This is a genomic window from Paracoccus broussonetiae, assembly GCF_031854425.1.
In the GTDB taxonomy this organism is placed as follows: Bacteria; Pseudomonadota; Alphaproteobacteria; order Rhodobacterales; family Rhodobacteraceae; genus Paracoccus; species Paracoccus broussonetiae.
The window spans coordinates 1-56453 of record NZ_JAVRQI010000019.1 but is presented as its reverse complement, the minus strand read 5'-3'; the positions used below and the strand labels follow the sequence as shown (position 1 = coordinate 56453).

Sequence of the window (56453 nt, the reverse complement as noted above, 5' to 3'; positions counted from 1 at the left end):
CGGCACAAAGTAATACTGGTCGTAGATCCGCTGGTAGACCTGCCCGAGCAATTCGTTGATCCGGTCCTGATCGAGGCTCACCGATGCCTCGTCCAGCATTGCGTCAAGCCCGGCGTCCCGGATGATGGTCCTGCCGGACGAGGAATGCAGGTAAAGCTTCATCGCGTCGAGAATGTCGTAGGCGCTGGGATCGGTGACACCGTCGGTCCCCATCACGTTCCCCTCGACCTTGCCGGCCCGCCAATCCGCCTGGAACGAGGTGAAGTCGGTATTGTAGATGACCGGGCTGAGACCGACCGCCTGCCAATAGCCGACGACCGCCTCGACCAGCACCGGGAACTCGGGCGCCAGCGTGCGCTGATAGCTCGGGACGCGGAACTCGTAGCCCTCGAAACCCGCCTCGCGGATCAGCCGTTGCGCCTCGGCCGGGTCGTAGCCGTATGGGGCAAGCTCGGGGATGGTTCCCGCGACCCTGATGACGCTGCCCGGCCAGGTCGTCGTGGGCGTCGCCTGACCGTCGAACACGGTCGCCATGATCGCCGCCTTGTCGATCGCGAGGTTCAGCGCCTTTCGAAAGCGGATGTCGGAGAATGCCGGCGAGGTCCATTGCATGTTCGGCCGGAAATTCATGATCGCGGCATTGGTCTTGCGGATCGTCTTCAGCCCCGCCCCCTCGATCTGGGCGACCTTGTCGCGCCCGACAGTGGTGATATCGGCCGCCCCGGTCGTCAGCATCGCGATCGAGGTCGCCTCCTCCGGGATCATCAGCAGCTTCAGCGACCCGAAGCGCGGCTTGCCGTCACGCCAATGATGGTCGATCGCTTCCAACCGGATTTCCGATCCGACCACGACGGATGAAAAGCGATAGGGACCGCTGCCGATCGGACGGTCGGTGAAGGCATCGTCGCCGACCGTCTCGTAATAGGCCTTCGGCAGGATGATGCCCGACCGGTTGGAACAAAACGCGGCCAGATCGAGGAAAGGCCGGTTGCAGCGCACGACCAGCGTATAAGGATCGACGACGTCGATCCCGGCCAGCAATTCCCGCATCTCGGCCGCCCGGGACGAGCGGGAGTTGGGCCCGATCGCCGCCTCCATGCTGAATTTCGCATCCTCGGCGGTAACGTCGCTGCCATCGTGGAACGTGACGCCGCGCCTGATGTGGAAGGTCCAGGTCTTGCCGTCGGGCGACATGTCCCAATCCTCGGCGATCCCCCTCTCCTTCGACAGGTTGCCGTCGGGATCGGGTGCGACCAGCCGGTCATAGATCAGCGGAAGATATTCCATCGAGCCGCCGCTTTCCCGCAGCGGATTGGGAACCAGAAAGCCAAGCCGCCTGAGCGCGATGACGAGGCCCTCCCCCTCCGGCTCGGCCGCCATCAGCGCGCCGCCGGTGATATCCGCCGCGGCGGCAAGGCCCAGACTTGCGGCGGAAAGCCTGAGGAATGTCCGTTTCCCCATGCCGCCGCCCTGCCCGTTCGTCTTCTGCAAGATCCTTTCCATATGCGCGCTCCTCCCAGCAATGCATATCGGGACGGCTCCGGTCAGACCGGCGCCCAAGGTCGTCTCGGCAGGGCACGCGACGGGCATGGCCGCCGCATGCCGCCGACCGTTCTAGCTGATCGGGTCGGGGATCACCGGCAGCAGCAGATGCGAGGGATAGGTCTGCCCGCGATAGACCTTGTGAACGGTCGTCTTGCTGGAGCAGACATGGTAGGGCTGGCTCTGGTTGGCGCTGATGCCGTTCCCGCCCGAAGGGACGTCCATGGACGAGATCTCGACCACGATCCGGTGATCCTTCCGGAACAGGGTCGAGGTCGGCATGATCTCGACATCATATTTCAGCACCTCGCCGGGCGTCACCTTCTGGTGCTTGCTGCGGGTCAGCGGATGGAAGGGCTGGCCGGTGCGGGACCGCTCCTGATCGACATGGCGATGCGACGCCTTGAGCCAGCCGCGGGTGATCTCCTGCTCGAACAGGTTCGGCCAGTCGGGATGGGTCTTCTTGGTGCGCTCGACCGCGATGTCGGGACCCAGATCCTTGATCGAGATGATCCAGTTCGCGTCATCCTGATCGATCTCGGCCCAGAAATGGAACGAGATCGGACCCGTGACCTCCATGTCCTCGGGCAGCGGATCGCTGACATAGCGCAGTTTCTGCACCTTGCTTGTCAGGTTCAGCGGCATCTGCAGGAAGGCGTCGGGCTGCTCGATCCCGTCATTGCTGCCGGGGATGAACTCGTTCCAGCGCAGCTTTTCCCAGCTGTCCAGATAGAGCTTCGTCCACTTCGTCTCCTTCAGGGGCCATTGGTCGGCATAGCGATACTTGTTCGCGCCATTGACGAAAAGCTTGATCGGCGGCTCGTCCATGATCCCGGTATCGATGCCCTTCAGCCAGTAATCGAACCAGCGCAGCAGCTCCTCGTTCATGCCGATCCACGGGCGCCGGTCGCGGGCCAGCGGGGTCATCACCATCTTCATGTTCGGGTTGTCGGTGATATAGCGCCAATAGTTGAACATGCCCTGAAGGTGGGTCTTGTAGGTGTAGCCATACCAGCCGGTGCCGGTATACATCGGCACCTTGATATCCTTCAGCTCGTCCAGCTTCTTGGCGTAATCCTCGGATTCGTAACGATTCACCATCGCGCTATAGAAGCGCTTGTTGTGCTGACCCTTGCGCTCGATGATGTTGTAGATATGGGCATACATCTGGAAATCCGGATCGGCCATCGCCTCTTCCCAGAGTTCCTCTTCCTCCGCGGTCAGCTCGGTCTCCTTATAGGCCTTGCCGGTGACATGGGACACGATCGACTGGTAATGCTCGCAATGCAGGACCCCGCCCGGATAGACTTGGTTCTTGAGCATATGGCCGGGGCTGTAGGGAAAGATCGCCTTCAGATGCGGAGACGGGTTCTTCGCGGCCAGCATCTGCTGGCGGCCATAGGACGACATGCCGGTCATGCCGACATTGCCGTCGCACCAGGGCTGGGCAGCCATCCATTCGACAAGATCATACGCATCCATCTTGCCGTCGCGCGCCGGGTCGCCATCGTCGGAATTGCCGACGCCGCGGATATTGCCGATGACATGGACATATCCCCGGCTGGCCCAGAAGCGTGAGTCGCCCGCCCGGGCGCCGGGCGGGGCAATCGCGGAATCGCCGGGCTGGTTGCGGCAGGATTCCCAGATCCGCGGGCTTTGCATGGCCTTGTTATGCGTGCCGAGGCTGAGAAGCGCCGGGAATTTCCCGTCCGCATCGGGCCGGTAGATGTCGATGGCGAGACGGGTGCCGTCGCGCATCGGAACCATCACGTCGATGCCGCCCGTGACCATGGAATATTGCGGTTGCAAACGCTCTTGAATCGTCAATTCGTGACCTCCTGATTGTGGTGACGCCGGAAGCGGATATCCGAGGGCGCATGCGGCCGTGCGATTACGGCGGCATGGAGGCGCGGCGGGTGATCCAGAATGAATAGGCGCCCCTCCACGACTCCGGTCGGGAAAGGCATGGGACGCAGGCCGACATCCAGACCTGCATCAGGTATCTCGCGGAAACGGTGCCGTCCCTCTTCCGGCGCGTGGCGCGGGGACAGCGTTCTCTCTCCTCCTCCAGCGCAGATTATCAAAGGAATCCCAGCAATTAAGGAGGGAATAGGGCATTACATTTATGAAAAATATTCCGAAATTAACGCAAAAATGCGGAAACTGACGCGCGCAAAAATCCGGGCCTCGCCCTTCGGCGGACCCGGATCGGAAGCATGACGGTGGCGGTCAGAGGCGGAGGTTATTCCCCGATCGCCTCGCGGATCCTCGGATCGATCAGGTCGTCGGGCGTCATCCTGACGCGCAGCATGTCCAGCTCGTTCATGTAGCGGATCAGTAGTTCCAGCGAGGCGCGGTTGGCCTCGAACCCCATCGGGCGCGGGTCGTCGGCCAAAGGCTCCGGCTCCGCAAGGCTCTTGTTTGCCCTCAGCAGCGCATAGAACTCGGCAATCGCGTCCAGATGGTCGCGGACCATCGTTTCGGGGACGGCGATCACATGGTTGATGGCAAAGCAGCCGTGCCGCTTGTGCCATGCCTGCCCCTCCGGATCGTCGGAGAACAGGGGCACGGTGCCGTCGCCATCGGCCTTCAGGCCAAGCGCCACGTCGATGTCGCCGGCCTTCAGCATCTCGGCCATCTTCCGCCCCTCGGGCGCCTGCGTCCCGGGGTCGGGCGCTTCGGGGACATGGCCATCCTCGAACTTGATCCATTCGACGCCGTCGAAATCCGCATCATAGTCGCATTTCAGGATTCCGCGCTGCCAGGTCACCGTGGTCTGGGCAAAGGACCGCACGCCGATCCGCTTGCCGCGCAGATCGCCCGGACCCGCCATTTTCGACCGGGCATTGACCGATGCCACGGGCTGCTGCAATCGCCCGATCATCACCGCAGGCAGCAGATGCAGCGGGCGGCCATAGGACTTGGCGAGAATAAGCGTGGTGATCGCCATTTCGCAGATGTCGAAGGCCTGACGATCGACCATCCGCTTGAAGGCGTGATGCGTCTGCTTGAAATCGGTGAATTCCAACTCGTCGGATTTCAGCCGCAATTCGCCCGACTTGATCGCGGCGACGGCCGCATGGGGGCCAAGAACCGTCTTGAAGGTTGCCATGTTCCGCTCTCCCTTCAGATTGCTAGGTTGGGATAGATGCGCAGGGCGTTTCCGCCCATGATCCGGCTGACGTCGCGGGACGGCAGGAACGCGAAGGCCGCCTCGCATTCGTCGGCGATCTCGGCCAGCGTCCCGTGCGAGGCGGGAAAATTCGACCCCCAGACGATGCGGTCGGTGCCGAAAGCCTCGACCATGCGCGGCACGAAGGTTTCGGGCGTGGACTTGCCCTTGCGAGCGCGCTCCAGAACGGCGGGGCTGAATTTTGCGATCAGGTTCGGGTATTTCCCGGCCATGTCGAAGATCGGCGTGGCCTCGGCAAAGGGCGGACCGTCCGAGACATCCGCCCGCCCGACATGGTCCAGCACGATGGTAACGCCGGGGAAGCGGTCCATCATCTCGCCCAGCATCGCCATCCCGGCGGGATTGGCCTGAACGCAGATCGGCAGGCCAATTGCCTGCGCGTGTTCCCAGACCGGATAGGTCCGCGGGTCATTAAGCCAGCTTGCCTGACCGGGCATCGTCGTGCCGGTGGTGAAAAGCCGGATGCCCGAACAGCCGCGATTGAGGATGTCCTTCAGCACGTCAAGCGCGTGGGGCGCAAGCAGGTCGATCGAGCAGACCGCCGTCAGCCGGTCGGGCCAGGCGGCCACGGAATCCAGCACCAGACTGTTGTCGTGCCCATAGGTGGTCGAGGAATGGACCACCGCGGCTTTCGCGACGCCGGCGGCGTCCATGGCGGTGATCAACTCCTCGACCGTGTTGGAATGCGCATCAGCCGACCATTCCGACCGCTTTCCGCCAAGCGGCGCGGGCGGATAGCGCCGGATGTCGGGCGAGATCAGATGGGGGTGGGTATCGACCCGAAGCGTGGACATGGTTTCTCCTCCTCGATGCGCGGTGTCAGGCTTCCGGGTCGGCGAAAAGCTCCGCCACCGTCATGCGGCGCGGCGAGAGCTTCTGATCATGGGCCGCCCTTTCGAGGGCCTCGATGCTGCGGATGTTGGCGGCGATGCCATAGGGCAGCGGATCATCCCCGACGATACGGGACAGCTTGCGGTATTTCTGTTCGAAAGCGGTGTCGGCGGCGCCGGAGCGATAGTCCTGCAACCACTCGGCCTTGGAGCGGGTGAACGCGTCGTTCAGCGATTGCGCGATCCAGGGATGGCGCGCCAGCACCTCATCCTTGACGACGATCATGCCATGCATCGGATAGATGCCGGTGCGGCGGAAATAGTCCGCCTCGACCGCCTGCGTATCGGGAAAGAGCGTCGGGTAATCGGTCGCGACCTCCTGCCAGCCGCCGGTCGGCGACCCGACGCGCCCGACGCCGGCATTTCCGGCAAATCCCGCTACCAACTCACCCGAGGCCATCATCCCGTTCAGCGTCTTGCCCTCGGGGGTATGGATGACATTCGCGGGCAGCTTCAGTTCTGTCACATGCTCCTCGTCATCGACGACCCATGTGACCTTGTTGCTGTCCAGCCCATAGTCCTCCACCAGCACCGAACGCAGCCAGACCCCGGTGGTGACGGAATAGGCCCGCACGCCGACCTTGTGCCCCTCCAGATCCTTCGGGCCGGCGATCCCGGCATCGTGCCGAACCAGCAGCGTGCCGTGGTTGAACTGCCGCATCAGGAAGATCGGCAAGCCCACGAAGGGCGCGCCATAGCCCCGCGCGACGATATAGGTCGTGGGCGCGATCTCGCAGACGTCGAACTCGACCTCGCGCACCATGCGCCGATAGGCCCCGATCTGGGGCTTCACGGTGATGAAATTCGGCTCGACCCCCTTGATGACGATCTCGCCACTCAGAATTTTCCGTGTGTGGGGATAGTCTCCGATACAGATGTCCAGCCTGACATTCTCCGCCATCGGATGTCCTCCATAGTTTGTGAAACGCCCTCGTTGCTTCACAAATACGACGAACCGAGCCGATTATTTCGGAATATTCGTCACATATCTCATGCTGAATTGCCGGCTTAATCCGCGCGCGACCTTCCCCTAGCGTCGATGCCGGATCAGTCCGCCGGCGGCCTCGGCCGACGGCATGAGGCCGCGCCTGCGGCCAGCGAGAAAGGGAGACGAATGGACGATATCAGCAGTGGTCACGGCGCCGTTGGCGAAAGGGTCAGAGGCGTGAACATCTTCGGAACCAGTTTCGACTACGCGAAGCGGCTCGAGAAGCTGCGCAAGGTGATGGAGGAGAAGCAGCTTGACGCCTTCATCGTCCACAACTGGACGAACCAGTATTATTACGGCGGCCATTATCAGCACATGCCCTGGTATCCGCTGTCCCACACCCATATCACCGAGGCGCCGCTTCTGCTGTTCAAGGACAGCGACCCGGTCTTCATGGCCGCCTTCATCACCATGAACGCGATCCGCGAGGGGTCGTGGATCAAGGACGTGCGGGTCAACGATACCGGCTATGCTTCCAGCCCCGCCGACGGCGTCGCCAAGGTGCTGGCCGAGCGCGGGCTTTCCTCGGGCCGCATCGGCTATGAGGAGACGACCTGCACCTCGAAAACCTTCAAGAGCCTGTCGGCCGCCCTGCCCGATGCGACGCTGGTGCCGGCGGGCGACCTGCTTTTCATCGCGCGTTCGGTCAAGGAACCGGCCGAGATCGAGTTGATCCGCAAGGCGGTGACGATCGGCGAATCCGCGATCCAGGTCGCGATCGAGACCGCCCGGCCCGGCGTGTCCGAGATGGACGTGCAATTCGCCATGGAAATCGAGATGAAGCGCCTCGGCGCCATCCGCGAGGTCGAGACGATGTGCCAGGCGGGCATCAGGACCGCGAATTACCGCGCCTTCGCCTCGGAATGGAAAAAGATCGAAGATGGCGAGCTTGTGACCATCGACCTCGGCGCGCTCTATCTCGGATACGGCTTCGACATTGCCCGCACCTGGTGCGTCGGCACGCCCGCCGAGGAATATGTGAATGTGGCGCAGGACTGCTACCGGACGCATGACGAGTTCATGTCCTACCTCAAGCCGGGTATGTCCTTCGCCGAGATCTTCGACCATATCCGCGCCTACATGATCGAGCTTGGCTATCCCGCCAACAAGGCGAAGTTCCCCTGCCAGCAATTCGCGATCCACGGGGTCGGGCTTGGCCCCTTCCACGACTTCCCGCACCCGACCCATCGCGAAACCATCATCGAACCGGGGATGGTGCTGTCCTTCCAGCCCTCGGTGCGGACCGACAGCTATTCCTTCCGCTTCGAGAACAACATCCTCGTCACCGAAACCGGGTTGGAGTTGCTCAGCACGACGCCCTACAAGCTGATCTGACCCTTTCCCTGCGGACTGGCGGCGCGCGCTTCCCCTTGCGGGACGCGCGCCTCTTCTTGTCGGCACCGCACCGGCGGTCAGTGCCGAAAGCCTATGGCCTGCGACGGCTTTCTGATTTGCGACGAAAGGCCGCAGCGGCGACTAATGATCAGGAATTGCCGGGTCCGGCAGCGGCGCGGCACAACGCGGCGGCGGACCTGCGCTTTGCACATATCCCGCCTGACCGGTGGGAAACACAGCATTTGGGAGGAGCCATGCAGGCGAGGAAAATCAAGCTGGAGGTGCGGAATGTCCAGAAGACGTTCCGCATCCGCGGCGAAAATGGCGAGGGCGAGGCATTCCTCCGCGTCCTCGGCGGGATCAACTTCAACGTGTTCGAGAACGAGATCGTGTCGCTGATCGGCGAGAGCGGCTGCGGCAAGACCACGCTTCTGCGGATCGTCCAGGGCCTCATCCGCCGCGATGCGGGTGATATCCGCGTGGACGGCAAGGACGTCACCGCGCCGGGACGCGACCGCGGCTTTGTCTTCCAGCAATCGACCATGCTGCCCTGGCGCACGGCACGCCAGAATGTCGAATTCGGGCTGGAAATGGCCGGGACGCCCCGCTCGGTCCGCAGGGAGACCGCGCAGAATCTGCTGGCTCTGGTCGGGCTGACCCATGCGCAGGAGCTTTATCCGCATGAACTGTCGGGCGGCATGCAGCAGCGGGTCAATCTGGCCCGCGCCATGGCGATCGACCCCTCGATCCTGCTGATGGACGAGCCGTTCAGCGCCCTTGACGCCCAGACGCGCGAGGTGCTGCAAAAGGAGCTGCTGCGCATTCAGGCCGAGGCGAACAAGACCATCCTTTTCGTCACCCATGACCTCGACGAGGCGATCTATCTCAGCAACCGCGTCGTGGTGCTGGGCGCGAAGCCGGGCCGGGTCAAGACCATCATCGAGATCCCCTTCGGCGCCAATCGTCCCGACCTGCCGGAACTGCGCGGCAACCCCGAGTTCCAGCGCATCCGCGCCCAGATGTGGGACCTGATCCGCAACAAGGCCGAAGACGCCCCGCTCGCCGCGGCGGTCTGACCGTGAAAGGAACTTCCGTGACCAGCAACGACATGGCCGCCACCACCGCGATGGCGCCCGCACCCGAAACCCCGCCCGCGGTCGAGATCGAGGAACTCGGGCCCGCGCCGAAATCCTACCGACTCTGGTATATCCGCCTCGCCTCCATCGCCTTCGTGATGCTGGCTTGGGAATATGGCGGGCGGCAGGTCAATCCGCTTTTCATGTCCTATCCCAGCGCCATCCTGCGCGCCGCCATCGGCCTGATGCAGACCGGCGAATTGCAACGCGCGCTGATGGAGTCGATGGTCACGCTGCTGATCGGCTTCGTGGTCGCCTCGATCTTCGGCATTGTCGTCGGGCTGCTGATCGGGCGCTACCGCTCGGTCGAGGCGGCGACCGACTGGATCGTGAACGCGCTTTACGCGACCCCCCTCGTCGCGATCGTGCCGCTGGTGACGCTGTGGTTCGGGCTGGGTTTCGAGGCGAAGCTTTTCATCGTCTTCCAGATCTCGCTGTTCCCGGTCCTGATCAACACCGCCGCCGGGGTCCGCAACGTGCCCTCCTCGCTGATCGAGCTTGCCAATTCCTTCTGCGCGAACGAGCGGCAGATCTTCACCAAGATCATCCTGCCCTCGGCCCTGCCCTACATGATGACCGGGCTGCGCCTCGGGATCGGGCGGGCGCTGATCGGCATGGTCGTGGCCGAGTTCTTCACCGCGATCACCGGCCTTGGCGCGATGATCGTCAAATATGGCAACCAGTATGACACGGCGCGCATGTTCGTCCCGATCATCGTGCTGATGCTGCTGGGGATCCTGCTGACCATCGGCGTGCGCTATGTCGAGGACCGGATCGCGCCCTGGAAAAAGACACGCTCGGACTGACCCTGTCGGGCCAAACCCAAAGGGCCGCGCAGATTGCGCGGCCGTTTTCGTTTGCGGTCCTGCCGGGTGTCAGCCGATCAACGCCTTGGCCTCGGTCGCCAGGGTGAAATCGGTCAGCACGTCCAGCGGAACCTGCTTCTGCTGGATCCCCAGTTCGAGGTTCAGCGCCTGAAGATAGTCGATGCTGTCCTGCTTCAGGATCAGGTCGAAGGGCTTGGCCTTGTTGAGGAAGTTCCATTGCGTCTTCGCCTCGGCCTCGCCGCCGCCCGAAGCCGCGGCCCAGGCATCGACGAACTCCGCCTCGGAGCCGTCGCTTTGCAGGAAGTCATAGAGCCGGCCAAAGGCCGCAAGCGTCTTCACCAGCTTCTCGCGGTCGGATTCGATCGTGCGGGTTGCGGTGAAGGCCGCCTGATAGGGATATTGCGGGATCTCGGTCCAGTAATCGGCGACGACATGGACGCCGTATTTCTCCTGCTGGTCATAGACATCGACAAGGCTCGGCCCCGCATCCACCGTGCCCGCGGCCACCGCCCGGAAGACCTGCGCGCTAGAGCCGACATTGACGAAGCGCACCTTGTTCCAGTCGACGCCGTTCTTGCGCAGCATCGCGACGGTCATGTTGTGCAAAAGCGCGCCCGGCGCGCCGGTGCCGACCGTGCGCCCTTCCAGATCCTTCAGCGTCTTGACCTCCTCGTTGGCCGAGAACAGCGCCTGCGGGATCAGCACGCAGCATCCGCCGATGACCTTGAGGCTGGCCCCCTTCTCGATCGCGGTCAGGACCTGTCCGAAGCCGGCGCCGGGGCACAGGTCCACGTCGCCGGACATGATCGCGCTGACAAGCTTGGTCCCGTCGGTCACGACGATGAAATCGGGCTCAAGCCCTAGATCCTTCAGGTAGCCCTTGCGCTTCATCAGCTCGATCTGCGTCATCGCGACATTGCCGCCCGGCATGCCGATGGTGACCTTCTGCAGCTCCTGCGCGCGCAGGCGGCCGGGGCCGAGCGCCATGGCCGCGCCAAGGGCGCCGCCTGTCGCAAGCAGGCTTCGGCGGGTCATTCTGGATTTCGATTGCATGTTTTCCTCCTCTGGACTTTCCGGCCTCAGCCCAACGGGGCGTCGGCAAGGTCGTGTCGCCGCAAGAACTTCAGCGCAGCTTCGTTGAAGGCCTCGGGCTGTTCGATATTGATGGCGTGGCCGCCGCGCAGATCCGCCACCTCGCAGATCGGCAAGAGCCGGGTCGCCAGATCGCGCACCGGCTGGAAGCGGCTTTCGAGCCTGCCGTTGATCAGCAGCGTGGGCACCGCGGTTCGGCCAAATTGCGCGCGCACCGAAAGATCGGGCAGGCAATGGCGGGTCAGCGCGATCACGCTGGGAATGTCCACCCCGTCCGCATCGGCCGAAAGGCGGTCGCGCAGTTCCGGCGGAAAGCGGCGGCCGTGGCGCGGGTGAAAGCTCTCCTGCCGCAGCGCGTCAACGCCCTGCGTCGCAAGGCGCTGGCAGCGCGCCTCGTCGGCGGCCAGCAGCGCCGCATCGGGCGGATCCGCCAGCGCGCGATTGCCATTGGTCCAGATCTGCGACAGCACGGCGCCGGGATGGCGCAGCGCATAGCGCAGGGTCAGCCCCGCGCCGAAACTGAGCCCGCAGAGGTGCCAGCGCGCGATCTGCAACCGCTGCCGCGCCTCCTCCAGCGCGGCGACCAGCGCGTCGGGATGCAGGCGCGCAGGCTCGGTGCAGCCCGCCGCCTCGCCATGGCCGGGCAGTTCGGCGAAGACCAATCGGAAATGGCTGCGCAATGCTTCGATGTTCAGTTGCCAGCCATGGCGGCTGGACAGCAGGCCGTGCATCAGCAGCAGCGGCGTCTTGCCGGGCATGTCTGCCCGAATTCCAAGTGGCAGTCCCTTTACCCTGATCATCGCATGGCGCCCGTCAAAACAATCGATCGGGCCGCATCCCCGAGGACGCGGGCCGAAGCAAGGGATCAGGGCGCAAGCTCGCGCACAAGCGGATGGAACAGGTCATCGACCTCGACCCGTTCGGTCAGCATGTGCTGTTGGGTCGCATATCGGATCGCGGCCTCCAGCGCCCGCCGGTTGGCCTCGATGCCGACGGGCCAGGGGTCGATCTCGCCGGGCGGGGTGGCGGCATTGCGGCTCTCGACCAGCATCCGCCAGACCTCGCGCACCACGTCCGGCCTCTGCTCGCACAGCGCGTTCGGGACGATGACATAATGGTTCGGCGGCACGAAACCCTCGCGCGCATACCATTCAAGCGCGGCGTCATGGGGGTTTTCGATCAGCGTGCGCACACGCGGATCCTTGGGCATGTTCATGCCGAGGATCGCGGCATCGACCTCGCCGTCAAGCAGCATGTTCACCGGATCCTTTGCCGGATCGCCCCAGATGACCGAGGGCGGATCGGTATATTCCTCCAGATGCGGCTGGTCGAAGCAGAGCCATTTCACGCTGTCGGGATCGACGCCGTATTCGTTCTGGAGGATGCCGCGAATCCAGAGGCCCGTGGTCTGGGTATAGGACCGCACGCCCACCACCTTGCCCGGCAGGTCGGCCGGGGTCATGCCGGGATGCACGTCGGTATTGTAGCCGATGCAGTGATGCTGGAAGCGCCCCAGCAGCACGATCGGCAGCAGGGTGAAGGGCTTGCCGAACTGATGCGCCTGCAGGAAGGTCGCGGTCGCCATCTCGCTGATGTCGTAGCGACCCTTGCGCAGCATGTCCTTGAACCCGGCATGGGCGTTCTTCAGCCCGGCGAAGTCAAAGCTGATCAGGTCCGAGGGAACCCGGCCCTCCATCAGCGCCCGCGTCGGCTCGTAAAGGGTGATATTGGCCGAGAGCGTCACCGGGCCTTCGACGGGGAAGTTCTTTTCCATCAGGCTCATGCGTTGGCCGCCTTGTCGAGGGTTGCCACCACAAGCTGCGGATAAAGCCGTTCCGCCGTGCCCGCCCAGATTTCGGCCCGGTCCGCCTCGGACAGGGCTGCGAAGCAGCGATGCCCCTGCGCGACCAGTTCCTTCAGCGAACCGTTATTCGCGGGGAAGTTCGACCCCCAGGCCAGCCGGTCCGCGCCATATTCGGCGACCAGCTTGGCAAAGAAGCTTTCGGGCGTCGCTGGCGATTTCTCCGACAGGTCGAAGGTCCGGGGCGTGACCTTGAGGAACAGGTTTCCGAACCGCGCCAGCTTCCAGAGCGGCGCGGCCTTGGCATAGGGCGCGCCGTCCGTCAGGTCCGGCCGGCCCAGATGGTCAAGGATGACGCTGACCTCGGGGAAGCGCTCGAGGATCTCCTCGACCACCGGCAGGCCGATCGAGGTGGTCTGGATGGCGACGGTCATGTCGATCTCGGCCATATGCTCCCAGACGGCATATGTTTCGGGGGCGATCATCCAGCGTCCGTCGGTCTGGACGGTCGAGCCGGCGCCGAAAAGGCGCAGCCCCGCCATGCCACGGCGGCGCCATTTCTCGATCGTCGCGACCGCATCCGGGGCGGCGATGTCGACCGAATAGACCCCGACGAAACGCTCGGGGTCGCGGCAGACGCTGTCGGCGGCATAGGAATTGTCATAGCCATAGGTGGTCGAGGAATGCACCATCGCCGCCTGTGACACCCCGGCAGCCTCCATCTCCTCGACATATTGCTCGAAGGTGAAGGGCCGCTCGGCCGACCAGTCCGACCGGATCCCGCCCAGAGGGTTATAGGGATAGGCCTTCGTGTCAGGCGAGATGATGTGCGGGTGAATGTCGATGATCTTCTGGGTCATGTCTGGCTTTGTCCTGAAGGATTGCCGATGAGGTGGGGCGGAGATGCCTCCGCCGGTTTCCGCGGCCCGGCGCGGCGCCTCCTCCTCTGGCGCGGCGCAAGGCCTGTCCCCGCGGTCGAAGGCATGTCCGACCGGGTTGATATGTCTGCGATTGGCTTCATGCCTTTCAGGTTAGGCCTGCCCGGCATTCCCGAGAATAAGGGCATGCTCAATTCCGATGGTCGCAGGTTGATTTCCAATATCGCCTCCGGGCTTAGCCGGGCACCGCCTGCAACGCGGTCTCCCTGATCTGGCTCAGCGAAGCGGCGGGCGTCAGGGCCTCGGGGTCGATCATGATCTCGAGGACGGCAGGACCGTCATGGGCATCGGCACGGGCGAAGGCCGCCGCGAAATCCGCCGTCCGCTCGACTCGTTCGGAATGCGCGCCATAGGATTGCGCCAGCGCGGTGAAATCGGGATTGCCCAGCGACAGGTCGGTGCCCGAGACGCGGGCAGGGTATTGCCGCTCCTGATGCATGCGGATCGTGCCCAGCATCCCGTTGTTCAGGATCAGGATGCGGATCTTCAGCCCATGCGCGGCGGCGGTGGCCAGTTCCGTGCAGGTCATCTGGAAATCGCCGTCGCCCGCAATGCAGATCACCGCGGCGTCGGGCCGCGCGAATTTCGCCGCCAGCGCCGCCGGGATGCCATAGCCCATCGAGCCGCAGATCGGCGCGACCTGCGTTCCGAACCGGCGATAGCGGTGGAAGCGATGCAACCAGACGGTGAAGTTGCCCGCGCCGTTGGTATAGATCGTGTCCTCGGGCAGGTTTCCGTCCAGCCAGGCCATGATCTCGCACATCTGGATCGCGCCGGGGCTGGTCCGGGGCGCGGTCCATGCCTCGAAATTCGCGCGTGCGGCCTTCAGCCAGTCGCCCCATTCGCCACGGACCGGCCCGCCTGCGGCAAGGGCCAGCGCGAAGCTTGCCGGATCGCTGACGATGCCCAGTTCGGGCTGATAAACATGGCCGATCTCGTCCGCGCCGGGATAGACATGGACCAGCCGTTGCCGGGGACAGGGAATGTCCATGATGGTATAGCCATTCGTCCCGATCTCGCCCAGCCGCGCCCCGATGACGAGGATCAGGTCCGCGCTTGTCACCGTCTCGACCAGCTTCGGGTTGGGGCCAAGGCCGATCTCTCCGATATAGCTGGGGCTGTCATTGTCGAGGAGGTCCTGCCGCCGGAACGAGGCGGTGACGGGAAGCCCGCTTTCCTCGGCAAAGCGGCGGATCGCCGCGACCGCCTCGGGCGTCCAGCCGGAACCGCCCAGCATCACCACCGGACGGCGGGCCGCCGCGATCATGTCCCGCACGCGCGACACGGCATCGGGCGCGGGCGCATTGGCAAACCGCATCGCCGGGCGGCCGTCGGGGACTGTGGCGGTTTCGGCCAGGACATCCTCCGGCAGCGGAATGACCACCGGACCGGGGCGGCCTGACAGAGCAAGCTGGAAGGCGCGGGTGACGAGTTCAGCGGTCCGCGCGGCGTCCTCAAGTTGCAGCACCGCCTTGGCCTGCGTCCCGAAGGTGCAGCGGTAATCGACCTCCTGAAACCCTTCGCGGGTCATCACGTCGCGCGGGTTCTGGCCGATGAACATGATCATCGGCGTGCTGTCCTGAAACGCGACATGCAACCCCGAGGAGGCATTGGTCGCCCCCGGCCCGCGCGAGCAGAAGAGGATGCCAGGCCGGCCGGTCAGCTTGCCGTACGCCTCGGCCATCATCGCGGCCGCGCCCTCGTGACGGCATGTCACCAGCTCGATCTCGGGGCTGTCATGCAGCGCGTCGAGAACGGCGAGGAAGCTTTCGCCCGGCACGCAAAAGACGCGGTCCACGCCCTGCAGAAAAAGCTGGTCGACGAGGATGCGGGCGGCTGTGCGCGCTCCGCTCATGCCGCTTTTCCCATCGCCTTCAGACGGGCGTCGAGACGCGGATAGACGCGGCGCACATTCTCCTCGAAGATCGCCTGCCGGTCCCCGGGCGAAAGCTCCAGCGCCTCGACATAACGGCGGGTGTCGTCGAAGGCGTGACCGGTCTCCGGGTCGATCGAACGCACCGCGCCCACCATCTCGGAACCGAAAAGCACGTTCTTGACCGGGATCACCTCGGTCAGCAGGTTGATGCCGGGCTGGTGGTAGACGCAGGTGTCGAAGAACACGTTGTTCATCAGCGCCTCGGCCAGCGGCGGGCGGCCAAGGTCATTGGCAAGTCCGCGATATCGGCCCCAGTGATAGGGCACCGCGCCGCCGCCATGAGGGATCACCATGCGCAGCGTCGGGAAATCCTTGAACAGGTCCGACAGCAGAAGCTGCATGAAGACCGAAGTGTCGCCGTTCAGGTAGTGCGCCCCGGTGCCGTGGAAGTTTGGATTGCACGAACCCGAGACGTGGATCATGGCGGGCACGTCCAGCTCGACCAGCTTTTCGTAAAGCGGATACCACCACTTGTCCGGCACCGGCGGGTCGGTCCAGTAGCCGTCGGTCGGATCGGGATTGAGGTTGCAGCCGACGAAGCCCAGCTCAAGGACGCAGCGCTCCAGTTCCTCGATGCAGCCGCGCGGATCGACGCCCGGACTTTGCGGAAGCTGGCAGACCGGCACGAACCGCTCCGGGTAAAGCTCGGTGACGCGGTGGATCAGATCGTTGCTGGTGCGCGACCAATGCTTGCTCATCGCCTCGTTGCCGTGATGGTGCCCCATCAGCCCGGCGATGGGCGAGAACAGCGCCATGTCGATGCCGCGTTCCTTCTGCAACCGGATCTGGTTCTTCTCCAGCCCCTCGCGCAATTCGTCATTCGAAACCACCGGCGCGGGCGAGAAGTCCGAGGTCTTGCCGGCCTTGAAATCGGCGATCTGGGCATTGCGATAGTCGCGGAAACAGGCCGGGACGGTGGTGAAATGACCGTGGCAGTCGATAATCATGGCGGCAGCACCTCTTGAAAGGGAAGTTCGCGGAACGTCTTGGTTCCTTGCCAATTGCCTAGCCGCTGCGGAGTTCGCGGCGCCAATCGGAATTCGTGCCACGCATATATGAAACCGGCCGGGTCGGGGCGCGCGGCCGCAATCCTATGGGCGGGGCGCGATCTCCTATTAAGCGACTTCAGCGAGGCGGGATTAGAAGAAGGTCGGCCCCGTTTGCGACGGGGAAAACAGTTTCCGATCAGAGAGGAATCCGCATGTCCACGCCCACCCTCAAGGTGGCCTTGCGCACCTATCCCTATACCGAGGCGCTGAAGTCCGGCGCGGTCGCCGTGTCCGGCGCAAGGCTGGAGTTCGAGGAGGTGAAGCCCCATATCGCCGCCTTCCGCCGGATGGTGCGCGACCTTGCCTTCGATGCCTGCGAAATCGCGCCGACGACCTATATCATCGCCCGCGCCTATGGCGTGCCGATCATCGCGCTGCCGGTCTTCTTCGTGCGCCGTTTCCATCACGAGGGCCTCGTGGTGCGCCCGGATGCCGGCATCGAAAGCCCGAAGGATCTGGAGGGCAAGAATTTCGGGGTTCGCGCCTATTCTGTGACCACCGGGGTCTGGAAACGCGGCCTGCTGCAGAACGAATACGGCGTCGACATCGACAAGGTGAACTGGTGGGTCGATGACGAGGAGCATGTCGCGGCCCTGAAGCTGCCCGCGAATGTCCGCCATGTCGCCGAAGGGTCCTCGCTGGTCGCGATGATGGCCGAGGGCAGGCTGGACGCGGCCTGCACCGGCGATGCCGGAATCGGACGCGCCGGCAAGCCCGGCGAGGGCTGGAACGAAAGTGGCCCCGCCCTGCCCGACGACCTGCGCGAGCTTTTCCCCAACGCCGCCCAGCTCGACCGCGAGGTCTATGCCCGGAACGGCGTCTATCCGATCCACGGCACGCTTGCGATCAAGGAGGAGGTGCTGAAGGCAAATCCCGACCTCGCCCGTTCGCTCTATGATGCCTTCGTCGAGGCCAAGGCCCCCTATCTCGAGGCGCTGCGCGCGGGCACCGCGACCGGCAAGCAGGCCGAGAAGGACCGCAAGCTGATGCAGGTCGTCGGCGACGATCCGGTTCCCTACGGGCTTGAGGCCAACCGCGCCTCGATCGAGGCGCTGATCCGCTATGGCCATCAGCAAGGCCTGATCCCCCGGCTCTATGAGGCCGAAGACATGTTCCTGCCGTTCTGAGGAGAGAGAGATATGGACAAGATCGGACGCCTGAATGGCATCATCGCGGCGCTGGAAGAGGGCCGCAAGCCGACCATGGCCTTTGCCCGGGCCGAGCGCGAGGAAGCGATCCAGTTGGGACTGTCCCAACTCGACGGCGTGCTTTTCGAAATGGAGCACACGCCCTATTCGCCCTCGGAACTGCGCGACGCGCTGCAATTCATGCTGAACCGGCGGCGCATGATCGACGGCGCCAGCCTGCGGCCCGATGTGACGCCCTTCGTCCGCATTCCCGCGAACGGGGCCGAGATGAACACATGGATGGCCAAGCAGGTGCTGGACCAGGGCGTCTATGGCGTGGTGTTTCCCCATATCGCCACCGCCGAGCAGGCGCGCAACGCCGTCGCCGCCTGCCGCTATGCCCGGCCCAAGGACGCCCCGAACTATGAGCCGAAGGGGCTGCGCGGCGACGCGCCCAACACAGCCGCGCGCTACTGGGGGCTGAGCGTGCCGGAATATTACGCACGCGCGGATGTCTGGCCGCTGGTCCCCGAAGGCGAGATCATGGTGATCGTGATGATCGAGAGCGTCGAGGCGGTCGAGAACCTCGCCGAGATCCTCGCGGTTCCGGGCATCGGCGCCATCATGATCGGCGAGGGCGACCTGAGCCAGCAGCTCGGCTATCCCCGCCAATACGAGCATCCGGTCGTCGCCGAGGCCAAGCGCGGCATCCTTGCCGCCGCCAAGGCCGCGGGAATGCGCGTCGCGCATCCGCATGTCACCTCGGGCAATGTGGCCGAGGTCATCACCGAGGGCTACGACATTCTCTTTGCCGGCCCGTCGCGCAGCTATGCGACGCTGGAAAAGGCGAAATCGCTGATGTGAGAAAAGGCCCGGAGCGTCAGCTCCGGGCCCTTGCCTTCCGACTGGCCATCGTCAGGAGGCCAGTCGGATCTCCGGGTCCGAACCCGACCCTCCGGCGTGGCTGGTCTTTCCGGTCGCCTCGCGCAGGCAGTCCAGAAACACGTTATGCGCCACCGTCGGCAACCAGTCGCTGCGCGTCGTCACGCCCTTCAGCAGCACATTGTCGAGGAACTTGCAGGGCAGGACCTTCAGCACGCCCAGTTCGACATCGTTCTGCAACTCCGACCGGGTCATCAGGGTCACCGTGTCCGAGTTCAGCAGCAAGGACCGGATCATGGTCAGGGACGAGGTTTCGAGGTGAAAGCGCGGGCGCACCGGCTCATCGTCGAAGATCTGCTCGATCCGGATCCGGCGCGGCGTGCCCCGCTGCGGGACCACCCATTCATAGCCGGCCAGATCGGCGGGGGTGATGTCGTCAAGCTGCGTCAGCGCATGCCCGACCCGCGCCACCAGACAGTAGTTGTCGGTGAAAAGCACCTCCTCGCTGACATCGTCGGCCCATTCGGGACGGCGCAGCATCCCGAAGATCATGTCGATCCGGCTGTTCGACAGGTCGCTCAAAAGCTTGTGATACTCGCCGGTGACGAGGCGCACCTTCGCCGAGGGATAGGCGGACATGAAGCGCCGCGTCGCCACCGCCAGATCATGCGAGCCCGCCATCGGCAGCGAGCCGATCACCAGTTCCAGGCTTTCCGTTCCCGCGGCCAGCAGCACCTCGCCCCTGGCCAGTTCCAGTTCACGCACGGCGCGGCGGAATTCGCGGGCGAGGTAGCTTCCGGTCCGGTTCGGAATCGGCCCCTGCGCCGTCCGGTCGAAAATCTGCTTGCCGAGCGAGCGTTCGAATGTCCGGGCCGAGCGGAACAGCGAGGCGGGCGACAGGCCGAGCGAGTTCGCGATCTCGCTCACCCGTCCCTGTTCGCAGGTCACGATCAGCGCACGGAGCTGCGTTCCCGTCATGATCCGCTCGATGCGCGGCGGGAGGCGTTCGGTGGGGCCATCGGGCCGGCCGAGCACCTGCGTCAGCGCCGTGTCCAGCGTGTCGAAGAAGCGGTCGATGCGCAGCAGATACTGTCGGCCGATGGCCGTGGGATAGGTGCCGGTCGCGCAACGCTCGAAGATGGGCACGCCGATCTCGGCCTCGATATTGGCGACGGCCTGCGTCACCGCGGGCTGCGAGGTGCTCAACTCGCGCGAAGCGCAGCTCACCCCACCCAGCTTGCCGATGACCTGCACCATGCGCAGGTGGCGCAAATTCGGAACGTCCGCGAGTTGGAACATGGCTTCCTCCCTTGTTCTGGGCACCCGTCTTCCGCGTCGCGGGAACACGGGCTGCGGCTCCTCCATCTGGCGGCGCCGCATGTTCTTTCCGCAGACGAGGCTAACGGCCGCTTGCGGCGACGGCCAATAGAAACTGCCCGCAGGCCATAGGATTTCCGCATGGACGGATGGCATTCGGGACGGATAAGGACGAAATTCCCAGGAAACCATAGACCAAACCATCGTTTCCTTGCTTTGAGACATTGCCATGCACAGCACCCGCCAGCTGCCGATCACGCTGCGCATCCTGACCGGGACGCAATTCGGGGTCTTCTGCCTCGGGAACGGGCTGTCGCTGGTCGGAACCTGGATGCAGCGCATCGCCTGCGGCTGGCTGGTCTGGGAATGGACGCAGTCATCCTTCTGGCTGGGTGTGCTGGCGGCGGGGGATCTGCTGCCCGTCATGCTGATCGGCCCCTTCGCCGGGGTCGCGGCAGACCGCTGGGACCGGCTGCGCCAGAATGTCAGGGCGCAGGCGGTCTCGGCGCTGCTGGCGGTGCTGATGGCGGTGCTGCTGGCCATCGGGCATCTGGGACTTGTCGAGGTGATCCTGCTGACGACGCTGCAGGGCACCATCTCGGCGGCGATCCAGCCCGCACGACTGGCGATGATCCGGCAGATGGTCGGCCGCGAAGATCTGGGCGCGGCGGTTGCCCTGAACTCAGTCACCGTGAACCTCGCCCGCCTGATCGGTCCGGCGCTGGCGGGGATGATGATGGTGGGCCTGGATATCATCTGGGTCTTCGTCGCCAACGCATTCCTGACGACAATCTATGTCGTGATCCTTGGCCGCCTGTCGCTGGCCCCGCCGCAGAAATCTGCCGCATCCCAGCCATTCCTGCGCCAGATGACCGATGGCTTCGCCTATGTCATCGCCACCCCGGCGCTCTGGCTGATCCTGACAGTGATGCTTCTGGGTGGGACGATCGTGCGCTCGATGATCGAACTGATGCCGGCGATCGCGGTGCGGACCTATCCCGGCAATGCGATGGGACTGGCGCTGCTGACCGGCTCGGCGGCCTTCGGCGCCATCATCTCGGGCTTGACGATCGGCCGGCGCGCACCGGTGCGGCTGCTCTATGACGTCATGTTGCTCTGGGGGCTGGGCGCCATCGCCGCCGTCCTGCTGACGCGGACGACGACCCCGGTGCTGGCGGCGGCTGCGGCGATGCTGCTGGGTGCGGCCACCACACGGGGGCTGATCTCGACCCAGACCTTCGTGCAGGTCACCACGCCTCCGCATCTGCATGGCCGCGTGCTGAGCCTGCACGGCCTGATCGCGCGGGGCAGCCCCGCCCTCGGTGCGCTGATCATCGGCTTTTTCGCCGACCGGATCGGCATAGGCGCCGCGACGCTCGGCGCGGTGGTGGTGTTGGCCATCTGCTTCATCTTGCTCGCGCCCCTTGTCAGGGGCGCGGCAGGCTCGGTTGCCGAGGCCGATTGAGAGCATGGCACTGAGTGCTCAGGCCCTCGGCGCCAATGCATGCAGGTTCATCGCCAGCGAGACCGAGGTGAAATAGCCGATGGTCACCAGCAACTCGGCAATCCGCTCGCGCCCCAGTTCGGCCTCGTAGCGGTCGAAGGCCTCGTCCCCGACCACCTCCCCCGCCAGAAGCTGCCTGACCGCATCCGCGACGGTGCCCAGCCGGCCGGTCAGCCCGTCGGGCCGGCGCTTCCCGAGGATGGCCAATACGGCATCCTCGGGCAGGCCCGCCTTCAGCGCGTGCTTGCGGTGGTTCGCGACAACATAGGGGGCGTTCCAATGCACGGCGGTAAAGAGGATCGCCACCTCGCTCTCGGCCTCGGTCAGGGCGGGTGCGGCGTCGATATGGGTGCCGATGATCTCCATCCCATCGGCAAGGCGCGGGCTGTGTAGCCAGATGTTGAAGGGCGTCGGAATCCGGCCCCGACCAGCCCCCAGCCGGTCGATGACCCGTTGTTGATCCGCGCTCACCTGATCGGGGTTGATCCGCGCAAGTCGATCTTCGACCATGATCTTCTCCTGATGATATGTGATGTTCGGGGGATTGGAGGTTCCGCCCCGCCGCAAAGGAAGATGGCGGACCGGAGGGACCGCCATCGGATGTTCTCGCAACGCGCGACCCTACATCGAGGGGATCGTCGCCCTCAGGATCGGGAACCAGTCCCCCATCAGGCTGGTCGGCCAGGGCACATGGATGATCCGGTGGAACACCACATAGAGGAGCAGCGTCACCGAAGCCGCAAGGATCGTGCAGAGCCGCCATGGCTCGCGGCCCTCGACCCGCATGAAGGCGATGATGACCAGCGGCACCGTGGGCAAGAGGCCGATCAGCGCCATCGACAACAGGAACAGCAAGAACCAGCCATAGAAGCGGGCGGCCCTTGTCAGGATGACCCGGGTGGGCAGGTCCTCGCTGCCGTCGTCGCCGATATCCATGTGGACACCGCCCGCTTCGGCCGCCATGACCTCCCTGAAGAAGGTCTTGTGGATCAGGCTCAGCCCGCCTGCGATCACCATTGTCGAGGCAACGACGGTCGGCCCGATCCGCGCGTTGAAGATCCATTCGCGCGAGGTGATCAAGACACAGACGCCGCTCGCGATGAACAGGGCATAGGCCAGATCGTCGAGGCCGAGATAGGGCCGGTCCCTGAGCGCGATGGTCGACCGGTTCTTCTTGCGAAGCAGGCGCAGCACCGGGCTGAACATGATCATCGCGGCGCAGGCCAGAAGCACGATGACACCGGGACGCAGCGCCCAATCCATGCCATAACGGATGAACGAGATCGACATGTAGCGTTCGATCAGCGCGCCGAGGACAAGCCCGAGGATCAGCGGCGGACGCGGCCATTTCAGGCGCTTCATGCTCCACCCGATCAGGCCGAAGATCAGCAGCACATACATGTCGCCCCAGCTGCGCGAGCCCTGGAAGGCGCCGACATAGACGATGGACATGATGACCGGCAAAACCAGCGTGAACCGCAGGGTCGAGATCTTGGCGAATTGCCCGCTGAGGAGGAAGCAGGTGCCCGCGCCGAAGATATTGGCCAGCGCGATGGACCAGACCATCGAATAGGTCAGGTCGAGGTTCTTGGTCAGCATGTCGGGGCCGGGGGTGAAGCCATGCACCATCAGCGCCCCAAGCAGGATCGCTTGCGCCGCGCCCCCCGGCACACCAAAGGCCAGCATCGGGACAAGGCTGCCACCATCGCGGGCGTTGTTCGCCGATTCAGGCGCGATGACGCCGCGCACGTCGCCCTTGGTGAAGGTCTCCTTCGCGCCCTTCTCGGTCTGGAGGGCATGGCCATAGGCGATCCAGTCCACGACCGAGCCGGTCATCCCCGGAATCGCGCCAAGGACGGCGCCGAGGCTGCTGCAACGCAGGACCAGAAACCAGTTCCGCCCGACATCCTTGATGCCTTGCAGCATGCCCTGACGCGGGCTGAACTTCATGTCCTGCGCGATCGAGGTCCGCTGGATGGCAAGGTCGCAAAGCTCGGGCAATGCGAACAGGCCCAGCAGGATCGGCAGCATCGGCAACCCGTCCTGAAGGTAAAGCAGCCCGCCCGTCCACCGCATCTGGCCGGTCTGCGTATCGGTGCCGACCATGCCGACCAGAATGCCGAAACAGGCGACGACCAGACCCTTCAGCGGCGATTTCCCCGACAGCGTCGCAACCATCGCGATCCCGAGTATGGTCATCGCCAGCAGCTCCGGCGTCGCGATGGAAAGGACAAAGGGACGGACCACTGGCAGCGAGACCGCGAGGATGATCGCCCCGATCAGACCGCCCATCATGTTGGCAAGATAGCTCGCGCTCAGCGCGCGCCCGGCCTCGCCCCGCTTGGTCATGGGCAAGCCGTCAAGCACGGTTGCCTGCGCGGCAGCACCAAAAAGAACGGCGGGAATGGTGTCCGAGGTCGTGGTGACCGCCGCCATGCCAAGCAGCATGGCGAAGGCCGAATAGGGATCCATCGTATAGGTGAAGGGCACGAGGATCGCGAAGCCCGTAAGCCCCCCCACCCCCGGAAGCAGGCCGATCGCCAGCCCGACGAAGACCCCGAGCCACAGGAACATGATGCGTTCGGGCTGCATGATGAGGCCGAGCGCATCCGCGGCGGCGGTGAAAACGACTGAGTCGCTGAAAAATTCCATGCTACCGTCCTGCCTCCGCGATCAGGTCGCTTCCGATCATTGCCCCACCTCCTCGCTGGCAGCGGACCGGGTCGCCTCGGCGCGCTTGCCTCCCAGCGTCGGATAGAGAACCTTCGCCGTACCGCTCCAGATCCATGCGCGATCCTCCTCGCCCAACGAGGCCAGACAGGCGTTCCCCTGGGCGATCAGATCCTTGAGCGAGCCGGCCGAGGCCGGATAGTTCGAGCCGAAGGCAAGGTGGTCCGCGCCGAAAGTCGCGACCAGATGGGGGAAAAACGCCTCGGCCCCGCCGGGCGCGGCCTCAGCCAGTTCGAAGGTCTTGGGCGTGATCTTCAGATAGACATTGTCGAAGCGGGCAAGCTCGAACAACTCCGAACAGGCGGCATAGGGGGGCCCGTCCCGAAGTACCGGACGCGCGCAGTGATCCAGCGCGATGCGCACGCCGGGGAAGCGCGCGGCAAGCTCTGCCACCATCCCTAGCCCCGCAGGCGTCGTCTGGATCACCATGCTCAGTCCCGCCTCGGCGCAGCGTTCCCAGACCGGGAAGGTCGCCGGATCGACCAGCCAGCTGCCATCGGTCTGGTGCGTGGCGCCCCCGGTGAACAGCCTGATCCCGCCCATTCCACGGCCCATCCAGTAATCGAAGGTCGCAAGCGCGTCCGGGGCCAGCAGGTCAAAGGAAAACACGCCGGTGAAACGATCCGGCTGCGAGGCCACGGAGTCCGCGACATAGGAATTGTCATGCCCGTAGGTGGTCGAGGAATGGACGATCGCGGCCCTGGCGATGCCCGCCTCGTCCATCGCGGCCACCAGTTGCACGAAATCCGCCGGACGCGAGGCCGACCATTTCGAGCGGTGCCCCGCCTGCGGCGCGATGGGGTATTTCGCGGTGTCGGTCGAGATGATGTGGGGATGGATGTCGATGATGTCGTAGGTCATGTCGGTCTTACCCTCTGGAACAGGATGGACGGCGCAGCAAAGCGCCCTCCCCGCCCCGAACCGGGGAGGGGTGCGCATCGAAGGGCGGTTGCGGCTGCTTCGGTTAGAGCTGGCTCAGGGCTTCAGGATCTTGCGCACTGCCGCGAGGTCGGCCTCGGGCGTCGCAAAAAGCGTCGTGACGATCTGCGCGACCTCATCGCCCGATATCGGGTCGACCGCGTAGTTCTGGTCGGTCATCGCCTTGATGAAGGACGGATCCTTGACCGTCTCGTCAAAGGCGGCGCGAAGCGCGTCCAGACGGTCCTGCGGCACATCCTTCGGCGCGGCCAGCGGCCGGCCCGCCTGGAAGGGCAGGATGAAGAAATCGAGGATCGACTTCGCCTCGGGATCCTTGACGTATTGGCTGAGATTGGGGATGTCGCCGAAACCCTCCGGGCTTTCCCAGCCGAGGTTCAGGACCACCTTCATCGAACCATCGGCAAGCATGCGCTCGGGCTCACCATAGGTCAGCCCGTCCAGCGTCGAGGCCCAGCCATCGACCTCGCCCCGCTCCATGGCCAGATAGACCTCGCCCCGGTCGGTATAGCCCGGAACGACAGTCAGCTTGGTGCCGAGATACTGGTTCAGGACCGCGGGCAGCGTCCGGTTCTCGTTCGAGAATCCGGTCGCCCCGATCACCAGTTCCTTCTGGAACAGATCGTCGGCATTGGTGATGCCCGAGCGCGTCATCGCGACCATGCTGTAATAGGTCTTGTCGACACTGCCGATCCAGGCGACCTCGCGAGGATCGAAGGCATTCTGCGCCGGATCGACCAGCGGCACATAAAGGTTGTTGCGTTGCAGAAACCCGATGACCGTGCCGTCCTTGGGCTGCTTGGATTGCAACGAGGCGGCCGCCACCATCCCTCCGGCGCCCACCACGTTCATCACCACGGCCTCCGGCTGGCCGGGGACATGCTTCACATAGATCTGCGCGAACTGACGCGCAACGAAGTCGGTAAGACTGCCCGACTGGGCACTGACGAGTATGGTCAGCGTCCTGCCCTTGTAGAATTCTTCTGCGGATTCTGCACGAGCCGGGGCCACAATGAGAGCGGCCATAACGATGGCCAGTCCAGACAGCGTGGTTCTGCGTGTGATTTCCATTTCTTTTCCTCCCTTCCATTTCGCACGTGCCAGAGCGCACCAGCCCGCCTCTGCCGGTGCGGATTCCTTGCCCTTTCCTCGGGCTGGCGTCCGCGCGTTCAGGCATTCCCGGACCATCCGGGCAAATGTCTGGATATGTCCCAAGCCTAAGCGCTTTCGGATGTTGCGAGAATACATAGACATCGAAATCCAATGGCCCGAGCCGAGATTCGATGCAGGAGAGGATTTGAAGTCAAATTTACACGTAACTGATAAATAATGATTTTTCATAGCAATTCTGTCCGGCACCCTGCGTAACCTCTCCCAAAGCGGCTGGGAATCCAGACCGATTTCCGATGCCCCTGACCCGGTTTTGGATTGGCGCCTGATTGGTGGCGGCGTGCAAAACATGGTTGCCGAAACGCCAAGGAAGGGAAAAATCCGATGACAAAGCCGTTGGACCGTCGCAGCTTCCTCAGGGGCGCTGGCATGTTCGGTCTCGCCCTGGCAACAAGCAGCTTCGGCGCGCCGCATATTGCACGCGCATCCGCGACGCGGATTACTATCCTCAGCAATCCGGGACTGGAGAACGCGACCCTGAACCTGTTGATGGAGGAACAAGGTTTCCTTAGGAAATACGGGGCGGATACCACCATGGTCCTGGCAGAGGGCGCGTCCGGCCCCTTCGACGCGATTGTGGGCGGCGTGGGCGATATCTGCTTGGTTTCGGGCTACAATATGGTGCTGTCACGCATCTCGCAGGGGGCGCCCGTGAGGATTGCCGGAGCGGGCATGCGCAAGACCGCTCTTGCCGTCTTCGCGCGGCCGGATCGGGTCGCTAGTCTGGCAGATCTGGAAGGAAAGACCGTGGCGGTCGGCCCGAAGCGCGGGCTATTGCACGCGCTCATGCTGCAACTTTTCCGCGAGAAAGACATCGATGCATCGCGTGTGATATTCGTTGACGCCGGCAGTAACGACCAGGCCTTTCAGGCGGTGGTCGAAGGCAAGGCAGAGGCCTGCTGTTCCAGCATCTCACATCTGAACGACAGCGAGGGACTCGCCGTCCCACCCGATGGCCAGATGTGGGAAGCCCTGCCCAAATATGTCTTCCAGACCGCCTATGCCTCGAGCGTGGCGCTTGAGGAAAAGCGGGAAGCGCTGGTCCCGGTCATGGCCGCCTATGGCGCGCTTTACGACTATCTGATGCGGCCCGAGGCGCGGGACTCATTCCTTGCCGCGCGCAGGAGCGCGCAGAAACAATTCGACATCGCATCGGCAAAGGCAGTCTGGGATTTCAACCAGAAGCAGCGCCCTTATTCCCGCGACCTCTCTATATCAGAAGAAGATCTGGCATATCAGCAGCGCATGTTCATCGGCCTCGGCGCAATGGAACGGGAGCTTCCCTTTGACGCCCTTGCCGACATGTGGCCGGCAGCAAAAGCCCTGCCTATGCTGTCAGACGGGTGACGCCCGCACGTCGCATCCGCAGGCCCCAACCTCCCATGTTGGCCATCAGCCTGTGACGGCGCACCGCGCCCAAAAGGGCAGCCTCGCTGACCTCCCGCATCACCCTGCGCTTGAACACGGTCCAGGCGAAGCGTCTCACCCACTTTCGCAGACAAGACGCCTAGCGCAGCATTGACGTAAGCAGGGTCGACAGCAGCCCGTGCATGGCCCAGGCCAGTTCGGGGTCCATGTCCTCGCGCCATTCCAGCGCGACATGCCGCAGCAGGGGTGGATCGACCACCTCTCTGTAGCCGATCAGCCCCTTCTCGACCTCTTCGGAAATCGAGATCCAGGGCAGGAATGTCTTGCCCAGACCCGCGATCGTCGCCTGCTTGCGCGGGTTCGGCCCGTCGATCTCATGGATGACGATAGGCATTTGTGCTGGTTTCGTAAAAAGGGGGATATCTGGCCGCAATTTCGGGCGCGATCACGGTCTTGATAATCCGCATGCGACCAGTACTTCCTCTTCATCGACGTACACCGCGGTGGATCGACTACGTAAGCCGCCGCGCGAGATGAGCGTCAGATCATTCCGGGGTCTGCGCGTCATAGGCTGGCCCGGCATCCCCGAACGCTGACCAGCCACCGTCGACCGAAAGTACCGCGCCGGTGACAAAGCTCGCAGCGGGCGAGCAAAGGAAATGGATCACTTCGGCAATCTCGGCCGGTTCGCCTAGCCGCCCCATCGGGGTACGCGAGAAAAGGCGGCTGAAATCGACGAACCCTTCGTCCCTGAGCCTCGTCACCAGAGCGGTCGCTATGAAGCCTGGTGCCACAGCGTTTACCCGGATGCCCCGGGACGCGAACTCACAGGCCATCGATTTCGTCATCTGGGAAATCCCCGCCTTGGCCGCGCCGTAAGCGTTACGTCTGGGCAGGCCAACTACGCCAGCGATGGATGAGATGTTGACGATGGCGCCTCCCCCCGACCTGAGCATCAGAGGAATTGTTTCGCGCGACATCAGGAATGTTCCGCGCAGGTGGACTTCAAGAACCCGCGTGAACTCAGCCGCTTCCTGTTCGAGGGTGGGCTTGTGCGCACTGCCGACGCCCGCATTGTTTACTACGGCATCGAGCCGTCCAAAACGTTCATCGAGAGCGGCAATGGCCGCCTTGACCGAGGCTTCTTCCGATACGTCGCATCTGACGGCGAAGTCGGCAGCTCCCTCATCGACCCGCGCCTGTGCCTTCCCCTGATCGATGTCGGCGATGGCGACTGCAATGCCCGCCTTCCTGAAGCGCAGCGCTGTTGCCAGCCCCACCCCGTCGGCACCGCCGGTAACCAGCGCCACGCGCGTTCCGCCGTTATCCAAAGCTTTCCTCCATCGCTCAGTCATCGCGTTTGATCGCGTGGGTCAGACCGCTTGGTCCGTTTCGATGCTTAGCGTCTCCAAGGCGTCATCCCCCCGCGGCTGATATGAGTTTGAAACAGGCCGTCGTCGCCAGTACAATACTTTGCCCGAAAATCTGCCCCAGTTACCAGCGCACCCGTTATAAGGAACTGGATCAGTTGCTGGCTCGCCTGCACAGGCGAAGGAACGAATTGCTGAAGGTGCTCGAGCGACCGGAGATCCCGCTCCACACCAATGCCTACCAAAACGACCTGCGCGCCTGCGTGACCAAGCGACGGACCTCGCGCGGCACGATGGCACCGATGGCCGCCAGGCACGCGACGTCATGCTTGGCCTGATGAAAACCTGCAGCAAGCTCGGCATCTCCTTCTTCGCCTATTTAGGTGATCAGCTCGGCATCAACGGGACCAATGAACCGATACAGCCACTCCTCAGGCTGATCGATGCCACGCTCGCCTGAACGTCTTGCCTGGAAATCTGCCCAGTTACCTGCTCCACGGGCTTGCTCGTCTCAAAGACATGCGAAGCAGTTCTCTAATAATCCGCAATAAATATGAGTATTGCGGATCACATACGAACTTGGATTCGCTAGTAATAGCGCGCGATAATTTCTGCTTATCGTGACTCTTGCGATCCGGGCCTGAGGCGCGCAGATCGCGGCCATAATATTGCCGATCGCGCCCCCTACCCTCTCCGCCGCCTGGGCCGAGGCTCCCACCGATCTCTCGCGTCGCGGCACCCCGGAGAACAACCGCGCTCCTGGGAGCGCGACCTGGCCTATATCGCGGCCTGGAAGCTGCTGGCCTTCGGCGAAGAGTTGGCCTGGCCGGAATCCGAGGCGGTGGCGCTTCGTGCTCGAACACGCCCGGGACCTGGGCGTGGCCGCCGGCCCGGCCCGCGAGGTCGCCGAGGCGCTGATCGCGGCCGGACTGCGCCGCAGCCTGGCCTGCCCTGCCCCGGCCACCCTCGATCGCCGCATCGCCTCCTGGCGCGCCTTCCACCGCATGAAGAATCTTACTTCGCCCTTCGAGAGCCCGCTGATCGCCCAGGCCCGCACCCGGGCCCGGCGCGCCGCCGCCCGGCCGCGGCAACGCAAGTCGGCCAACCCGGTCACCCGCGAGGTGCTGGAAAAACTGCTCGCCACCTGCGACGCCAGCCATCGCGGCTTGCGCGATTGCGCGCTGCTGATGCTGGGCTGGGCCTCCGGCGGCCGGCGCCGGTCCGAGATCGTCGCGCTGAACCGGGCCGACATCGACAGCGAAGATTTTGCCGAGACCGGCCTGCTGCGCATGCGGCTTCTGCATACCAAGACCAGCGGCCCGGAGCTGGCGCCGCGGCTGCCGCTGAAGGGCCGCGCCGCCCGCGCGGTGATGCGCTGGATTGCGGTGGCGCGGATCGAGGACGGGCCGCTGTTCCGGCCGGTGAGCCAGGCCGACCGGGTGCTCAGGCGCCGGCTCTCGGCCGATGGCCTGCGCCAGGTGCTGCGTCACCGCCTGCAGCTGGCCGGTTATCCGACCGGGTTCGCCAGCCCGCACGGGCTGCGCGCCGGTTTCCTGACCCAGGCCGCGCTCGACCATACCCCCCTGCCCGCCGCCATGCAGCTCAGCCTGCACCGCTCGGTCCAGCAGGCCCAGGGCTACTATGCCGATGTCGACATCGCCGAGAACCCGGCCACGGATTTGCTGGGGTGAGGGGGCGACCGTCGGCTACGCCTACAGGGTAGAAAGGATGCTTTTGAGATAGGCGTCGGGATTGAGAATGGTATCGGCCTTTTGGGCAATCCGGTCCTCAATCCTAAGCAAATCCCACAAGCTAATCTTGACCAAAGCACTGGTAAGAATATCCCGGCTTATTCTAAGCATCCTTCCGAATTCGAACGCGATAACCGTAGCGTCACTCACGCTGGTAGGTGCGGCGTAGAATGCGTTGACCTCGGTCAGTTCGGACCATAGCTGATTAGGTTCATTGCCGTGGTTTCTTTTTTTTGTATCTGACTCTGGCTCTATGTGGCGGACATTCTGTCCGTCAGAGGCGGGCGTTTTGGCGGCATCCATATCTTCGGCGGTGGGTGGGGCTGCCACGGGGATGTTTGTCGTAACGAGGCTGCTAGTGGCTTCCGGCGAGACCGATGGTGTTTCCGTGGGCTTGGCGCAGCTGTGGTTGGCGTCGGTCGCCGATATCACTGGGGTGATGGCTTCGGTAAGCTCCGAACCTTCAACAGCTGAGTTAGAATAATGGTTGGAGATGACCGTGGTCAGGCGGGTGAAGACGGTGTGTGCTTCGACAAGCGTCAGGCTGGCGCGGCGCATAAGGTTCCCAACACCTTCGACGAAGGTAGCGGTTACGTCATCGAGCTTCAAGCCGAGGCATTTGGCCCGGAGTTGCAGGACTCGCGCCCGAACTCCGCGTAGTTCCTCGGCTTGTTCGCGGTGTCGCTGAGCCATTATCATCAGTTCATCGGCGCGCGCAAAGAGGGGTGAAAGGTCTAGTCCGAAGGCACCGATTGCTTTGCCGCGTAACATAATCGGGAAGCGTTTGCCGTTTGCACTGTCGCGCCGCCGTAGCAAATTGGCCTTCTCGAGCGTGTAAAGGTGGCGGCGCAACTGTCGGTCTGTGAGCCCCTTTGCCCGGAAGCAGAGCGTTTCGTTGCTCGCGTAGACAGTAAGAAGGGTCAAGTGAGTGACTGGAGCTTCTTTGCCATTCTGGTCTTGGCAGGCCAGGCAGCTCAGCAGTGCATCTAACACTACGAGAGATCCTTGGCGCAGGCCAAGTTGGCGTCTGCTGGTGTTGACCGCGGACATGATCTCCCGGCGCGAGATAGGCCGGAAAGCCGGCTGATCCGCGATTGAGCCCATGCCTAGGACCGATTGCCCCAAGGTTTGGGCACAAGAATTTTGTACCCCGGCCGCAATTGCCGAGGATGTGATGTGATCCATGCGATTTCAGACGGCAAACGAGGTCCGTGCACCGAAATCGGTGTTGCTCTGATTCGTTTTTCGGGTTACCCAGTAAGTGTCGAAGTTACAGGGACCCTTCGTTAGCTCACCGCTTTCGGAGGGTTTCTTTTTGCCTAGCGTCCGCTCCCCTTCTGTTGAGTTGTGGTGGCATCATTCTCGTTCAGAAAATCTTCGTACGATTGCTTGATCAAGTCAGCGAGATGGTTGTCGAGCCAAGCTGCAAAAGGTGCTGAGGCTCCGTTGCGCTTTACTGTCAGAGATACGCTGCCCCTGCCCGACCGTATCGTTACACCGTCAACGGGAGTCGACTCTTGGATACTCCCATGTCGCGCACCGCGTTTCGCGGCCTCGTGTAGTAAGCGGTCTAATCGGTTGTCCGAGTTCAGGTTGTCCCCCGAAGTCTTAAGGATCTGGATCGCTGAAGCTTCCGTCAACTTGCTCGTGAGGAATAGGTCTGCGAGAGCCGTCCATTTAGGCCTCCCGGATTTCGGGGCTGCGCCAATCATGGCACCAACCTTAGCGGGAACGGCTTGTGTAACCTTTGTCAGGTGGGACAGTCCTGGTGCAGTGAGATTGAGAACTTGGCGGACGGTCGCAGTATCATGACCCGCAGCTAGAATCGCTTCTGCAAATCTTGCACGCTCGTAGAACGACAGGTTGCGACGAGCCGCATTCTCGAGGCCCTTTGCAAGCAGCGCCGTCTGGTCATCCAGATCTTGAACATTGGCACGCACCTTTATGCCCAGCTCTCGGCAGGCCTTCAGACGCCGTCGGCCATAGACGGCTTCGTAGCGGCCTTCAACTTTTGACCGGCGAACGAGGATAGGGACCTGTTGGCCTTGATCCCGGATGCTGGTCATCAGCGTCTCAAAGCCATCTCCGTCATCATCGTCGTTTACAGCTGTAAACTCGTCTAGGCGGTCAACCGGTCCCCAGTCATCGATCAGCGCGGGATCAATTTCTCTGATTGATGCGAGGGATCCCTGGAGGGCGCCGAGTGCGGGAGCGCTTATTCTAGGGTGTCTTTCCACTGAAGTATCCGCGGATCTCGCTATCGTGTTGGCGATCCCAGACATTTCTCGCAAAGATTTTCGAGCCATTACTTACGCCCCCATGTCTGGCGGACCATTGCTTCGACCTCACTGCCGACAGCGTCCATTGAGCCTCTTGCACGGTCGTAAGTGCCGCGAGTCATTTCTGAGCGCACCACTTCATAGATTGATTGTTTAAGCATTGTTGCATCGCTGATCGCGGTGCTCTTCAGTGCCGTTGCCGACATGACTCTGTCCTGAAAGAGCGCACGCATGAACGATGTAAGCTGTTGAGAGGGAACATCGGTTGGCTCATCACGGGTGATGAGGAACTTAAAGTGGTCATATCGCAACTCGGCACCGGCATTTTCGATCACTCCCATGTATGCGCCGGCGAGTTCCAGGAACTGCGCAGTCGAAGACACGTCAAGCATCGAGGGTGTAAGTGGAACGATTATCGAACTCGCAGCTGCCATGCCGGATATGGTTAAGAAGCCGAGTTGTGGCGGGCTATCCATCAAAACGAGGTCGAAATCTCCTTCCACTTGAGCGATCGCGTTTCGGATCCTCGTAAAGAATGGCTGATCGCCATTAGAATGGACTGCGGATTCCGTCTCAAACTCAGAGAGTAAAAGTCGGGCAGGGGCGATCGATAGTCCGGGGAAATACGTAGGAACGACTACCTCGGCCATACTCACGGGATTGTCGTAGCGGATCGCGTCATACACAGTCAGGCCATCGAATTCGATCTCAGGGCTGATCCCGCACATGGAGGTCAGCGAGCCTTGGGGGTCAAGGTCAAGGGCGAGCACCCGGTATCCATGAAGCGCGAAGTAATGGGCTAGATGAACCGTCGTCGTGCTCTTGCTGGATCCCCCCTTAAAGTTCATGAGTTGCCAGATCTGAAGCTTCTCGTCAGACGATCTGCGGGGCAAGTAACGCCCTTTCTTTCGCGACGACTTCTCAAGGACTTCGCGGGCAGCCCAAAGTTCTTGAGCTGAGTAGTATCGCCGTCCTCCACGATTTATCTTCGGCTCGGGAATAACTTCTTCACCGTGAACTTTCCGCATAAACTGTCCGGAAACACCAAGCAGTTCAGCAACCTCGGGGGCAGAGAACTCTCGAAGAGTTTTCGTGCTGTCGGGGGCAAATGCTGCAAGCAAATGTTCTCGGATTGCCGCGTTCAGCCGCTCCGAAATATCGGTCGCGAGCAGCGATGATCTCTCAGCCGAGAGCGGTGTCACGGGAATCATGTGGTTGCCTCAATTCCGTAAACATGGCTTTTTTCGCGCCACTTGGCTTCAAGTGGGGTGATTCCGGTGGCTAAGTCAAGCTACTTCCGTAACATTTAGCGTGGTCCTAGGGGAAGTTATGGACAGGATTTACAGCTGTAAACCTTGTCTATCGCCCAAGCCAGCGACGGAAGTTTGTGGAGCCCGGGGCATTCGTCACAGTTGCTCTAACCTGTCGCCCCTGCAACGACGTCTGCCGATCGCCACAGCGCAGGTACGGCCGAGCTGCATTCTGTACATTATGACTGCAGCGAGCGGCCTTCGAGGAGGGCAGGGCGCTCGCCCTTGGGCCAGTTCGTAACAATGCGGTGGGTGAACAGTTGCGGGTGACGAACTGCGCCACTCTCTCGGCAGATCGGTTTCATCGGTACGAGCTCTTTGCTCTGCTCGATGATGCGCCAAAATGGCGACCATCTGACCGATCGGCGCGAAGTCTAGCCAAGTTTCTCAAGACACGAGGGTGCAAGGTGTGGCGAAAAGCCACGCGCTACCTCGCGTTCGCGCCAGTAAATTTTGGCGCGCCGCAGCAGGCAGTAAGGCTGACTGCGCCGCTGAGCGCTCACTCCCACATCTCGCGCAGCCCCGTAGCGACATCAACGCGCCCCCAGGGCAGGCGCCACCGCTGCCAGTCCCGATACAGGTGTCGACCACTGCGACACATCGAAGAGCCCCAGCATGTCCCGCGTGATGAACCGTGAGGTCCCGGACCTTCTACGATCTCGTCGTGCAGGTGGCGATCGTGCGGCCCGGCCCGATCCAGAGCGACATGGTCCATCCCTATCTGCGCCGGCGGGCGGGTCTGGAGCCGGTGGGGCGGGGGGCCGCGATGCCGAGATCGAGGAGGATGGCCGCTTTGCCGTCCGCCTCGGGTTGCGCATGGTCAAAGGTCTCGCCAATGCCCATGCCGCGGCGATCGTTACCGCGCGGGCGGAGGAGCCCTTTGCCTCGGTCGAGAATCTCTGGCACCGGGTCGAGGTGCCCACGGCGAGCCTCTTCCGCATCGCTGAAGCCGACGGGTTTCGGGCCGCCTTCGGACTGGCCCGGCGCGAGGCGCTCTGGGCGCTGAAGGGCCTGCCCGAGACCGAGTTGCCGCTGTTTGCCGCGGCCGGGCGGAGCGAGGGAGAGAGGGCAGGGGGCTGCTGTCCGGGTCGGTCGAGCCGCCCGTGGCCCTGAAACCGATGGACGCCGGCCGCGAGGTGGTGGCCGATTACAGCCATGTCGGCCTGTCCCTGCGCCAGCACCCGGTGGCCTTCCTGCGCCCCGACCTGACCCGTCGCCGCATCGTCAGCTTCGCCGAGGCGATGAGGGCGCGTGACCGGAGCTGGTGCCAGGCGGCCGGCCTTGTCCTTGTCCGCCAGCGGCCCGGTTCGGCCAAGGGTGATGTTCATCACTCTGGAAGACGAGACCGGGATCGCCAATCTTGTCGTCTGGCCCAAGGTCTTCAAGGTGCATCGCCGCGTTGTCCTCGGCGCCGGCATGATCTCAGTCAAGGGTCGCATCCAGCGCGAGGGCGATGTCGTCCATCTCGTCGCCCATCGCCTGAGCGACCTCTCGGCCGAACTCGCCAGCGTCGGCGAGCGCGGTGCGCCCTTTCCGCTGCCGCACGGCCGCGGCGACGAATTCCACCACGGCACACCCGCGCCCGATCCCCGCGAGGCCGCCTCCAGGGGGCTGCGCAGCCGCGACATGTATGTCCGTGACCTGCATCTGGACGCGATCCGGGTGAAGACGCGGGATTTTCGATGAAGACTGGCAGCGGCGGGATCGGGCTCGTCCCGACCACCAAGATGAGCGAGCCACCGGATGACCCAGCGATGCTGGGATTGGCGTGAGCGCCGGGCTTGGACGACGAGGTTTCCGGTGCTGACAGGACGTTGTCACCGTCTGTCTTACAGCTTAGGAGGTTTCCGTTCGGGGTGGCTGCCGCTCAGCATCGATGCGGGCGACCAGTTCCTCAAAAACCGTTTCCACTTCGTCGTCGCTCAGTTCGGAGACGGCATGAACTTCCCGGATGGCAAGATCGTCTCCTCGGGAGATCTGCTTTTCAGTGTTCCCCATGGCACCCTCTTTGCACTGGTTCACTGAATCGGATGGTACAGGGCATTATAACTCTCCTCGGCAAACAGGGGAAGTAGGCGGAGCCCCTCCGGACAATGACAAGCTCTCGACTCCGTACAGGATCGGCACAATTTTGTTCCTATTATGTTCTGATAGCGGTTCCCATGTCGAGACATGATCCGATAGATACCTCTCCCTCGCTGGAGCTTGTGTATCGCGCTCCCGGTCCCGTCACCGATGACGCCCGCCTGACCTTTGGCCAACAGCGTCAGGTTCCGGAACCGGCGGCCGTTGCTGCTGAAGAGGCGCTGAGAGAAGGTGTTTGGAAGATTGCCGATGAGGTCGCGCGCGCGGATTGGGAGCCAGGGGATTTCGGCATATCCGCTGCGGCACGGGCCGAGGCTGTCGATCGGATCAACCGACTGATGGATGCGGCCGCAACGCTGGCGCGCCTATCCACTCGCGACAATTGGGCACAGAAAATGATCGACGCTCGCGCCCTTGCCCAGGAGAGCTGACCTCCTCGCTCTCTTGGGTCGCTTGCGGGAGGGTGTCGTGGATCCGGAGGAGGCAGCTATGTGTGGACGTTTCGTCGACCCGAACCTGCGCGGGACCGCGGAAGACTTTTCGGAACTTAAGATCAATCCCGTCTCCCGCCGCTATAACATCAAGCCCACTGACGGCGTGCTGATCTTCGCCAAGGACAAACCCGCTCCCCGGTGGCACGCTGGTGGCTGGTGCCGTCCTGGCACAAGGGCGAGTTGAAGGAGTTCAAGCTCGCTACCCTCAATGCCCGGTTGGAGGACGCGAAGGACAAGCCCGCCTTCCGCTCCGTCTGGCGCTATGGCCGCTGCCTGATTCCGGCCGGGGGGTACTATGGATGGACCGGCGCGCGTGGTTCCAAACAGCCGCATTTCATCGGGTTTGCGGGCAACGAGGAAACCTTGTGGTTCGCGGGTCTTGCCTCGCGCTGGCAGGATCTTCTGACCTGCATGATCATGACCCGCGTTGCCAATGTCACAGTCGCAGATGTTCACACGCGCATGCGGGTGATCCTGAATTCCGACGAGCGCGCCGCGTGGCTGGGTGGGACGGATGACCGGGAACTTGGCGCCGGCACCCGGCTCCGACATCACGCGGTCTCGCGGTTTGGTATCGATGATAACGGTCCCGAGCTCATCGAGCCTTTCGAGGACTAGCTGCACGCCGAAAATCCAGCGGCTGTCCGTAGATCCCTAGCGGATCGTTCCCGTGCCGAAGCGCGGTCGGGTGACATACGCGGCGGCGGCGGACGCCCCTCCTCCGGCATCACCCCTGAAGGCCTGATGGGTAACAGCAAGTTGCCGCTGCGGGATAGGTCGAGGTGGCGGCTCACGCTAGCGAAGCTAGGGGTGCGGATGCTGCCAGTTGATGCCGCGAGTTACCCACATTTCCTGTGGATAGACTTGTGGACGCTGATGCATATTTCCCGCGCCTGCTATGGTGTGTCCTGTCCTGCCTGAATTATGGGCAACAAAGTCTGGGCGCCTGCCCGCCTCAGCGGGCACCGCGTCCCAGTCCGGCCTGTTGGCCGGACCCGAGCCCGCCCAGGCGATGCGACCGGCTGCGGCCGGTGACTGTCTGTCTCGATGAGCCAGTCATTCTCCTGCCGGTCCTGGTCGCCCTGCCCAGCCGGTCTCGGCCCTGACGGGTGACGCCCGCATGTCGCGAGCAGGCGGCGAGTGAGATCGCAGGTATCGAGCGACCCGGCTGCGCTGAGCTGGGCGCCTCAGATGATCTGGTGATCCCGGCTGGTGCCGGCATCCGGTTGGTCCAGCGGCCGTCCAGGAAGATCGACGCGGGCGCGGCCCGCGCTCACCTCCAGGCCGACGCCTTTCTCTTTCCTTTAGTCCGCCTCGCATCCGCTGTCCGGCCGGATCAATGGGCAGGCGCCGCGCGGGACGCGCGTCGTCGTTCAGGCCGGGCCGTGTCCTCGGCGCCAGCGCCTGCGGGCCGCACCACCCCGGCCTTCCGACCCATGACCGTCCGGCCAGCGGCCACGGGCAGGGCTCTGCCCTTCCCGTTCTGCCCTCCGGAAAACACGCGGTGTTTTCCAGAGAACAGATCGGAAAGGCACCGCTCAACGCGGACAGCGGCAGCAAGACCCCGACGCATCACCACGAAAGGAAAGCCAATGATTACAAATCAGACTGAGGCGCAACCGGACCTCGACCCGTGCTGCGAAGATGCCGCCATGGGTTGTTCCCGCCATGTCTGTGCCGCCTGCGCACATGGGTTCGGCGCTACTGTGCAGCCTTCCATGTGCCCCCAGTGTCAGGTGACAGGTGATGCGCGCGATTTCCCGACCGCTTCAACCGTCGCCATTGCTCGCCAGAATGACCAGTTCCGCCGGGGCATGATCGCGGGGATGCCCGAGGGCATGAAGGGCAGGATGGTGTTCACCCACGCCATCGCCGCGCAGGGTCGGAGCTTTGAAACCGCCTGCATCCTCGCCGTAGCGCAGGACGGCAATTTCACCGAGTCGAATGACCCCTTTGGCGAGCGCGACTTCGGTACCCTCGATGTGATGGACCGCCGTATCTGGTGGAAGCTCGACCTCTACGACAACGACTATTCTTTCGGATCGCCGGATGGGGCCGACCTCGCCGTCACCGCCCGCGTCCTCACCATCCTGTTCCCCTCGGATTACTGACCCCGAGATCGGCCCGCTTGCTCCGGGCGGGCCGGTGCTTCCCGCAACCACAATCAGAAAGGGGGTGAACACATGACTCAAGCGATCATCGATCAACGCCGCCGGGAAGCCCTGGTGCTTATCAGGAAGGGCGGTCTCTCCGCCAAGATCGGCCGCGCCTTCCTGGACCAGCACGGGGCCTGAGCCCCTCGCCTCGCCCCATAAGGGGCGGGGCCCCCATAACAAAAATTTCACCTCCGAACAAGGATTGACCCCATGAAACACGACACCATCACCAGCCCCCTTGAGCAGGTGCCCTTTGCCGAACTCTATGTTTCCGACCTGAACCCCCGCACCATGTTCGATCCGGCGGGCATCGAGACGCTGGCCGCGAACATCCGCCAACTTGGCCTGATCCAGAACCTTGCGGGCCTGCGCGATCAGGGGGGCAAGATCGGGATCGTGGCCGGTGGCCGCAGGCTTCGCGCCCTCGCCCTGCTGCAGGATGATGCGCGCTTCGCCACCGTGCCGGTCAGGATTGCACCCGATCAGGCAACCGCCCAGACTTGGGCATCGAGCGAAAACCACCAGCGCGAACAGCCCCACCCGGCCGACGAAATCCGCGAATATGCCAGCATGGCCGCGCGGGGCGTTGCCGCGCCCGCCATCGCCCTCGCTTTTGGTGCCACCGAGGCCCATGTCTACCGCCGCCTCAGGCTCGCCGCCCTGCCGGTGCCGGTGCTGGACGCGCTCAAGGCGGGCGAGATCACCCTTGCCAATGCCGCAGCTTTCACCATCAGCGGGGACGAGGCCCAAAGCCTCGCCGTGCTGGATCGGGTGCGCGGTCAAGGGTTCAGCGATCACCAGATCAAGCAGATGCTCAAGTCGGATTCGGTGCGCAATACCGACCGCCGCGCCGTGTTTGTCGGGCAGGAAGCCTATGAGGCTGCAGGCGGGCGCGTCACCGCCGACCTCTTTGCCGACCAAGCCTATTTCGAGGATGTGGCGCTGCTGGACGACCTGTTCACGGCCGAACTGGACGGCAGCGCCGAACGCTTCACCGCCGAAGGCTGGAAATGGGCCGAACCGATCCGCAGCACCTATCTTGGCTACCACGAGATCGAAGAGCGCAAGCTCGATCGCCTCTATGCGCAGGAGGGTGATCTCACCGAAGCTGAAACCGAGCGGTGCAGCGAGCTGGTCGACCTGGCGAACGGCGGCGCGCTGGATGACGAGGGTGAGGCTGAGCTTGCCGCACTGCAAGCCATTCTGGACGGCGCTTTCAGCGACGAGCAAAGAGCCGTGTCGGGCGTCTTGTTCCATGTCGACCAGAGCGGCACCCTGAACACCGTCGAGGGGCTGGTGAAGCGCGAAGACCGGGCCGCCGCCATCAAGGCCGGGTTGCTGCGCCCTTCCGGCCATACCGACAGCACGGCGGCACCGAAATCCCCGATCAGCAACGCGCCGCGCGATGACCTCGGCCGGGTTGCCATGGGTGCGCGGCAACATGCCATCCTGCGCGATCCCGACCTGCTTCTGGACCTGCTGGCCTATCAGTTGAGCCATGGCCTGCACTGGCGCAAACCGTTCGGCCTTGCCACCGAGGACGTGCCGAACTGGCCCAGCACCGAGGCGGAAGGCTATGTCCTTGACGAGCGTCTGGCGGAGAAGTCGCCGCGCGACATGTATGGCAAGGAGCTCGCCAAATCCTTTCGGGCCTTCCGTCAAAAGGCGCAGGATCACAAGCATGGCGAACTGATCCGCTGCCTTGCCGCCCTGTTCCGTGGCGGCGACGAGCAACTGTCCGCCCTGATCGACAAGGAGACGTCACCGCAAATCCGTGATGTCTGGACCCCGACCACCGCCAATTTCTTTTCCCGGGTCGGTGGGCCTTACCTCAATGAACTCTGGCGCGAACTGCTGGACCTGCCCGAAGATCACCCGACCGCAACCAGTTTCGGGAAGCTGAAAAAGGCCGAGAAGTCCGCCAAGCTGGAAGCACTGTTCAGCGACGACGCCACTCGCAGCGCCCATGGCGTGACCGAGGCGCAGGCCGCGCGGATCGACGCATGGCTGCCCGAAGGCATGAAATGATCGAGGTTGGGGCGCGAAAGCGCCCCAACCAACGAGGATACCGGGAGCAGGATCATCAGGAAAGGAGGTGAAACATGGCTGATTTCACCATCCATCGACACCCGGTCCAGGCCGTTCCCTGTCCTGACTGCCGCGCGGCCGCCGGCGTCTGGTGTCGTCGCCCGAGCGGCCACCGCGCCGCCGGCCTGCATCTCGCTCGCGGCATCAAGGCCGACCGGGTTTTCATCGACCAGCATGGGCCAGATGCATCGGGTCATCCGCGTTGCGGACCGCTGGCAGGTCGATCCGCGAGGTCGGGCCAGAGATTGAACATGCCCAGCTCGATCATATCGAGTGACGCAATGCCCCCTGAAATATCCTTGTGGTGAGGATGTTCCTGGCGCGCCCTCGGGGGCGGCTTTTCTGCGATCAGTGCTTCGGAGTTTGCCGGCGCCGCCGCCCTGGCGAGCCAGAGCTGCTGCGACCGCTGCGCGGATGAACCGTTGCGCCATCAGTCGCGTCCGGCTGTTAACCCGGCCAGCGCCGGGCGCTGGCCGGGGCCGGAACTATCCACCACCACCCGTATCTTGGCACTCTACGACGCTCGTCAAGGATGCGCCCGCGCGGGCGCGGGCTTGCAAGCAGCCCCCTGCCGGGCCGTCCCTGACCCAGCCTGTCCGACGCCGGCGACCCTGCCGGGCAGGCCGCCGCCCATCTTTTCAGACCAGGTCGGTTTGGGAAAAATCGTTGCCCTTGTAGAGCAAGGGCACATGACAGGCTTGTGCGCAGGCGTAGGAGAGCGCATCACCCATGTTCAGTTGAGCGGGGTGCCCAACCTGCTTGCCATAGATCGACAATGCCCGGATCGCTTCCACGCCTATGCTTGAGGTGATGTCAACTTCTGTCGCCTCGATGGCCGTCAGCAGCTTTTCGACTAGGGATATGGCAAGTGCATAGTCATCCGCCGTCGCAGGGCCTTTGCCGCGCCGCTCGACCGCCTTGCGCACAAGCGCCAGCACGGCTTCAGTCCGGGTGATGGGGGAATAGCGTAGCTTGCCACGCGCCGACTCCATGGCCTTCAGGTAGGCAGTGGCGTCAGACTCCTGCAACAAAACCGCCGCGATGGCACTCGCGTCGAGAAACATTCAGTTCTCGCCCCACATCTCGTCCATGAACGCCTTGTCGCCTTCAATGTCCGTGCCAGTGGAAACGAACCCCAAAGCCGCAGCTTCCTGCTGGATCTTCACAACCCGGTCTGCCAGACTTTCCTTCCGAGACAGCGTCTCGATCTGAGCCGCGAGCGCCTTGCGCACCGCCTCAGACTTGTTCTTTTCGCCGGTCATGGCGCAGTATCTGGCGACCAGAATGTCGATCTCTTCGCCCTTTATTAGCATTGCCATTGGTCTGTCCTTGATGGTATGCCTCGTATGTATATATTGGTATATACTATTGCAATGGCAAAACCGAGAGTGATTTTCTGCATGGTGGGTGGGGCGCCTATGATGACAAGTTACGCAAGCCTGAGTAGGGGCGAATTCTGGTTTACCATCGGAGTGCTGGCGGTGACGTTCGTGCTCGCTTGGAAATTTATGCCGGGCCAGGCCGCCGTATTGGCGGATTGGATGAGCCGATACACAAGGTTCAATACTGAACTGCTGCCATTGCGTGGCTACCTCGTCATGAGCACCAGCTATCTGCTGGTCGCCTACTTCTACATGTGCGCCGTAGGAATCTTCCGTGATGCGGTGATTTTCCTGCGGAGGGAGCTGCGGTAATCCACCGGGGCGTCTGCCGTCCGCTTTGCGGCCGTCACCGCGTTCAAGCTCCGGCCGCGAGCGGCCTACGCCCGAGCCAGGCCGAGCGATGCGATCGGCTGCGGCGGGCGCCTGGCCGTCTCGTCCCGAGCCAGCCATTTGCCGGCCGGTCCTGACCGCTCTGCCCGGCCCGTCTTGGCCCTGCGGGTGACGCCCGCATGACGCGAGCAGGCCGCGAGCGAGACCCCAGGGATCGAGCGACCCGGTTGCGGTAAGCTGGGCGCCAGATGATCTGGTGATCCCGGCTGGTGCCGGCATCCGGTTGAGCTGGGAGCCGCTCGGAGGGACCGACGCGGGCGCGGCCCGCGCTCACCCCCCGGGCGTGGTCTTTCCCATTTCGTGGGTCCGCCCAGCACCCGCCTGCCGGCCGGTCAATGGGCCAGCGCCGCGCGTGCCGCACGTCGTCGTCCAGCCGGCCGTGTTGTCGGGCTTCGCCCTCCTGCCCGCACCACCCCGGCTTCCCGACCCGTGACAGTCCGGCATTCGGCCGCGGGCAGGGCTGCGCCCTCCCCGCTTCGCTCCGGAGAAAGCACGGGGCTTTTTCCAGATCAAACCGGAGAGGCACCGCCCAACGCGGACAGGGGCATCAAGACCCCGCCGCCGTCGCAAAGGAAAGGATGCCGCAATGCCTGTTTACGAGATTTCCATGACCACCGAGGACGGACCTGTCACCTTCCGTCCCGACAATCTGGATGCATGGCTCGATGAGATGGGCCTTCAAATCCAAGGCTTCAACTCCTACCCGCGCCAGCGCGGAGAACTGCAAGGCGAGCCGAAGATTGCCGGGCTCCATGGTCCGTTCTGGGACGCCTACACCAACGATAGCGAGCCGGTCATCCGCTACGAAGATCCGCAACGCTATCGCGACTTGAGCCGGTGAAGGAGCGGACGCCATGACCTTGTGCAATTTTTCCGACCTGACCCGCAACGACGGACGCTGGCTCAACCTCTGGGCCGCTTTCGATGTGACCGCCGAGTATCTCGGCACCTTCACCCTCGACGAGCTGCGCGGCAAAGCCGCCGCCGATGGCAAATGGATCAGCGCCATCCAGTATCGTCGTGCCGGGCAGCGCATCGACGATGCCACCCTGACCATAACGCTGAACGGCCTGAGCCGGGGTGGCAGTCCCTTTGACTTCACCGGCTTTCGCATCTCGCCTGTCCGAAACGAATCCGACGATCCAGACTGTACCCGCATCGAGGTATGCGAGCCCGGCGAGCATCGCTTCTGGTTGGTCTATGGCTACCACGCCGAGGCGCAGGAATGGTGGATCGTCCACGATTGCGAAGCGGGCGAGGAAGGCGAAGTCCTCGCGCGTCTGGTCGATCTGACCGGCCATCTGGTCGAATACCGCGATGGCGGCAAAGCCTATGCCAATACCCGTCTCGCCGATCTGCCCGTTATTCTGGCCGATCGCATCCATGACGAAATCCCGCGTCAGGATCAGCCGGAGGCGCGGACGGATGATTTTGACAATCACCCGCTGATCGCTCTGCGCGAAAGCATCCTCGACGCCCTCGAGCGCCGCGCCTGATCAATATAGCCGCGCCCTCGGGGCGCGGCCCTTGACCCAAGTCATGCATCACGACAACATCCCGATGAAAGCCGGCGCCCTGGAAGCGCCAATGAACCTTGCCTCGATCTGCGCCGCGCGCGATGCCACCCCGACCCGAATGGAGGAAGGTGTGGGCGCGCTTCGCGCCGCCTAAGATCTGCCCTGAGAGGCCCCCCAGACCGTCGGGTGCGCATGGCGACTGGTACTCGCCCCGCACCGATCGCGGCGAAGCCGACGTGCGGTCGCAGTTTTTCGCCGGGCCTTTCGATCCCGCCGAAAGCGTTGAAGTTTATCCCTGACCGGGTCGCTGTCCGCTGGACCTTGAGGTTTTCGCTTACCACGCCGCGCTGGTCACTCACCCAGAATGTAAGACGATGTCATGGTTTCCGGCTATTGGTGCGAGAGGCCTGCTGCGCTTATTCTGGCCTTCCCTGGAGGTCAAAAATCCAGATGTGTGATCGCGACGATCAGCTTGAGGTTTTCCCGCGCGAGATGGTGCTGCGGCGGATCGATCCCGAACGCAACATGCGGCGCTTCTACCGTCTCTCGGTCGAGCCCGACCTCTTCGGCGGTGCATGCCTGGTCCGGGAATGGGGCCGAATGGGCAGGTCGGGGCAATGTTTGAGCGAACCGCATGCCGATGAGGGCAAGGCGATCAATGCCCTGCTGCGGCGTGCAGCCACCAAGCGCCGGCGCGGCTATCAGGCTTGAAGGCCACGATGCGTCACCGCAGGCAGGACTATTGGTCAGGCCACGCCGAGTGCCTAGCTCTTCCTTGACAGGCTCGACGATCTGCTTTTGGCGTATCCGGCTCAGGCGTCGACAGAGATCTCTGCCAGAGCCTCGGTGATTTGGACCGGATCATGCGGCAGATCGGTGTCGAAGAGCTTGGCTGCGAGATGCTGCAACAGTACGATCTCGGTCGCCATCACCGTTGCCACCTTGCCCTGCAGATTGACGAGATCGGGGGAATGCAGCGCGGCGTCGAGTTCGGTCAGCGACTCAGCGGCGCTAGTGATGCTCGCGAGGATTTCGGTGCGGGCCGGGTCTTCAAGTTGCAACTCAGGATATCCTTGTCGTGTCTTTCGAGCGGGAATAATCGCGCAACCACAGGGTGGCCACCACGCGGGGAAAGCGTCGGCGGATTTCCGCAGCCGGCCGGGATGGGAGGCGGTGAGGAACAGCCGTTTCTACTTCCGTCAGCGCCGAACTTGAACATGGAGGTGCGCATGTGGCGTTTTGCTTGGCTCCAGAGACGGGTCATGGCGTCTGCCCGGCGCTGATGGCGCCCGGCACCGGGCGCTAGTCCGGCCGCGGCCGGACCCGAGCCGGTCAGGCGGATGCTCCCGGCTGCGTCGGGCGCTGGCCGTCTCGTCCCGAGCCATCCGACCGCGCGACGGTCCTGGTCGCGCCGCATCCTGCCCGTCTCGGCCCTGCGGGTCACGCTCCCTGACGCAGAATGCTGACGAGATCCGCGCCAGGCGCGCGGATCAGGACGAGCTGCGGCCGGTGCGGGGGATCGACCGGGCAGGCCCGGCTTACCCCCGCACCGACGGCTTTCCATGTTGTCGTGGTCCGCCTCGCATCCGCTGTCCGGCCGGATCAATGGGCTGGCGCCGCGCGGGACGCGCGTCGTCGTCCAGCCGGGCCGTGTCCTCGGCGCGCGCGCCTGTGGGCCGCACCACCCCGGCCTTCCGACCCACGACCGTCCAGTCAGCGGCCACGGGCAGGGCTCTGCCCTTCCCGTTCTGCCCTCCGGAAAACATGCGGTGTTTTCCAGAGAACAGAACGGAAAGGCGTCGCCCAACGCGGACAGGGGCGCGAGCTCCGACGCCGCGACAGCAACGGAGAACGGAAGATGGCATTCGATCTTTATCAGCGTGTTACCGACAGCATTGTGGCCAGCATCAACGCGGGCAGCCCGGCATGGCGCAAGCCCTGGACCGGGGAGGGCCGGGCAGTTCAAATGCCCTTGCGCGCCAATGGCGAAGCCTATCGCGGCATTAATGTGCTGATGCTCTGGCTTGCAGCGGCAGCGCAGGGCTATGGCAGCGCCTGGTGGTTCACCTACAAACAGGCCGAAGCCGCAGGCGGACAGGTCCGCAAGGGCGAGAAAAGCGCCACCGTTGTCAAATACGGTACCGTTGCCCGCGAGGATGAAGAGAGCGGCGCCGAGAAACGCATCCCCTACCTGAAGAGCTACCGGGTCTTCAATGCCGACCAGATCGACGGATTGCCGGAGGGCTTCCATGCCGCCCCGCCCCAGCCGGTCTGCGATCTCGGCACCCGGCCGGATCCGCGTCTGGAGGCTTTCTTCGCCGCCACCGGGGCCGATATCCGCAGCACTGCCGAGCCGCAGGCCTATTACGATCCGCGCGCGGATTTCATCCACATGCCGATGATCTCGAGTTTCCATGATGCCGCGGGGTTCTATGCCACGCTCGCCCATGAGGCCTGCCACTGGACCGGCCATGGCTCGCGCCTTGACAGGCTGAGCCGCTTTGCGGAACGCAAGGCCTATGCGTTCGAGGAGCTGATTGCCGAGATCGGCAATTGTATGCTGTGCGCCCAGCTTGGCCTTGTGCCAGATTTTGGCCAGTCTGCCGCTTATGTCGAAAGCTGGCTGCGCGCGCTTCAGGATGACAAGCGGATGATCTTCAAGGCGGCGACAGAGGCGCAGAAGGCAGCTGATTTTCTACTGTCCTGTGTCGGAGAGGGAGGCTTGATCCAGCAAGGCGAAGCAGCCTAGCTGTCCTCCATTGCCCTGATCCCGAGCTCGCTGCGATCCGCGGCGGGCCATGGGCAGGGAAGCGGAAAATCCGGCGGGGCCGGATTTCAGCCCGTGATGCCCGCGCCGGGCTCAAGGGGAGCCGGTCGCGGCCGGATTTGAAAGCAGCCCGATCCCTTACTCGAAAGAAGGGGTAATTGAGGAGCGAGACAAAATGAGGCTGCCATTGATTTCCATCAAGGGGAGATCCGCTGAAACTTCGCCCGAGCAGAGCGATCGGAAGCATCAGTGAGTTTATGCAGTCATTCACCCTCAAGATATCTCGGCGTCATGGGCGATAATTCGCACATTCCCGTGAGACAGTAGCATCGTGCAAAATGACTGTGCAAATCTCATTGTCGTCGCTGGTTTTCTAACCTATTGCTCCATTGCAAGGATCGCCGATCCGAATTGAAATGCTACTCTGAAGGGAAGCAACGGCATATGGACATCAATATCAACGCTCTCGACCTGAGAGAACTGAAAGCGCTTCGCAGCAAGCTTGATCGTGCCATCGATGGTTACGGGGCCAAGCAGAAGCAAAAGGCACTCGAGGCAATTAAAGTCGCGGCCCAGGAGCATGGGTTCGCGCTGAAGGATCTGCTTTCCGAAGACATCCAGAAGTCCACCGCCGTCGCCCCTAAATATGCCCATCCCAAAAATCCGGATCAGACCTGGACCGGGCGCGGTCGCAAACCGCGCTGGGTGCAGGAGGCGCTCGATGCCGGAAAATCTCTGGACGATCTGGCGATCTGAACCGGATCTGTTCGATCTGGGCCGACTTAAAACAGAAAGCGCGTCTGTTTCGCAGGAAGCAGGCGCTTCTTCATTTCGCGCTCTAATATCGAGCTGTTCCGGTTTTGCGCTCGGTTGCCGCGCAGTCAGCTTTATCCGAACCGTTCGGATGATAGAGCGCGCCTTGATAATGCGAGTGCCGTAAACTTTCCGGCCCAGCCTGAAATGCTCTCTGTCTGACAGGCCCGCAGCTGTCGGCCGATCCGAAATCATCTGAGGCTCCCAAAGCTGGGCGGCCATGTGAAAACGTCCAGCCTTCATCCTACTCCTCCCCATCGACTGTGCCGCTGCGCGGTCGATGGGAAGGGACGGGCAGGGACGGTCCAGGTGCTGACCCGCCGGACTCGCCACGCCACCCCCCATCATGTGATTCGCATGGCCGGCTCGGTACCGGGCGTCGGAGCGCGCGCGCCTGCGGTTCGGGGGCGTGGCGAGAGGCGCCCTCGCCGGTCATCAGCAGGCCCGACGAACCCGGCCATGAGCCTGATCAGCGGGCCGGTAGATGGCCTGTCTGCCATGGCGGCTTGGGTGGTGGACAATTCGTTGCCTCCCACTTGCGGTCCACCGGGTGTCCCTGTGGTTTCTGTGCCAGCCGACGGGACCACTGTCCCATCGTCCCACCCGCCTGCGGGTGACCTGCAGGGCGTGCGGTGCCCGAAGCGGCCGGGCCTTTGGCCCGAAGCCTGTTGTTTAAAACAAATGGACCCTTTGCGCCGCACCGATGGCTTCCCCAGCCAACGTCCTCCACAAGCTCCGGTTGCGTTGACAGGTTTACGCTCATCTGGCAGCAAAGGGACATGGCAGGAAATGCGTATTGTTTACAAGGATTGTTATGACCCCGCCGAGGCAGAAGCGGCTCCGTCATGAACAGCGCAGTGAAATTCTTCGCCGCCTCAAGGCGGGCGAAGGTGTCTCGCGTCTGGCACGAGAGTTTGGGACCTCGCAGCCGGCGATCAGTCAGATCAAGGCGCGGGGTGTTCGTCCGGCCAAAGCGACGACATCGGCGGGTGCCGCGATAGCCGTCCGGGTCTCTCCGGTCGAGATTGAGGCTTTGAGCCGCTTCAAGGCCCGCTACGGTTTTGAGAGCAACTCCGATGCCATGCGCTCGCTGCTGCGCATGGCCGTCGGGCTGCTCGAGTTCGAGCAGCCCGACGGGGACGAGATCGAAGCGGTCGCGACCGAGTTGCACAAGATCGGCGTCAATGTGAACCAGATCGCTCTGGCGGCGAACCGGGGCCGGACTGACCTGGTGCAGCAACAGTGGTCCGCGATCGATGATCTGCGCAGATCCCTCCCCGAAATCCGCTCCCATTTGAAGGCGGTGGTGGATGAACAGCGCCGGCGGGGCACCCGGCTCTATGAGAAGTACGCAGGGGTCGGAGATGTCTGACTCGATCGCGCGCGACCTGATCGGCGAGATCGAATTCCGTCGCAACCTGGTCGGAGCGGCGCGATCTCTGACGGATCGGTCGACAAAAGTCGCGGGTGGCTTCGGGTTGGGCTCGAAGGCGCGGAACCTGTGGCTGATGGCGCAGGGATCGAATTCAGCCGTCCTGAAAAAGATCGGGCGTGGCGGCACACATAGCGCCCGGCAGCTCGGAAATCAGTTCGATTATCTCTTCGGCAAATCGACATCACTGTTTGGGAACATGGTGGAGCACGACCCGAATGGGACATCGCTTACTGCGCTGGAGCGCAAGGAGATCGTCGATATCTGGAGCGACGGCTGGACCGGCGCACCGAAGAATGGTCATACCACGCATCTGCTTTTATCATTTCCTGCTGATCTTGCGCCGAAGAAAGCAAAATTGATTTCCGAGCTCTGGGCGGCGGAGATGTTTCAATCTGGCATCCACGCCGAGGATGAATGGGCTTATGTCGCCGCGCTGCATAGCGATCGCGCCAATCCGCATGTTCATATCGTGGTGAACAATCGCGGCTTGGAGAATGGCAGCTGGTTCTACATGGCCAGGAATCATGTCTTCAACTTGGAGATGATGAAGGAACGGATCGTCGAATTGGCGTCCGAAGAGGGTGTGCGACTGGATGCGACGTCGCGGCTCGAGCGCGGCATTCTCAGCTATGGCCCGTCGCGGGCTGAAATCGAAAATGCCCGCAGTGAAGGCCGGCCAGTGCGCGAACGGAGGCGCGAGGGCAGGGCGCTGCAGGATGCTCTGGCCGAGATTGCTTATAGCGCCGGCATCATGCGCAATCTGTCGGGGATCGCGGAACAGGTTTCTCTGGCCGAGATTGCAGCAAATCTCGGTAAGGCCGCTTCGATCCTGGAACGGGGCGGGATCATTATTCCGAAAGAAATGGAGTTCACCATGCATCAGAACGTAATTCAGGGGCATTGGGATCTGCGCCAAGAGTTTTCTGGCTGGTTCGTGAATGCCGAAAAACAGATCGATGAACTGGCCCCCGATAAACGCGGCGCGCTTCGGCGCGAGCTTTATCAGGTCAGCGGCGAAATCCTGAAGGACCTGGGCGACCTTCGGGGCGCCGAATTGATGCAACATGGTCCGCGCGCGGCGCTGCATCAGACGCGGCTGGCGACCGGGCAAATCAGTCGGGAGGGGAACTCTGTCCCAATCGACCCGATTGCCTCCGAGGAGTTGCGCAAAGGCGTGCAGGCTGAGGGGGCAGGGATCGGTCTCGCACCCGAGGTCATTGCCGGGCGGCTGGAGGTCGGCGCGCTCAATGCCTGGCAGGAGCGCGAATGGACCAAGGCCGATCTTCTCGCCGTGGCAGAAGCCCGGCGTCTCGACATAACCCGCGAGAAGGATCGCAGCCTGGCAGCTGAACTGGTCGACGGCTTCTATGCCGCCGCGGCCAAGGTTCTGGATCGGGCGCTGGAACCGCGGCAACATCAAGTCGATGATCGCCTGACCCGGACCTTGGCCAGCATGGCGCGGGGCGCCGCGGAGGGCCAGCAGCTGCAATTCGGCGATGATGACCAGGCCGGGCGTTTCGCCGATGATCTGAAGGAACGCTTCGGCGATGACGTGGCGCGCCGGATCGCGGCGGGTGATGACCGCATGCTGGCCGTGGACTTCCCGGATGCCGCGAAGCGCAGGGAGGTCGCGCTCTCGATCATGACAGTGGCAAAGAGTCACCAAGTCTTCGGCCTGTCGGTGCGCGAGGCAGAGGTCGGAGCGGAGCGCCTGAAAGCGCGCGAGGCGCCAGAGCAGGATCCGAAGCTTGAGCGCGAAGACGGCTGGGACTTGTAGCGCCGGAAGTATCACTCAAATGCGACGGGGCCTCGCCGCGGTCCCAAGTTCGAAGTAGATCGTCGTCAAATTGCCACCCCCCAACCGTCCAATTGCCCGGTGGCGCCCGATATGAGTCGGGATAATGGTTGTGGTAAGGAAGTGCTCAACTGCCCACCGGTCACCTCGGCCGCGCGGGACGGCGGGCAGCGCTCGACGGGATCTACCGTCACATTCCCGGCTCAACCCGGTGTCTAACGCTGGGGTCGACAAGGGGTATGATGCGGCAGAGCTGGTTGCCAACCTGCGGCAGGCCTGAGCCACACCGGATGCCGCGCGCCGCAAGGTTATGCCCTGTCGCTGAGAAACCGCATGCGGATAGAGGAAGCTTTCGGCCGGAGAAAGTCAAAGCATCCCAGATGAGCCGGCCCATCCAGCATCAACTCGCCAATTGGGCCTGCCTATAATCTCCACCTGCACGAACGCAAAACGGCGGGGGTGTGTGCCCCGCCGTCCCGGACACTAAAGCGCCCATTAATCGGCTTTTGTTTGGTTCTCGCTGTCTTGCAACACACCCACTGCTCCCTTGAGTTTCTGACGTTCTTCGATCAGTGCGCGGCGCAGTGTGCGTTTCAGGTCGCTGGTCATCTGACGTCCTCCCAGATTGGCAGCATAAGCTGCGGGCGGCCACGATAACACAGACAGCCTCAAATATCACGACATAATCAGACGTGATTTTAATTTCGCATCCTCTGCAGGTGCCGATACAGTCGTCGATCCCGGCCTACGCATTGCAAGTCCTCCAGCCCGTTTCAGGAAGAGCGCTTCCGGATGTCCTGTCCGCTCGAAGCAGCGGGCTGAGCCTCGCGAGGGATTTTGAGGTCCAACTCCTCGTTTTCCAGCTTGCGCCAATACCCGCCTTTAGCTGCTGCGGGACAACCGATGTGGCCACCATAGCGATCCACCACCACTCGCAGCAGGTCCAGGTCCAGAACCTGCCCGACTGTCTCTTTCCCGCGAGGGTTGGACCTGCCGCAGCCCTCAGCCGGAACCCTGTCGCCGCCAGCGGTTCGCGTCCGGCAGATTGGTCGAAACGTGAAGGCCCTGTCACCGGGATCGCGGATCATTCCATCCTAGTCGGGGGACACAGCATTCCGTGACGGACGACGGCGCCATTGCAGCACCGTGATACCGGCCGTCAGCAAAAGCGCGCTGAGCGTCGGCCAGGGCACTGAGGGTTGCGGCGCGCGGACCAGAACCCCGGCCACATCGGAGCCCGGCTCGAGTTCCATCCGCCAACGACATGCGTCACAGCAGGATCCGAAGCGTTCAGATATTCCGAGGTCTTGCACCGGCCGCACTTGAAGGGAGGAAGATGGGCCTGATGATACGGCCCGACCACCTTCATCAGATCCGTCGCCCAGAACCGCGCCGTGCGCTTGCACATCATGCAGCGGACTGAGAGCAACATGCCCTTCTCTCCACGCTGGTAAAGCCTCGGGATTCGGAAGGAGTCCGAGGAAAAGCGCTTCGGGGGCATGGGTGAGAAATGAGAACAGGACAAGAACAAAGTAGTTCGACGATGCCAGAGAGTCGATGCTGAGGGGCGGAACCCGGTCCACAATTTTGCGTTTCTCGGCTGTCAGGTCGTCGGTGGTATGGGGAGGGGTGCCCGATGGACGAGAGTGTGTTGGCGTGCGTGCCTGGACTCCTGAAGCACGCGAGAACATTCCAACTTGACGAGGAAGGGGCTGAAGAACTCGTCGCAACAACCTTGAACTGGGCAATCGATCATGTGGATCAGTTCGATCCCAGATTTGGCCTTGAGAACTGGTTGACCTTCATCACAGATATGTTGGCCTGTGAGGTGTTGGGCAAACTAACCTGACCTGCTCGTTGCCCCTTTTTTAGGAACCGCCGACCTGGTCAGCCTGCCCTCACCCAGATCGGCACGGGTGTCGTTAGACCGCTCATGGTCGATGGCCGCGTGCCTCTGACTGCTTCTCTGAGCTGAAGTGAGCGAGGGCGCGTCATCGCGAGGCCGCTTGTTGTTGCAGTTGGCTTCATGCGCCCCCTTCACCAATATACCCGCCGCAGTCATCGCCTCAAGGAAGGCCCCCCGAACCGTTTCCTGGTCAACTGTTCCTTCGTCGAATTCGAGAATAGCGAGTGCTGCTTTTTTGAATATTTCGGAGTTCGGATCGCAGTGGTTTAGCAGAGCCTTTGCGACACCATTGAGATCGTTCACAATCTTGAACTTGCCGACGCGCTTTTCATAGGTCACCGACCGGATCGTCTTGTTTGCCATTCTCTCGTTCTCCCTGAGGAGGGCGGATCCTCGTCCGGGGACCAGGAACTACCGTTCAGCCTAACTGACCATCTCCTAGGGTGGCCGTCGAGGAGAACCTGAAGTGCGGCTATCTGTTCCAGACTGATCAGGATCGAACCAGCGGCAGTGCACCGTCCGCTAGCAAGTGCCCAAGGTGCCGGATTTGCCGCGCCACCGATCGAAGAGTGGAAATCCTGAGTGGAGTGAGATATCTTGCTCGTGCCATCCAACTCTAAGAGGGTGACATGCTGGGCACTGAAAGGACGACATACTCGGCCGAAGAACCGATTCAATCTGACGCTCCGCCGGTAGCCGACCTCAGCGACGAAGAGGTCGAGGCGGTGTTCGAAGATCTGGTTGCGCAGATCGACGCAGAGCAACAGCCGTCCGAGACCTGAAACGCAAAAAGGCCGCGCCTTGGGTCGATCGAGACGAGGGTTCTGTGCTATGGCCCGGTTGTGGCCAAGTGCACGTTCTGGAATTCGTATACGTCGGAGCTCTCGGTGAACGTCGAGTGGAAACTTGCTACCCTTGCGAGAGGAGATCCAATGGATGGGCTACGGATCATGATTCAAGGTTTCGACCGTTCAGCATGGTATCGGTAAACGCGTCATTCGCTCAATCGAGCGCGTCCCGATCGAGAGCGAAATGAAAGACCTTAATCTCGGACAGGCTTCCGCGGTAATTCCCGCGCAGCCCATCAGCTGCTTTGCAGTGACCAGAACCTATTGCTGTGGCAAGGGGCCTGTGTCTGGCTGAAATTCGTCCGTCCGGTCCGGGACTTGCTCCATCCGAACGCGAGCCAGAAGTTCCACTTCATCGATGTCTTCAAGTAGGTCGAGTGTCTGCCTCTCCTGATCGATTTGCGCAATCCGCCGGGCAGGATGTGTTTCTGGTCTCATAGGATCGTACAGTCATGGTGAAGCCTATGTCGGATCTGAGCGACCTGGTTGGCATATAATCTGCAGCTACAAGGATTTTGTTGCTGTTCTTCTCTGCCATTCCAGATCGCGAGGGAATAGCGCAGATTGTGGATCCGGCGCAATTAAACATGGCGTATCCTGGCCGATTGATTGAGCACAGTTCAACAATCGTGCTACAAGATTACCTCTGCCTTAGCGAGTTCTCGAGGGAGAACATGCCGGGAAATGGACATTCGGAAGTTTTGAAGCTGCTAGCGAAAACCGCTCGGGCCGACTTGGACCCGTGGTTCGCCCAATGTCTGAATGAGCAGATAGAAGGGGGATATTTCCCGAATTCCCAGAATCTGGCACGGCTCCGGTCCGATATTGTTGCAAGGTTGGCGAATTACCGTCATCAGACGGAAATGGTCGCGGCGGTCGTCGACATGTCGGGCGGCCTGAACGCCGCACTGACCGGGGCCTTGCTCAAGGCGGCTGGGTGGCGGGTGAGGGGGCTTACTCTTCTCGGCAATCGCAACTGCCCGGCATCCGCGCAAGCCGCCGAAGCGTGCGGGATGCTGGGGATAGACCATCTCGACCTGGGTCTGTCCGTCGGATATCAGGCGATTTTCGCGGCGCTGGATGCGGTCTCGACGCCAGACGCCGGGACCGATAAGATAAATCACAGCGACCTTGGCGCACGGCTTCGCAGGATGCTGCTATACGAACAGGCTCGGGGCCTCGGCGCTACAGTTGCAAGCAGTGCGGACCTTGCTGATTTCGGTCTCGGCACCCTGCACCTCCATGAAAGCGCAGGGGATCTGGCGCCGCTGCTGGATCTTACGAGGTCGTGGGAGGTTCCCTGGCTTGCAAGGGCGACCGGACTACCGGAAGCGAGCCGAAACCTGACCGATGGCTTCATCCTGAAACGGCGCGACGGAGCGGATATCCGCGTCAGCCCCCTGGAATGGGACATCGCGGTATTTGCGCTTGCCGATGCCGCGAACAGGCATCCGCGCGCCAAAGGGGCCGCGCTGCTGGATGCCATGGGGCTGCAACCGAGCAGCATCCCCCGCTGGGCTGTCGAGGCCGTTTGGGACCGTCTGTGCGGGACCTGGACCGCGCGACTGGGTCCTGTCCGGTTCAAGCAACCATCCGACCGGCTTGCCGTTTTTGACAGACTTGACGAAAGGCTGTTCCGCCCGGCTGTCCTTTGCAGGACGCAGGCGGACCTTAGCTTCCCGACCAATCTGAACGCGGCGGCCACGGAACTGTGCCGCGGGCTGGAAGATCGCGGGATGCGCATCGTCACGGCGGAATCGTGTACGGGCGGCCTGATCGCCGCCTGTCTCGCCGAAGTTGCGGACAGCTCCTGCGTGCTGGAGGGCAGTTTCGTGACCTACACGGCGTCCCAGAAGATCGCGGCTCTTGGCGTCTCGTCGCAATTGATTGAGGAAAAGACCGTTTATCACCCCGAGGTTGCCGCCCAGATGGCGGCGGGCGCGCTGAAGCGGTCCCCGAAGGCGGATATTTGCGTGGCTGTGACGGGGGTCGCCGGCCCGACCGAGGACCAAGGAAAGCCCCCCGGCTATGTCTGCATTTCCTGCGGATTGCAGGGAAAAGCTCCGCTCGCGCAAGAGTTCCAGTTTTTCGGGGGGCCGGAAGAGGTACTGGCGTCAACCATCCTGACCGCGCTGCGCATGGCACATGGGGCGATAAGGGGCGGCTAATCGGCGTCCGGCCATTCGAACGCGCGTGCCTGCTCGATCGCCGTTCGATCCGCAGTAAAGACGATGAAGTAATCGTTGCTGGTGTCCCGGTCCCCGATCACCCGCAACTGTTCAAGGGCTACGGCCACGGTTTTCTCG

At 63.0% G+C, this 56453-nt stretch carries 54 protein-coding genes and 2 pseudogenes (1 of these 56 running past the window's edge); 31 read left to right on the top strand and 25 right to left on the bottom strand.

Going from position 1 to position 56453, the window contains the following annotated elements; all coding sequences use genetic code 11:
- The 5 genes from RM190_RS20380 to RM190_RS20360 all read right to left on the bottom strand — a co-directional run.
- Nucleotides 1-1503, bottom strand: partial view of an ABC transporter substrate-binding protein gene (locus RM190_RS20380; RefSeq protein ID WP_311761316.1) — the 5' portion only. Its footprint begins 108 nt before the window's first position; the window shows 1503 of its 1611 coding nt (coding positions 1-1503); its start codon is at nt 1501-1503; its stop codon lies off the left edge, out of view.
- 111 nt (nt 1504-1614) lie between these two features.
- Nucleotides 1615-3369, bottom strand: coding sequence for a CocE/NonD family hydrolase (locus RM190_RS20375; RefSeq protein WP_311761315.1), 1755 nt, complete (start codon nt 3367-3369; stop codon nt 1615-1617).
- Between the two features lie 415 nt (nt 3370-3784).
- Nucleotides 3785-4654, bottom strand: a complete 870-nt coding sequence (locus tag RM190_RS20370) for a hypothetical protein (protein ID WP_311761314.1) — start codon at nt 4652-4654, stop codon at nt 3785-3787.
- A gap of 14 nt (nt 4655-4668) precedes the next feature.
- Complete coding sequence (locus RM190_RS20365) at nt 4669-5529, bottom strand: amidohydrolase family protein (protein ID WP_311761313.1); 861 nt, start codon at nt 5527-5529, stop codon at nt 4669-4671.
- Between the two features lie 25 nt (nt 5530-5554).
- Entirely contained in the window at nt 5555-6526 is a 972-nt protein-coding gene (locus RM190_RS20360) for an ABC transporter substrate-binding protein (RefSeq protein ID WP_311761312.1), read from the bottom strand.
- A 264-nt stretch (nt 6527-6790) separates the two neighbouring features.
- On the opposite strand from RM190_RS20360, the gene RM190_RS20355 reads away from it, so the two are divergent.
- From RM190_RS20355 to RM190_RS20345, 3 genes are all read left to right on the top strand, one after another.
- Nucleotides 6791-7948: a M24 family metallopeptidase gene (locus tag RM190_RS20355; RefSeq protein WP_311761311.1), complete on the top strand. Its 1158-nt coding sequence runs from the start codon at nt 6791-6793 to the stop codon at nt 7946-7948.
- Between the two features lie 254 nt (nt 7949-8202).
- Nucleotides 8203-9024: an ABC transporter ATP-binding protein gene (locus RM190_RS20350; RefSeq protein WP_311761310.1), complete on the top strand. Its 822-nt coding sequence runs from the start codon at nt 8203-8205 to the stop codon at nt 9022-9024.
- 17 nt (nt 9025-9041) lie between these two features.
- On the top strand, nt 9042-9890 hold the full coding sequence (locus RM190_RS20345) for an ABC transporter permease (RefSeq protein ID WP_311761309.1): 849 nt from the start codon (nt 9042-9044) through the stop codon (nt 9888-9890).
- Nucleotides 9891-9959: 69 nt separating this feature from the next.
- Here RM190_RS20345 and RM190_RS20340 read toward each other — a convergent pair whose 3' ends face one another.
- The 6 genes from RM190_RS20340 to RM190_RS20315 form a co-directional block, all read right to left on the bottom strand.
- Complete coding sequence (locus RM190_RS20340) at nt 9960-10946, bottom strand: ABC transporter substrate-binding protein (RefSeq protein ID WP_311761308.1); 987 nt, start codon at nt 10944-10946, stop codon at nt 9960-9962.
- A gap of 44 nt (nt 10947-10990) precedes the next feature.
- Entirely contained in the window at nt 10991-11761 is a 771-nt protein-coding gene (locus RM190_RS20335; protein ID WP_311761307.1) for an alpha/beta fold hydrolase, read from the bottom strand.
- Nucleotides 11762-11868: 107 nt separating this feature from the next.
- A complete protein-coding gene (locus RM190_RS20330; protein WP_311761306.1) occupies nt 11869-12786 on the bottom strand; it encodes a hypothetical protein in 918 nt (305 codons plus the stop codon).
- A complete protein-coding gene (locus tag RM190_RS20325; RefSeq protein ID WP_311761305.1) occupies nt 12783-13664 on the bottom strand; it encodes an amidohydrolase family protein in 882 nt (293 codons plus the stop codon). The genes RM190_RS20330 and RM190_RS20325 overlap by 4 nt, the downstream gene beginning before the upstream one ends.
- 253 nt (nt 13665-13917) lie before the next feature.
- Nucleotides 13918-15597 carry a thiamine pyrophosphate-binding protein gene (locus RM190_RS20320; RefSeq protein WP_311761304.1) on the bottom strand — a complete coding sequence of 560 codons (1680 nt, stop codon included), beginning with the start codon at nt 15595-15597 and terminating at the stop codon, nt 13918-13920.
- The gene (locus RM190_RS20315) at nt 15594-16625 is read right to left on the bottom strand and encodes an amidohydrolase family protein (RefSeq protein WP_311761303.1); all 1032 of its coding nucleotides are present in this window, start codon (nt 16623-16625) and stop codon (nt 15594-15596) included. The genes RM190_RS20320 and RM190_RS20315 overlap by 4 nt, the downstream gene beginning before the upstream one ends.
- A gap of 254 nt (nt 16626-16879) precedes the next feature.
- On the opposite strand from RM190_RS20315, the gene RM190_RS20310 reads away from it, so the two are divergent.
- Nucleotides 16880-17854 carry an ABC transporter substrate-binding protein gene (locus tag RM190_RS20310; RefSeq protein WP_311761302.1) on the top strand — a complete coding sequence of 325 codons (975 nt, stop codon included), beginning with the start codon at nt 16880-16882 and terminating at the stop codon, nt 17852-17854.
- Between the two features lie 12 nt (nt 17855-17866).
- Complete coding sequence (locus RM190_RS20305) at nt 17867-18718, top strand: HpcH/HpaI aldolase family protein (RefSeq protein WP_311761301.1); 852 nt, start codon at nt 17867-17869, stop codon at nt 18716-18718.
- A gap of 51 nt (nt 18719-18769) precedes the next feature.
- Here RM190_RS20305 and RM190_RS20300 read toward each other — a convergent pair whose 3' ends face one another.
- Nucleotides 18770-20035, bottom strand: coding sequence for a LysR family transcriptional regulator (locus tag RM190_RS20300; protein ID WP_311761300.1), 1266 nt, complete (start codon nt 20033-20035; stop codon nt 18770-18772).
- A gap of 247 nt (nt 20036-20282) precedes the next feature.
- Between RM190_RS20300 and RM190_RS20295 the strand changes: the two genes are divergently transcribed.
- Nucleotides 20283-21518, top strand: coding sequence for an MFS transporter (locus RM190_RS20295; protein ID WP_311761299.1), 1236 nt, complete (start codon nt 20283-20285; stop codon nt 21516-21518).
- 18 nt (nt 21519-21536) lie between these two features.
- On the opposite strand, the gene RM190_RS20290 is transcribed toward RM190_RS20295, so the two are convergent.
- The 4 genes from RM190_RS20290 to RM190_RS20275 form a co-directional block, all read right to left on the bottom strand.
- Nucleotides 21537-22067, bottom strand: coding sequence for a carboxymuconolactone decarboxylase (locus RM190_RS20290; RefSeq protein ID WP_311761298.1), 531 nt, complete (start codon nt 22065-22067; stop codon nt 21537-21539).
- A gap of 111 nt (nt 22068-22178) precedes the next feature.
- Nucleotides 22179-24209 (bottom strand): tripartite tricarboxylate transporter permease, encoded by a 2031-nt coding sequence (locus RM190_RS20285; RefSeq protein ID WP_311761297.1) that lies wholly within the window; start codon nt 24207-24209, stop codon nt 22179-22181.
- A 36-nt stretch (nt 24210-24245) separates the two neighbouring features.
- Nucleotides 24246-25148, bottom strand: coding sequence for an amidohydrolase family protein (locus tag RM190_RS20280; protein ID WP_311761296.1), 903 nt, complete (start codon nt 25146-25148; stop codon nt 24246-24248).
- 114 nt (nt 25149-25262) lie between these two features.
- Nucleotides 25263-26294, bottom strand: coding sequence for a Bug family tripartite tricarboxylate transporter substrate binding protein (locus RM190_RS20275; protein ID WP_311761295.1), 1032 nt, complete (start codon nt 26292-26294; stop codon nt 25263-25265).
- Nucleotides 26295-26651: 357 nt separating this feature from the next.
- On the opposite strand from RM190_RS20275, the gene RM190_RS20270 reads away from it, so the two are divergent.
- The gene (locus RM190_RS20270; protein WP_311761294.1) at nt 26652-27740 is read left to right on the top strand and encodes an ABC transporter substrate-binding protein; all 1089 of its coding nucleotides are present in this window, start codon (nt 26652-26654) and stop codon (nt 27738-27740) included.
- Between the two features lie 160 nt (nt 27741-27900).
- On the opposite strand, the gene RM190_RS20265 is transcribed toward RM190_RS20270, so the two are convergent.
- Both RM190_RS20265 and RM190_RS20260 read right to left on the bottom strand, forming a co-directional pair.
- Nucleotides 27901-28155 (bottom strand): hypothetical protein, encoded by a 255-nt coding sequence (locus RM190_RS20265; protein ID WP_311761293.1) that lies wholly within the window; start codon nt 28153-28155, stop codon nt 27901-27903.
- Nucleotides 28156-28306: 151 nt separating this feature from the next.
- Nucleotides 28307-29071, bottom strand: coding sequence for an SDR family NAD(P)-dependent oxidoreductase (locus tag RM190_RS20260; RefSeq protein WP_311761292.1), 765 nt, complete (start codon nt 29069-29071; stop codon nt 28307-28309).
- Nucleotides 29072-29196: 125 nt separating this feature from the next.
- Between RM190_RS20260 and RM190_RS20255 the strand changes: the two genes are divergently transcribed.
- The 3 genes from RM190_RS20255 (at nt 29197) to RM190_RS20245 (ending at nt 30822) form a co-directional block, all read left to right on the top strand.
- On the top strand, nt 29197-29469 hold the full coding sequence (locus RM190_RS20255) for an IS66 family transposase (protein ID WP_311761291.1): 273 nt from the start codon (nt 29197-29199) through the stop codon (nt 29467-29469).
- Nucleotides 29469-29591 (top strand): hypothetical protein, encoded by a 123-nt coding sequence (locus RM190_RS20250; protein ID WP_311761290.1) that lies wholly within the window; start codon nt 29469-29471, stop codon nt 29589-29591. Before RM190_RS20255 ends, RM190_RS20250 begins: the two co-directional genes overlap by 1 nt.
- A 391-nt stretch (nt 29592-29982) precedes the next feature.
- The gene (locus RM190_RS20245) at nt 29983-30822 is read left to right on the top strand and encodes a tyrosine-type recombinase/integrase (RefSeq protein WP_311761289.1); all 840 of its coding nucleotides are present in this window, start codon (nt 29983-29985) and stop codon (nt 30820-30822) included.
- 21 nt (nt 30823-30843) lie between these two features.
- Here RM190_RS20245 and RM190_RS20240 read toward each other — a convergent pair whose 3' ends face one another.
- The 3 genes from RM190_RS20240 to repA all read right to left on the bottom strand — a co-directional run bounded on the left by RM190_RS20240 (nt 30844) and on the right by repA (nt 34372).
- Nucleotides 30844-31986: a helix-turn-helix domain-containing protein gene (locus RM190_RS20240; RefSeq protein ID WP_311761341.1), complete on the bottom strand. Its 1143-nt coding sequence runs from the start codon at nt 31984-31986 to the stop codon at nt 30844-30846.
- Between the two features lie 215 nt (nt 31987-32201).
- Nucleotides 32202-33164 carry a plasmid partitioning protein RepB gene (gene repB / locus RM190_RS20235; RefSeq protein ID WP_311761288.1) on the bottom strand — a complete coding sequence of 321 codons (963 nt, stop codon included), beginning with the start codon at nt 33162-33164 and terminating at the stop codon, nt 32202-32204.
- 23 nt (nt 33165-33187) lie between these two features.
- Nucleotides 33188-34372, bottom strand: coding sequence for a plasmid partitioning protein RepA (gene repA, locus RM190_RS20230; RefSeq protein WP_311761287.1), 1185 nt, complete (start codon nt 34370-34372; stop codon nt 33188-33190).
- Between the two features lie 733 nt (nt 34373-35105).
- On the opposite strand from repA, the pseudogene RM190_RS23445 reads away from it, so the two are divergent.
- The 9 genes and pseudogenes from RM190_RS23445 to RM190_RS23480 all read left to right on the top strand — a co-directional run.
- Nucleotides 35106-35237 (top strand): annotated as a pseudogene (locus tag RM190_RS23445) (hypothetical protein); the annotation flags it as partial.
- A 50-nt stretch (nt 35238-35287) separates the two neighbouring features.
- A complete protein-coding gene (locus RM190_RS20225) occupies nt 35288-35584 on the top strand; it encodes a helix-hairpin-helix domain-containing protein (RefSeq protein ID WP_311761286.1) in 297 nt (98 codons plus the stop codon).
- A 207-nt stretch (nt 35585-35791) separates the two neighbouring features.
- Complete coding sequence (locus RM190_RS20220) at nt 35792-36157, top strand: hypothetical protein (protein ID WP_311761285.1); 366 nt, start codon at nt 35792-35794, stop codon at nt 36155-36157.
- Nucleotides 36158-36271: 114 nt separating this feature from the next.
- A complete protein-coding gene (locus tag RM190_RS20215) occupies nt 36272-36496 on the top strand; it encodes a hypothetical protein (protein ID WP_311761284.1) in 225 nt (74 codons plus the stop codon).
- A 137-nt stretch (nt 36497-36633) separates the two neighbouring features.
- Nucleotides 36634-36987, top strand: a complete 354-nt coding sequence (locus RM190_RS20210) for a hypothetical protein (RefSeq protein WP_311761283.1) — start codon at nt 36634-36636, stop codon at nt 36985-36987.
- Nucleotides 36988-37188: 201 nt separating this feature from the next.
- A complete protein-coding gene (locus RM190_RS20205; RefSeq protein WP_311761282.1) occupies nt 37189-37668 on the top strand; it encodes an SOS response-associated peptidase in 480 nt (159 codons plus the stop codon).
- Between the two features lie 1118 nt (nt 37669-38786).
- The gene (locus tag RM190_RS20200) at nt 38787-39161 is read left to right on the top strand and encodes a DUF3768 domain-containing protein (RefSeq protein ID WP_311761281.1); all 375 of its coding nucleotides are present in this window, start codon (nt 38787-38789) and stop codon (nt 39159-39161) included.
- A 255-nt stretch (nt 39162-39416) separates the two neighbouring features.
- A complete protein-coding gene (locus RM190_RS20195) occupies nt 39417-41234 on the top strand; it encodes a ParB/RepB/Spo0J family partition protein (RefSeq protein WP_311761280.1) in 1818 nt (605 codons plus the stop codon).
- A gap of 74 nt (nt 41235-41308) precedes the next feature.
- Complete coding sequence (locus RM190_RS23480) at nt 41309-41602, top strand: zinc finger domain-containing protein (protein WP_449301383.1); 294 nt, start codon at nt 41309-41311, stop codon at nt 41600-41602.
- A gap of 330 nt (nt 41603-41932) precedes the next feature.
- Here RM190_RS23480 and RM190_RS20190 read toward each other — a convergent pair whose 3' ends face one another.
- Both RM190_RS20190 and RM190_RS20185 read right to left on the bottom strand, forming a co-directional pair.
- The gene (locus RM190_RS20190; RefSeq protein ID WP_311761279.1) at nt 41933-42358 is read right to left on the bottom strand and encodes a type II toxin-antitoxin system VapC family toxin; all 426 of its coding nucleotides are present in this window, start codon (nt 42356-42358) and stop codon (nt 41933-41935) included.
- A complete protein-coding gene (locus tag RM190_RS20185; protein WP_311761278.1) occupies nt 42359-42613 on the bottom strand; it encodes a type II toxin-antitoxin system VapB family antitoxin in 255 nt (84 codons plus the stop codon).
- 102 nt (nt 42614-42715) lie between these two features.
- On the opposite strand from RM190_RS20185, the gene RM190_RS20180 reads away from it, so the two are divergent.
- The 4 genes from RM190_RS20180 (at nt 42716) to RM190_RS20165 (ending at nt 45294) form a co-directional block, all read left to right on the top strand.
- The gene (locus RM190_RS20180; RefSeq protein ID WP_311761277.1) at nt 42716-42988 is read left to right on the top strand and encodes a hypothetical protein; all 273 of its coding nucleotides are present in this window, start codon (nt 42716-42718) and stop codon (nt 42986-42988) included.
- Between the two features lie 664 nt (nt 42989-43652).
- Complete coding sequence (locus RM190_RS20175; RefSeq protein ID WP_311761276.1) at nt 43653-43907, top strand: hypothetical protein; 255 nt, start codon at nt 43653-43655, stop codon at nt 43905-43907.
- A 13-nt stretch (nt 43908-43920) separates the two neighbouring features.
- Nucleotides 43921-44562: a hypothetical protein gene (locus tag RM190_RS20170; RefSeq protein WP_311761275.1), complete on the top strand. Its 642-nt coding sequence runs from the start codon at nt 43921-43923 to the stop codon at nt 44560-44562.
- A gap of 471 nt (nt 44563-45033) precedes the next feature.
- Nucleotides 45034-45294: a WGR domain-containing protein gene (locus tag RM190_RS20165; protein ID WP_311761274.1), complete on the top strand. Its 261-nt coding sequence runs from the start codon at nt 45034-45036 to the stop codon at nt 45292-45294.
- Between the two features lie 101 nt (nt 45295-45395).
- Here RM190_RS20165 and RM190_RS20160 read toward each other — a convergent pair whose 3' ends face one another.
- Nucleotides 45396-45644, bottom strand: a complete 249-nt coding sequence (locus RM190_RS20160) for a hypothetical protein (RefSeq protein WP_311761273.1) — start codon at nt 45642-45644, stop codon at nt 45396-45398.
- A 797-nt stretch (nt 45645-46441) separates the two neighbouring features.
- On the opposite strand from RM190_RS20160, the gene RM190_RS20155 reads away from it, so the two are divergent.
- The 6 genes and pseudogenes from RM190_RS20155 (at nt 46442) to RM190_RS20135 (ending at nt 53242) form a co-directional block, all read left to right on the top strand.
- Nucleotides 46442-47332 carry an ArdC family protein gene (locus RM190_RS20155; RefSeq protein WP_311761272.1) on the top strand — a complete coding sequence of 297 codons (891 nt, stop codon included), beginning with the start codon at nt 46442-46444 and terminating at the stop codon, nt 47330-47332.
- A gap of 462 nt (nt 47333-47794) precedes the next feature.
- Nucleotides 47795-48106 carry an H-NS histone family protein gene (locus RM190_RS20150; RefSeq protein WP_311761271.1) on the top strand — a complete coding sequence of 104 codons (312 nt, stop codon included), beginning with the start codon at nt 47795-47797 and terminating at the stop codon, nt 48104-48106.
- An 871-nt stretch (nt 48107-48977) separates the two neighbouring features.
- The gene (locus RM190_RS20145) at nt 48978-49535 is read left to right on the top strand and encodes a plasmid mobilization relaxosome protein MobC (protein WP_311761270.1); all 558 of its coding nucleotides are present in this window, start codon (nt 48978-48980) and stop codon (nt 49533-49535) included.
- A complete protein-coding gene (locus RM190_RS20140) occupies nt 49528-51375 on the top strand; it encodes a relaxase/mobilization nuclease domain-containing protein (protein WP_311761269.1) in 1848 nt (615 codons plus the stop codon). The genes RM190_RS20145 and RM190_RS20140 overlap by 8 nt, the downstream gene beginning before the upstream one ends.
- A 167-nt stretch (nt 51376-51542) precedes the next feature.
- Nucleotides 51543-51670 (top strand): annotated as a pseudogene (locus tag RM190_RS23440) (IS5/IS1182 family transposase); the annotation flags it as partial.
- 1359 nt (nt 51671-53029) lie between these two features.
- Nucleotides 53030-53242, top strand: a complete 213-nt coding sequence (locus RM190_RS20135) for a hypothetical protein (RefSeq protein WP_311761268.1) — start codon at nt 53030-53032, stop codon at nt 53240-53242.
- Here RM190_RS20135 and RM190_RS20130 read toward each other — a convergent pair.
- A complete protein-coding gene (locus RM190_RS20130; protein WP_311761267.1) occupies nt 53234-53662 on the bottom strand; it encodes a hypothetical protein in 429 nt (142 codons plus the stop codon). The two genes, RM190_RS20135 and RM190_RS20130, sit on opposite strands and share 9 nt — an antisense overlap.
- A gap of 266 nt (nt 53663-53928) precedes the next feature.
- Between RM190_RS20130 and RM190_RS20125 the strand changes: the two genes are divergently transcribed.
- Together RM190_RS20125 and RM190_RS20120 are read left to right on the top strand one after the other, a co-directional pair.
- Nucleotides 53929-54081, top strand: coding sequence for a hypothetical protein (locus RM190_RS20125; RefSeq protein WP_311761266.1), 153 nt, complete (start codon nt 53929-53931; stop codon nt 54079-54081).
- Nucleotides 54082-54665: 584 nt separating this feature from the next.
- Nucleotides 54666-56315 (top strand): nicotinamide-nucleotide amidohydrolase family protein, encoded by a 1650-nt coding sequence (locus RM190_RS20120; RefSeq protein WP_311761265.1) that lies wholly within the window; start codon nt 54666-54668, stop codon nt 56313-56315.
- The last annotated feature ends 138 nt before the right edge of the window (nt 56316-56453 follow it).

Excerpts from the sequence above, each read along its gene's own strand:
- RM190_RS20315 (WP_311761303.1), bottom strand. The coding sequence starts at position 16,625 with ATGATTATCGACTGCCACGGTCATTTCACCACCGTCCCGGCCTGTTTC.
- RM190_RS20360 (WP_311761312.1), bottom strand. The coding sequence starts at position 6,526 with ATGGCGGAGAATGTCAGGCTGGACATCTGTATCGGAGACTATCCCCAC.
- RM190_RS20175 (WP_311761276.1), top strand. The coding sequence starts at position 43,653 with ATGCCTGTTTACGAGATTTCCATGACCACCGAGGACGGACCTGTCACC.
- RM190_RS20275 (WP_311761295.1), bottom strand. The coding sequence starts at position 26,294 with ATGGAAATCACACGCAGAACCACGCTGTCTGGACTGGCCATCGTTATG.
- RM190_RS20295 (WP_311761299.1), top strand. The coding sequence starts at position 20,283 with ATGCACAGCACCCGCCAGCTGCCGATCACGCTGCGCATCCTGACCGGG.
- RM190_RS20145 (WP_311761270.1), top strand. The coding sequence starts at position 48,978 with ATGACCCCGCCGAGGCAGAAGCGGCTCCGTCATGAACAGCGCAGTGAA.
- RM190_RS20325 (WP_311761305.1), bottom strand. The coding sequence starts at position 13,664 with ATGACCCAGAAGATCATCGACATTCACCCGCACATCATCTCGCCTGAC.
- RM190_RS20370 (WP_311761314.1), bottom strand. The coding sequence starts at position 4,654 with ATGGCAACCTTCAAGACGGTTCTTGGCCCCCATGCGGCCGTCGCCGCG.
- RM190_RS20265 (WP_311761293.1), bottom strand. The coding sequence starts at position 28,155 with ATGCCTATCGTCATCCATGAGATCGACGGGCCGAACCCGCGCAAGCAG.
- RM190_RS20250 (WP_311761290.1), top strand. The coding sequence starts at position 29,469 with ATGAAAACCTGCAGCAAGCTCGGCATCTCCTTCTTCGCCTATTTAGGT.
- RM190_RS20255 (WP_311761291.1), top strand. The coding sequence starts at position 29,197 with ATGAGTTTGAAACAGGCCGTCGTCGCCAGTACAATACTTTGCCCGAAA.
- RM190_RS20335 (WP_311761307.1), bottom strand. The coding sequence starts at position 11,761 with ATGCCCGGCAAGACGCCGCTGCTGCTGATGCACGGCCTGCTGTCCAGC.
- RM190_RS20285 (WP_311761297.1), bottom strand. The coding sequence starts at position 24,209 with ATGGAATTTTTCAGCGACTCAGTCGTTTTCACCGCCGCCGCGGATGCG.
- RM190_RS20190 (WP_311761279.1), bottom strand. The coding sequence starts at position 42,358 with ATGTTTCTCGACGCGAGTGCCATCGCGGCGGTTTTGTTGCAGGAGTCT.
- RM190_RS20225 (WP_311761286.1), top strand. The coding sequence starts at position 35,288 with ATGGTCAAAGGTCTCGCCAATGCCCATGCCGCGGCGATCGTTACCGCG.
- RM190_RS20310 (WP_311761302.1), top strand. The coding sequence starts at position 16,880 with ATGTCCACGCCCACCCTCAAGGTGGCCTTGCGCACCTATCCCTATACC.
- RM190_RS20135 (WP_311761268.1), top strand. The coding sequence starts at position 53,030 with ATGGACGAGAGTGTGTTGGCGTGCGTGCCTGGACTCCTGAAGCACGCG.
- RM190_RS20170 (WP_311761275.1), top strand. The coding sequence starts at position 43,921 with ATGACCTTGTGCAATTTTTCCGACCTGACCCGCAACGACGGACGCTGG.
- RM190_RS20140 (WP_311761269.1), top strand. The coding sequence starts at position 49,528 with ATGTCTGACTCGATCGCGCGCGACCTGATCGGCGAGATCGAATTCCGT.
- RM190_RS20125 (WP_311761266.1), top strand. The coding sequence starts at position 53,929 with ATGCTGGGCACTGAAAGGACGACATACTCGGCCGAAGAACCGATTCAA.
- RM190_RS20220 (WP_311761285.1), top strand. The coding sequence starts at position 35,792 with ATGTTCATCACTCTGGAAGACGAGACCGGGATCGCCAATCTTGTCGTC.
- RM190_RS20150 (WP_311761271.1), top strand. The coding sequence starts at position 47,795 with ATGGACATCAATATCAACGCTCTCGACCTGAGAGAACTGAAAGCGCTT.
- RM190_RS20290 (WP_311761298.1), bottom strand. The coding sequence starts at position 22,067 with ATGGTCGAAGATCGACTTGCGCGGATCAACCCCGATCAGGTGAGCGCG.
- RM190_RS20305 (WP_311761301.1), top strand. The coding sequence starts at position 17,867 with ATGGACAAGATCGGACGCCTGAATGGCATCATCGCGGCGCTGGAAGAG.
- RM190_RS20155 (WP_311761272.1), top strand. The coding sequence starts at position 46,442 with ATGGCATTCGATCTTTATCAGCGTGTTACCGACAGCATTGTGGCCAGC.
- RM190_RS20340 (WP_311761308.1), bottom strand. The coding sequence starts at position 10,946 with ATGACCCGCCGAAGCCTGCTTGCGACAGGCGGCGCCCTTGGCGCGGCC.
- RM190_RS20195 (WP_311761280.1), top strand. The coding sequence starts at position 39,417 with ATGAAACACGACACCATCACCAGCCCCCTTGAGCAGGTGCCCTTTGCC.
- RM190_RS20210 (WP_311761283.1), top strand. The coding sequence starts at position 36,634 with ATGTCGAGACATGATCCGATAGATACCTCTCCCTCGCTGGAGCTTGTG.
- RM190_RS20350 (WP_311761310.1), top strand. The coding sequence starts at position 8,203 with ATGCAGGCGAGGAAAATCAAGCTGGAGGTGCGGAATGTCCAGAAGACG.
- RM190_RS20280 (WP_311761296.1), bottom strand. The coding sequence starts at position 25,148 with ATGACCTACGACATCATCGACATCCATCCCCACATCATCTCGACCGAC.
- RM190_RS20330 (WP_311761306.1), bottom strand. The coding sequence starts at position 12,786 with ATGAGCCTGATGGAAAAGAACTTCCCCGTCGAAGGCCCGGTGACGCTC.
- RM190_RS20320 (WP_311761304.1), bottom strand. The coding sequence starts at position 15,597 with ATGAGCGGAGCGCGCACAGCCGCCCGCATCCTCGTCGACCAGCTTTTT.
- repB (WP_311761288.1), bottom strand. The coding sequence starts at position 33,164 with ATGTCTGGGATCGCCAACACGATAGCGAGATCCGCGGATACTTCAGTG.
- RM190_RS23480 (WP_449301383.1), top strand. The coding sequence starts at position 41,309 with ATGGCTGATTTCACCATCCATCGACACCCGGTCCAGGCCGTTCCCTGT.
- RM190_RS20300 (WP_311761300.1), bottom strand. The coding sequence starts at position 20,035 with ATGTTCCAACTCGCGGACGTTCCGAATTTGCGCCACCTGCGCATGGTG.
- RM190_RS20165 (WP_311761274.1), top strand. The coding sequence starts at position 45,034 with ATGTGTGATCGCGACGATCAGCTTGAGGTTTTCCCGCGCGAGATGGTG.
- RM190_RS20180 (WP_311761277.1), top strand. The coding sequence starts at position 42,716 with ATGACAAGTTACGCAAGCCTGAGTAGGGGCGAATTCTGGTTTACCATC.
- RM190_RS20130 (WP_311761267.1), bottom strand. The coding sequence starts at position 53,662 with ATGGCAAACAAGACGATCCGGTCGGTGACCTATGAAAAGCGCGTCGGC.
- RM190_RS20185 (WP_311761278.1), bottom strand. The coding sequence starts at position 42,613 with ATGGCAATGCTAATAAAGGGCGAAGAGATCGACATTCTGGTCGCCAGA.
- RM190_RS20365 (WP_311761313.1), bottom strand. The coding sequence starts at position 5,529 with ATGTCCACGCTTCGGGTCGATACCCACCCCCATCTGATCTCGCCCGAC.
- repA (WP_311761287.1), bottom strand. The coding sequence starts at position 34,372 with ATGATTCCCGTGACACCGCTCTCGGCTGAGAGATCATCGCTGCTCGCG.
- RM190_RS20240 (WP_311761341.1), bottom strand. The coding sequence starts at position 31,986 with ATGGGCTCAATCGCGGATCAGCCGGCTTTCCGGCCTATCTCGCGCCGG.